Source organism: Nocardia sichangensis, assembly GCF_047200615.1.
Taxonomy (GTDB): domain Bacteria; phylum Actinomycetota; class Actinomycetes; order Mycobacteriales; family Mycobacteriaceae; genus Nocardia; species Nocardia sichangensis.
Map to the genome: position 1 here is coordinate 1 of NZ_JBJZOK010000029.1, position 56220 is coordinate 56220.

Here is a 56220-nt window from a genome sequence, read left to right on the forward strand (position 1 = left end):
GTTCTTGGCCGACAAGTTCGCCAAATGGCAGCTGCCCGAACGGTGGACGTTCATCGCCGAGGTCCCCAAGACCAGTGTGGGCAAGTTCGACAAGAAGCGGCTACGCGCCCAGTACGCCGACGGCGACCTGGAGGTCACCACCCTGTCCTGACCCCGCTGCCCCGCGTCACCACTTCAGCATCGGCAGTGGTGACGCGGGGTGACTACGCAACCGCCGCGCGGGCTGCCGGTGTCACGGGCGCGAGCCGGGTCTCGACCTCATCGCGAAGATCATTGGCTTCACGGCGGTTGCTCACCCGTCAGTCCGGAACGCCGACCATCTCCAGGGCCAATGGCACAGCGGTCGGCTGGTAGTCGGGCGAGGTGTCGCTCAATACTTTGAAAGCGGTGTGGGCCAAGTGACTCGCCATGCGGGCTTGGGCCGTGGCCTTGGCGCCCTCCACCAGCGCGGACAGAATCTGTGCGTGTTCATGATCGCCGGCCTTGTGCCAGCTGTTGGGCTCGCCACCCTGGTAGATCCGGATGTACCGGACACACCGGTCGGCCAGTTGACGCAACTGCTTCTGCATGGTGTCACCGGCGCCGCAGGTGATCGTGCGGTGGAACGCCGAGTGGATGACGAACCAGCGCTCGGTCTCACCTTCCTCCGCGGCCACCCGCATGGCCGCCAGTTGCTCGGTCGCGTGATCTCGGGCGGCGTCGTCGAAGCTGTCCACTGTCATGGCGACGGCCAGCGACTCGAGCACGACTCGGCTGGCATAGATCTCGTCGAGTTCACGCGGGTCGAGCATGGAGACGCGGGTGCGCTGGTTCGGTTCGATTTGGACCAGGCCCTCCTCCTGCAGCATCCGCAGCACCTCGCGCAACGGCGTGCGACTGACACCGAGCTGCTCGGCCAGCGACACCTGAGAGAGCTTCGTCCCAGGCCGCAGCGTGCCGTCGAGAATCCTTTCGCGCAGGTAGGCGTGTACATACGGGATAGCTTGGCGTGCCTCGGGTAGTTCCACCCTGGTGATGTGCGGGACGAGCACTTTGCGACTCATACCCCTAGCGTAAGCGATGTGTATACATATTCCTTCTCTTTCGGATGTCGGCCGCGTAAACTGCATACAGTATTTCGGAGTCGTGGCGTCGACGAAGGCGTCCCCTCCCCGCGCGAAAACCCGTGAGGACGTGACCAGTGTGAGAATTATCGGAGTCATCGGACTGGGCAAGATGGGCCTGCCGATCGCTGAGAACTTGCTGGCCCGGGGGTTCGACGTCGTGGGGTACCGGCGCAGCATCGAGTGTCCCGAGCTCGAGGCCGCGGGCGGCACCGTCGCGTCGTCGCCGGCGGAACTGGCCACCTCGTGCGAGGTCATCGTGTCGATCCTGCCGACCGCGGATGACGTCGAGCGCGTGGTCAGCGGACCCGAGGGCACGCTGTCGACGATGCGCCCCGGAGCGATCCACCTCGAGATGAGCACGATTCCGGTGACGCGCAAGCTCGCATTGATGCGTCAGCTCCAGCATGTCGGGGCCACCATGCTCGACTGTCCGATCAGCGGCAGCCCCGGAATGGTCGGCCCGCGGCTGGCCAGGATCTTCGCCTCCGGAGCGGCGGAGGCGATCGATCGAGTCGCCGACGTCTTGGACGCCATCTCGGGGCCCTGGGTCAGAACCGGTGACTTCGGGACCGGCACCCACCTGAAGTACATCTCCTCCATGCTGGTGGCGACCCATACGGTCGCGGCCGCGGAAGCGATCGCGCTGGCCCGCCGCGACAACTTGGACCTCGAGATGGTCCAGTGCGCCCTGGAGACGTCCATCGCGGGCTCGGCGCTGCTCGAGCAGCGAGGTCCCGTGATGGCGCAACGCTCATGGCTGCCCGCTCCCGGGCCCATCGCGACGCTGCACGAGATCCTCGACCAGATCGAGGCGCACCTGCACGAGGTCGGCGAGCATCGGCCGGTGTTCGAGGCGGCCAAAGCGGTCTTCGACCAGGCCTTGGCCGACGGTTGGGGAGAACTCGATATAGCCAGCGTGCACGACCAGATCTCCGCCCAGAACGCACTCGCACAGGACGTCACCAAATGATCTACGTCACTCACCGCCTCCCGGTCAACGAGACCGGCGAGCCGACGCTCGATCGGACCGCCGTGTGGCAGGGCCTGGTCATGAAGGCCGACAACGCGCTGCCCTTCGTGCCGGCCATGTCCCACTGCCTCGTCACCGCTCGCCTCGATGACGTGACGTTCGAGCGCGAGATCGAGCTGTTCGGCGACCGCTATTCCGAGCGAGTCAGCCTCCAGCCGCAGCAGCGGGTGATTTTCACGCGCATCTCGGGGCCGGTCCTCGGCACGATCGTCAACGACATCGAGGAAGACGAGGGGGAGCTGTTCCTCCGGTTCAGCTTCGCGCTGGTGCTCGAAGGCTTACCGAGTGGTTCTCCCGAGGAGGCGGCGTACGCCGAGGAAATGACGACGCAGTACATAGCGGCGGTCGGCGCAACGCTCGCGGCCATCCGTCGGGTCGCCGGTGGAGAAGCGTCCGTCACGCTGCCCATAAGCTGACGTCCGGACCGTGGGCGACGAGCCCCGCGTTCCGGCGCGGGGCCGTGCGCCTGGTCGGGGTACGCACACGCCCGAATTCGCTTCCACCGCAACCTGATCCAGTCCGGTCGGCATGGCGACGGAGTTCAGCGGCGTCGAGCCTTGGGTGGCATACGCGCGTGGGATCATCGGGCGGCGCGCGTCGTCGCCGCTTTGCGCAGCAGGTGTGCCCCCAGTCTGGGCAGTAGCTCGTGTTTGACGGCTTGCCATGAGCGAATCTCTTCCGCCGACATGGCGGCGACTGGTGCGTCCCTCGTCTCGAGCCAGACGGTGCACGCGGCGGCAAGCACCGACATGGTGGCGACTGCGGTGGCGGGGTCGGCTGCCATCGTGATCGCGCCGTTGCCGCGCAGAATGAGCGCGTCCGACGCGCCGATCGCCTCGGCGAGTCGCAGGCCGCGGTCGGCTTCGCGGACCAGTAGCGCGGAGGGGTACACCGGTACGGAATCGCCCAGCCAGCACGCCTGGCCGTGGGTCGGGGCGATGCGGTCGGCGAGCATGCCGACAGCCAGCGATGCCGCCGGCTGGGCCCGCGCGATCGCTCCGGTCGCCGGGAAACGGTTGTAGAGGGCCAAATGGGCCCACGCCTCTGCCGGGCATCCGGGTGGCAAAGACGTCGCGTTCAACAGGACACGGATGCAGTTCGACGCCTCGACGGTCTCGAGATCCGCGGCAGGTGTGATCACCATGTGGCCGAACTCCCTGGCGGATACATGCCCGAACGCGTCGACCAGCCCCATGGTGGCCATGGCGCGCGCCGCGTCGGAAACCTGGACTTCGATGGGTTGGGTGGTAGAAAAGCTCACCGGATAACTGTATGCACTTTTTAGCCTGAGCGCCAAGCGCGGGGCGAAAATCGACGCTTCGGGGAGTTCATTCCGCAAAGCGGAATTTGTGCTCAGGGAGATGGCCGGACGTGACTGGATCGGGTCAAGGTGTATGCAGTTCATCTCGAAAGGATCCAATTATGACCAGCGCTTTGACCGCCGCCGTGTTCCACGCGGTCGACACTCTCGACTCGAAGGCCTTTGCGGGACTTTTCGCCCATGATGGCAAGACCACCTTCGGCAACGGCCCCGTTCTCGAGGGCCGCGAGGCGGTCGAGGCGGGCACTGTCGGCTTCTTCGGCATGCTCAGTGGGATGCACCACGAGATCGTCCACGAGTGGGTCGTGGGCAACGACACCATCGTCGAGCTGGTTGTCACCTATACGCGTAAAGATGGCCGAGAGGTCTCCATCCCGGTGGTGTCGATCTGGACTGTCGGTGACAGCGGCCTGATCGATAGCTATCGTGTCTTCTTCGACGTGGCCCCGGTTTTCGCGTGACCAAGGCGACGTGACCAGGGCGTGTCGCGGTCGTCACCGGAGGCGCCGCCGACCGGTGCCGACCGCACCGCCGCGACCGACTATGGGCCGGTCCGGACCGCCGGGTTCATGGCGGGGCGCAAGGCCTGGCCGCGGTCGGTCAGCCGATAGGACTGCGGCCGGGGGAGTGCGTCAACGCTGGAGTGACCAGCGCGAGGCGAGCCCCGACTCTCAGGCGAAGTTCTCGGCGATCGCGGACGCGGTCGCCCGGACGTCGGGTACGAGGTCGACGAGGTGCCTGCGGCTGGAGCCCGCCGAAGGGCACGCCAACACGACCGCGGCGATGACCATGCCGGGCCGGGTGGTGACCGGGACGCCGACGGCGTTCACGCACTGCTCGTTCGTCTCCAGGCAGAGGGCATAACCCTGCCTGCGGACGACACCGAGTTCACGACGGAGCGCGACGAGCTCACGCGTCGAACCATCACGCATTCGGACGTGGCGGTCGGGGTAGAGCGCGACCAGTTCGCTGTCGGGAAGCTGGGCCAGGAGCACCTTGCCGCCCGATGTGGTGTGTGCGGGCAGCAAGTGCCCGACACGACTCCGGACGCGGTGGGCACGGCTGCTCTCGACGCCGTCGATGAACCGGCAGCCGTTGCCCTCCAGAGTCACCAGGAAAGTCGTACAGCCCGACCGCCGCGAAAGGTCGGCCAGATAGGGATGGCCGAGGACGCCGAGGTCGTGTGGTGGCTCGGCGCCCCACCGGAATTGCGTCAGCCGTGGTCCCGGCAGGTAGGCGCGTTTGCGGTCCTGTTCGGCGAACCGGTGCCGCTTGAGGATGGACAACAGCCGGTGTGCGGTGGGAGGCGTCACCGCGAGCAGTTCCGCGGCGTCGGCCACGCGCAACCTACCGTTCTCGCGCAGAGCGACGAGGAGCGTGAGCACGTTCTCGGCCGAAGAGATCGACTCGTGGGATGGCATGGTCCCTGCCCTCATCGACGATGGACGCTCCCGGTCATGCCGCGACCATTCTGTTCTCGAGTCGACCGAGGCCGTCGATCTCGCTGACGACCAGGTCGCCGGCGTTGAGGAAAGTCTTGCGCGGCAGGCCGACACCGGCCGGCGTACCGGTCAGGATGACGTCACCCGGCTCGAGGGTCAGCACGCGGCTCGCGGCGGCGATCAACCGCGGCACCGTGATCACCATGTCGGCGGTGGACGCTTCCTGCTTGATCTCCCCGTTGACCGTCAGCCGAAGCGTGAGGTCGTGCGGATCGCCGATTTGCCAGCTGGGCACGAGTCCGGGCCCCAATGGGCACGACCCGTCGAATGCCTTGTGCTGAAACCAGTCCCAGCCGAATGGTGCGAGGACCGCGTCTTTCCTCGGGAAAAGTCCCCGAGCGGACAGGTCGTTGGCGACCGTGTAGCCCGCCACGTGATCGAGGGCCGCGCGCTCATCGATATCGTGACCGCCCGCGCCGATGACGACGGCCAACTCGACCTCCCAGTCCACGTCGGCGCGTTCCGGCAGACGCACGTCGTCGTGCGCGCCCAGGACCGTCGTGGTGGGTGGCTTGAGGAAGAAGAAGGGCTCACCGTCCGGATCCGGACGGTGCGTGCCCATCTCCTCCGCGTGTCCGTAGTAGTTCGCCCCGGCACAGATGACCTTGCGGGGGTAGGTGAGAGGTGCGACGAGTTCGACATCCGGTATGACCTCGAGCGCCGAGGGCTGGAAGTTCCGGAGCAGGGGCGTGAACTCGGCCCACCGATCGAGAACTTCCAACAAAGTGAGACCCGATAGCGGCTCCGGCGCCCGGCCGACTTCGCCGTCGGCGAGCACGCCGACACTCGGCTGCGCTCGGTTGCTCCCGACGAACTGGACTAGACACCACTGGCGCGACGACATGAAAACCCCTTAGGAATCAAGAACTCGCTAAAGTGCACACACTTTTGCGGCGGATGTCAAGCCGGGCCGCTCGACAGGCTCGCTACTCCGGAGCCCGTGCGCAATGGCGGTGGAGTGCGGGCGCTGCGTCACGTCGAACGGCCGCGACGGTCCGCTCGTAGTCCAGCGTCGGGTACGCGCCTCACGAAACTGCCTGTTGCCCAACCAAAATCAGATACGCGACCGCGACGGCAGCGATCGCTATCGCTGGGATCAGCTGCGCGAACCGGTCGCGAACGCGGAGGTGGCCGATAGCGGCGCCGACCATCAGCGCCACGATGCCCACTGCGGCGAGGGCGCCGACGGCGGGGATCGTCAGCCCCAGAAGTACTCCGATCGCACCGAGCAACTCCAAGGCCCCGATACCGCGGAAGGCGTTGACGCTGAATCCGAGGTGCGCCGCGGTGTCGCGTTGGAAGCTGACGGCCAGGGTCATGGTTGTACCGGCCCCTAGCAGAACGATCGCGAGCAAAGCTGCGAGGATGGTTGTTGCGGTCATGGCGATCTCCTGTTGTCGATGTCGAGAATTGGTCCCTGGATGTCAGGGCGGTGGGCATAGCTGAGTGCTGTCTGCCTCATATGAGGCTCGAATGCAGCCCCGCGGTTCGGGGTGGGGCTGACGCCGACGATCTGGATCTCGCCGATGTCGACGGCTCCGTTCAGCGGTTCGGCGGGGGCCTGCCTTCAGGTCCGGGGCCGCCAGCCGCAGGCGATATGGGTGGCTCGAGATGCCACCCGGGACAGGTGTGCTCTTGCCGAGTCCGGTCGTAGACGAGGGGAGCGCGGGGCGAATTGTCGGGCGCCCTGTTCACTCTCCTTCCAGGATCGGCAGGAGCAGACGTGATCTGGAGTGCACCGTATTGATGCTCGGGCTGCCGACGGGGGCGTGACTGAACAGCAGCATGGGGCGGAAGTCCTCGCGGCTGTCGTCGCTTGTGAGGATGAGCCGGATGCGGTGCCCGCGGCGGAATCGGCGGGCGTTGGCCACCAGCGGGATGCGGTAGTCGACCGGCTCCCCCGCAGGGACGGGCTCCCACGTCCTCATCGGGAGGACGGGCCTGCCCGTCGCGCTCGCGTCCTCGTCGACATAGCGCATGCCGGCTCGCAGCCAGCCTTGGGTGACGTCGATGGCTTTGCCGTCCGGTCCGACGTCTTGCAGGAGCAGGATCCATCCCGTGTCGGCCGCACTGCTGGTGGCGGTGAGCCGTAGCTCGGGGTGACCGACCATGTCGAGGTCGCCGAGAAGGGGATCGCTGGTCCAACTCAGTTCTGCGGGCATGGCGTTCGCGCCGTCCGTGGCGTAGCTGCGCTCGCCCGGTTGCTCGTCGCCGGTGAGGGAGCCGTCGGAGTTGAGCGACAAGGCCATGTGCGTCGCAGGCGGGGGCCAGGAGTCGGCGGTGAGCCACCGTTCGGCCCCGGGCAGCCAGTAGCGGATGGCGGGGCCTTCGAGAATGCCGGTGTCCCGCCCCTTGAGCCAGTGGTCGAACCAGGCGAGGGCCTCGATGTGCATGCTCTCCCATGGCCAGGGCAAGCTGTGCTCCCCGAGCATGGTCATGCGCACGTGCGGGTTGTGGGCGAGGGCCTTCCAGGCTTGGAAGAGGCCGGGTAGATGCAGGGGGACGTTGGACCACTCGCCGCCGAGGTAGACGGGGATGTCGACGCGGGACAGCAGTTCGGTCAGGTCGCGGTCGTCCCACCACGCATCCCGGGTGGGATGTTCGGTGGCCACCGCGTTCAACAGGGCCTCCCATGGGTGGGCATCGTGGCGGAAGCGGCTCACCAACCGCAGGCCGAGAGTCGCCTGGACGCCGTCGGTGTGCCTGAACCGGCGGTGGACGGCGGGAATCGCGAGAATTCTGCGCAGGAGGCGGGACAGGCCCTTGCGGTAGAGAGAGTCGCCGTGGGCGGACAGGACCCCTAGCGCACGGAACCACGGGGTGATGAAAGCCTGGCTCAACAGGCCGTTGTGGTAAGAGGCTTCCCAGGCCTGAACCGTGACATTGAACGGGAACAGGGCCTCGAGATGAGGTGGGCGCTGGGTGGCCGCCGCCATCTGGGTCATGGCGTAGTAGCTGATGCCGATCATGCCCACGTTGCCGTCGCACCACGGCTGCCCGGCGACCCACTCGACCAGGTCGAACAGGTCCTGGCGCTCCTGCTCGTCGAAAAAGGTGTAGGTGCCGTCCGAGCCCACAGTGCCACGAAGGTTGGCGATGACATGGGCGTAGCCGCGTGGAACCCAGAAGTCGGTGGTGCCTGCCTCGATGACCGCCGCGGGGGCGCCGAGGTCCTGGAGTTGGCGGGGATAGGGCGCCGCCGCGATGAGCGCGGGAAATCTCCCGTCGGCGTCGGGGCGGTGAATGTCGGCCAGCAGCCTGGTGCCGTCACGGACCAGGACAGGCACATTGTTCTCGCGGGTCGTCCCGTGGAGAACGGGGGACAGGTCGCGATACTCGCGACCTGTGGTCTGCGGTCCGTTCAACTGACGCTGACCGGGCTCCGCACCGGCTGCTCTTACCCGAGCCACGGCATCCTCATTTCCACATATACAGAAATTAACGGGCTCACGGTACGCCCGGCGCCCCGCTACAGGCAAGAGCAATTTCCATACATGCTGAAATATCTGGCGTCGGCGGCCCGCGCGCCGCGCTCGGCGGGGCGAACGGTGATGAGCATGGTGCGGCCGCCGGCGTACTCGACCGCGGCGCCGACCGACTCATCCCTGCGGGGTCATCCGCCGCTCAGACGGTCTCCGAAACATCCACGCCCAGGGGACCGGTGAGGTAGTGCTGCACGGTCGGCCCGATCAGGCGGACGACCTGCTCCGTGTGCAGATCGGCGATGCTGTCGAGGGCCCAGACGTAACGCGTCATGGCCAGTCCCACGATCTGAGTGGCCACCAAGTCCGCCCGCAGGCCGGCCTCGTCGTCGGGAAGGCTCGCCGACACCACCTGCAAGACAAGATCGGAGAAGACGGCGCGGAGGCGCTCCATGGCGAAGGGCTCGTGACTCGCGGCGAGGATGATCGACCGCAGAATCTCCGAGGTGGCCGGATCGTCCCACATGCGCAGCGCCGCCTCGACAAAGGCTCGTCCGCGCTCCTCCAGTGGCACTCGAGCGGCCTCCCCGATTGCCGCACCAAAGGATTCCGGCGGCTCCAGCGCCGCCTTCAGCAGTCCCATCTTGTTGGAGAAGTAGTAGTTCACCAGGGTGGGGTCCACTTCGGCTGCCTTCGCCACGGCTCGCAACGAGGTTCCGCTGTAACCTCGCTCGGCGAAGGACTTACGCGCCGTTGCGAGGATGCGGTCCGCCTGCGCGCCACGTTCGCCCCGAGGCCCCCGCCCCGCTCGTGCCACCATGTTCCACCGTCTCCTCTGCCGGTTCCGCACTTCCCGACTGCGTGCGACCAAGTTTCCACACACACTGAAATCTGTTTCAGCCTACCGGGCAATTCAGCTCCCGGTCCCGAGGGAGGCTCCCCACAGCCGTCCGAGCACCGCGAGAGAAAGTGACCCGTATGGCCGCGACGGCCTTCGAAGGGTGTCCTACCGCTATCGCTGCTGTCCCGGCGTAGGGGGAATAAGGTTGAGGGCTTGGGCCTTTCGCAGCGCTGCGATGCGATCGTGCACACCGAGCTTGCGGTAGAGGTTCTCGGTATGTTTCGTCACCGTCGCCGCCTTGATCCCGAGTCGGGTGCCGATGGCATGCGCGGTAAGGCCGTCGCACAGGAGCGCGAGCACCGCCGACTCCCGGGGAGTGATCTTGTACTCCGCGGGATCCGCGCGCATCGTGTGGTGTGCGAAGGCTGCCGCCTCGTGCGCTTCGACCGTGTCGAGCAGCGACCTGGCGAGCACGGCGTATTCGAGATCCCGGTCGCTGAACCCGCCACCGCTGCGGCTCATGATGACGCCGCGGATCCGGCCGGGTTCGGAACTCAACGGCAACGCCAGCTGGCGGTCGATGCCGATGGCATCCTTTCCTGCCCGGTATGCCTCACCCTTCCACCAGCGATCGTCGGCTACCTCATCCATCGTCAGCGGGGTTTTGTCTCGCGTCAGCGCATAATGCCGAAGCAGGGGGTGAGACCGCATATGCGCGTGGATCAGTGCGTCGAGCGGTGCCTCGTGTAGCCAGTCCGGCGATCCGGTGAGCGCATGGCCGGTTCCTGCCCGCCAGTTCAGGTCGATGAGAACCGCCAAGTCGCACGGTAGATCGGCGGTCAAGCGTTCCATCAGCAGCGGCCAGACCCGCACCGGCTCCTTCTCGGTGATGATCTGCAATGCGAGATCGTGGATGCGTTTGGCGTCTCCCCCTGGCACAGCGTCCATTCCAGCATTGTGCAGCACCGGTTCCCGGAGATCGGCTCGAGCTGAGAACGATATACGAAGTTCTTCGTATATCCGCCTTGGAGCACCGAAATTATCGTTGGTCTCCGTAAGTATCCGGCGGACCGTCCCTTTGGATCGACACGGCGTCGGCCGCATCGAAGGATGGTTCGCCCGGGAAGCGGACCAGGAAGCACGCTGCACCGGAAGCGCGCGCAAGTTTGCCGGGGGAATGTATGCGAACATTTGTCGTCAATCTCGATCGTGACACCGAGCGACTGACCGTGATCTCCGAGAATCTGGCGCGCCACGGGATGCTCTTCGAGCGGTGGCCTGCCACCGACGGGCGGACGCTGGATTTCGATCATCCGGAGCAGGGCGAAGTTGTCCAGGACTTCGGCCGCTGGGCGTCGCTGGAGGCTGCCTGCGGGATCAGTCATATCAGGCTCTGGCGCCATATCGTCGACCACAGGATTCCGTGGGCGATCGTGCTCGAGGACGACGCCGAGCTGATCTCTCCGCTACCCCACGACGTCGACGAGTGGGGACTCCCTCCGGACTGTGATCTCGTCTTTCTGAGCAGCAGGGCCACACCGGGCCGGATTCGTTCGACCAGCGGCAGGTTCTCCTACGCTGACCTGATCGGCGGGGCCGGTACCGAGGGGTATCTCGTCGGACTCGCGGGTGCGGTCAAACTCCTGCAGATCATGACTCCACTCAAGGATCCGCTCGACTTCCAGATGTACGCCCATGCGGAGTCCGTACAGCGACACGATGCGTTCCCTTACTTCTGGAAACTGCCCATCAATCCGGCCGCGGCGCATGTGCGGCTCGACGCCTACCGCCTCGTTCCCGATGTCGTACGCCATACCGGAGCGGAATCCAGTATCGGGAACAGCCGCCATCCCAGAGCCAGATTCTACTGTCGGCTGCTTCTCGGGCTGGACTTCGCCGACGGAGGATACGGATCGGGCGGCTACACGAACATTCGAGCCGAGTCGGCCCGGCACACTGGCGATTTCGCCGCACGACGACCATCCCGGCACGTCACCGACTTCTTTCACGGAGTCGACTTGTCGCACTGCCCGGGTGGGCGCGCGTACGAGGTCGCGACGACACTCGCCGACCACGGAGTGAACAGCGTTCGCCTGAGCGTATGGGTCGACGACAACTCGCCGATGAACCTCGAGCACGCCATCGGCTTGGCTCAGGCCGCTCGATCCGCCGGACTCGCGATATGTCTCACTCTGCACTATTCCGACACCTGGGCGGATCCGGGTAAACAGTGCAAGCCACGGGCGTGGGCATCGCTGCCGATCCGGACGCTGATCGAGGAAGTTCGCCGCTACACCGCACACACCCTCACCGAGTTCCGCCGTCATGACATCCAGCCGGCCATGGTGCAAGTCGGCAACGAAATCACCAACGGGATGTTGTGGGCGGAGCCGGGCCAGGATCCACGCAGCGGCGCGCGGCTACACCCGGAAGACAGCGTCGAGAGCGACTGGAATTCAGCCGATCAATGGGTGATTCTGTCCGAACTCTTGCGCGCGGCGACGATGGGCGTGCGGGAAACCGCCGATTCCACCCTCATCTCTGTTCATCTCGACCGCGGCGCCGACGTCGAGGGCGCCGAGTGGTGGTTGCGGTACGCGGACCATTTCGACGTCGACTACGACGCCGTGTCGCTGTCGTTCTATCCACTGGCACATCACGACGCTACGATTTCGCGGCTGCGCCGAATCGAATCCCTCTGCGCATCGCGACCGCACAAGAGCGTGTTGATCGGCGAGACTGCGTATCCCTTCAGACCGATCGCGGGGAACGACCGTACCTACACCGACATCGAGCGGGAGTTCTCCTTCGACGCGCGCGGGCAGCACGAATACCTCAGATCCGCTCTGCGAACCATTGGAGACCTGTCGACAGGATGCGGACTGTTCTGGTGGGGAGCATGTTTCATCGACGACAGCGTCGAGCGGTCCGTCGACTACTTTCGCGCCCACGCCCTCTTCGACGCCGATTGGCGCCCTCTTCCTGCGCTCTCGGCCTTCAAGGAGAATCCGGGGTCGAGGGCCAACACACTCATAGCCGAAGCCGCCGGGCCACGTTAGTGCCGTACGCCACGCTCGACCGGACAGCCCCGGGCCCGAGCGCTGGATCTAGGCCTCTTCGAGGGCTTCGCCGATTTGGTGAGCGACGCGATTGTGCTGGTCCTGCGCCAGCCAGTGACCGGCCGCGAGGACCACCGCAACGGGCCATTCGATGATCTCCGCCGCAGCCAGCGCGCCGAGTGCACCGTAGTACGCCAACTGTTCGGGTCGAGGGATGCGGACCCGGCCCACTACCGGCAGTTCCACCGCGAAACCCTGCGCGGCCAGCACGCGATCTACGGCATTCCGGTGGCCGGTATGCGATTTTTCGGCCATTTTTTACCTTCCGGTAAGAGTGTGTTGGATAGGTCGATGCCTGGCATCCGCACGGTGTCCAGTGTGATGACAAATGGTGCAGGCGGCGGCTCGGATCAGCTGACGGGCGCGCTGACGCAGGTTCTGGCCGTGCCGTTGCGTGAGCTGTACGCAGTGCTGTGGCGCCTCGGGGTCGTCGAGATCGTCGACTGATCACTCCGTTGCCGACCGCCCGCGGCGAACAGCCACGGGGCATGTCGGCGACAGCGGTCGACAACGCCTGCCGCCGACCCACCGGGGCGTACCGCAGGTCCACGTGCGACGACTAATGCATGCTCGGCGAGCGCTGCGTCCGGCCCGCGCTCTCCGGCGCGGGAATCGCACGCTCGTCGTCTCGACGGGCGGACTGGCCGCTCTGCGCGTGCGGCTCGGGGCGCCCGGCGCGATCGCCGGCCTCGGGCGGCGGCAGCCTGCCCGATCGCTGCCCGAGCTTCTGAACCACCAAGGTAGCGCCGCCGACACCCAGCAGCACCGGCCAGTCCACCAGGCCCGTGGCACCGATCGCCACCAAAGTCAGTGCTGCCGCCGGTGTCGAGTGGCTGCCGCTGCCGAGCCCCTTCTTCACGCCGATCGCGGCCCCTTGGATGCCGCCGATCACACCGTTGACAGCGGCGCCGCCCACGGCGCCTGCCGCGGCCGTCGTCGCGCCGGCCGTCCGGGCGATCATGTCCACCACGCCTTCGGAAATCTTCATGGGTCACTCCGTTGCGTTCACCATTTGGACACCTACGAGCAAACCAAAGTTTACCTCTGGCGAGAAGTTGGAGCGGGTGTTGCGTCAGTCCGCGATCACTCGCTGTATATCGCGCTGACCTCTGCGGCGAAGTCGCGGAGTACGAGGTTGCGTTTGAGCTTCAACGATGGGGTGACATATCCGCTGTCCTCGGTCAGCTGGGTGTGCAGCAGGCGGAATTTGCGGACGGCCTCGGCGCGGGACACGGCTCGGTTGCCGTCGTCGACAGCGGCCTGGACAGCGGCCAGTAGATCGGGGTCCGCGGCGAGATCGTCGACACTGGCGTCCTGGGGTTTGTCATGCAGCTGTTTCCACAGGGGAAAGTGCTCATCGTCGATGGTCACCAGGCAACCGACGAACGGTTTGCCGTCGCCTACGACGATCACCTCACCGATGATGGCGTGGGCGCGGATGCGGTCTTCGATCACCGCGGGAGCCACGTTCTTACCGGCGGCGGTCACGATGATCTCCTTCTTGCGCCCGATGATGGTGAGGTACCCGTCGTCATCGAGAGTGCCGAGGTCGCCTGTGGCGAACCAACCGTCGCGGAACGACTCGGCGGTGGCACGCGGATTGTTCCAATACCCGGTGAACACGTTCGGTCCGCGCAGCAGGATCTCGCCGTCCTCATCGATCCGGATCGAGGAGCCCGGGAGCGGTTGGCCGACCGTGCCTATCTTCGGCCGGTCGTCCGGATTGAACGTGGCGGCCGCGCATGTCTCGGTCAGCCCGTAGCCCTCCAACACGGTGAATCCCACTCCACGGTAGAAATTGCCGAGGCGTTCGCCGAGCGGCGCTCCGCCGGATATGGCGTGCGTGGCGCGGCCGCCCAGCGCGGCGCGCAGCCGCCGGTAGACCAGCCGGTCGAACAGCGCATGCCGGATCCGCAGCGGGAGCGGTATGTGCCCGGCGCCCCGGGCCCGGCCGTGGTCGATGGCGGTCGTGGCTGCCAGATCGAAGACGCGCTCGCGGTGGGCGAGTTCCGCTCGAGCGCGTGCGGTGTTGTACACCTTCTCGAAGACTCGTGGCACGCCCAGGATCAACGTCGGCCGGAATGCGCCGAGTTCGGCGGTGACATCTTTGACATCGCTGACGTTCGCGATGTCGACCGGGACGTAGGCCGCCGCGACTTCGGCGATTCGGCCGAGCACATGTGCCAGCGGCAGGAACAACAGCACCGAGGACTCTCCGGTGCGGAACAGCGTCGGCATCCGGGCGGTGATGTTGCCGAGTTCGGCGAGGAAGTTGCCGTGGGTCAGCTGACACCCTTTCGGGCGGCCGGTGGTACCGGAGGTGTACACGATCGTCGCAGGCACGTCGGCCGCTACGGCGGCCCGGCGCTCCACGACGGTGGCGTCGCTGATCCGTGCGCCCTCCGCCGTCAGGTTCGCTGTGGCGTCGGCCTCGATCTGCCAGCTGTGCGTCAATTTCGGCAATTGGTCGCGTACTGCGGCGACCACGGCCGTGTGGTGATCGGTCTCTGTGACGATGGCGGACGCGCCGGAGTCGGACACGATCCACTGCACTTGTTCGGACGAAGAAGTTTCATAGACGGGGACCGAAATCGCGCCCGCGTACCAGATCGCGAAGTCCAGCAACGTCCACTCGTACCGCGTGCGGGACATGATGGCCACGCGATCGCCTGCCTGGATGCCGTTGGCGATCAGTCCTTTCGCCGTCGCCCACGCCGCGGCGCGGAACTGGGCGGCGGTCACATCCTGCCAGCGGCCGCCTACCTTGCGGGAGATGACGGTCAGATCGGGGTACCGCTCGGCGTTACGTTCGATCAAGTCGGTGAGGTTCGCCTCGGCGGGCACCTGGTACAGAGCCGGCAGTCCGAATTCCCGCATGATCGGTCCTCCTCGGCGCTGCCGGAGGGCGCACGATGCGCTCGACCTAGGTGAGCCGCGCACTACCGAGTATGGTCCGCGGCGCATCGATGCGGCGATGGACGTTGGCAGTCGCGCGTAAGGACATAGGTCCTCTTCAGTGCTGAGTGGTAGGCCCACGACGCCGCACGCCCAGGTTCTGGGTAGCCGGTGACGTGCCAGAGTGCCCGTTGTTCGGTGACCTTCGGCCGTCACCTGCGCCACTGGTTCGCGCGATGCTGAATCCAGGCGAAAGCGGGCCTACCGGTTCCTGGTCACCGAGGCCACTTGCCGGACCGGCTCAGAGTTCGTCCTGGACGGTGGCGAGGCCGCGGCTCCGGGTTTCGCGCCTGCCGGACGAATCTCGATGAGAGGCAAGCGATGCCGAGAACACACCCCGATTCCGAGACACTTCGATCCGCGTTGGCGTTGGCATCTCGTGCGCCATCGGTGCACAACACCCAGCCCTGGCGGTGGCGGCTGGGGCGCGAGACCGTCCACCTGTACGCCGACGAGAGCCGAAGACTCCCGCACACGGACCCTGACGGACGTGACCTGCTGCTGAGTTGTGGTGCGGCGTTGCATCATCTGCGCGTCGCCGCTCGTGCGGAGGGGTGGGAGTCGGTGATCCATCGGCTACCGAACCCTGCCGCGCCCGAGCATCTCGCCGTCGTGGAATTCCGTCCGACCACATGCACGCCCGAGCACGTCGAGTTGGCGCGCGCCATCGGCAAACGCAGCACGGATCGCCGCCGCTTCAGCTCGTGGGAGGTGCCGCCCGCGTATATCGAGGCCATTGTCGCCGCCGGGGTGGCGACCGGAGTGCTCGTGCGCGATGTCGAGGCCGAACCGGCGCGGACCCAGCTGCTGCGAGCGTTCGAACAGGCGGCCTGGCAGCACGCCCGTGACGTCTCGTACGGCGCCGAACTCGCCCAGTGGAGCGGCAGGCACGCGGCGCCGCAAGGGGTGCCGGCGCGCAACGCGGTGTCGACCGAGGCCGACCCCACGGTGCGTCCGTTCTCGAACCCGGGATTGCCGCAGGCGGTGGTGCGTGACATCGATGCCGCCGACCGGATGATCCTGCTGAGCACCAGCAGTGACGATCGGTTGTCCCAGCTGCGGGCCGGTGAGGCCACGAGCGCGGTGCTGTTGACCGCCACGTCGCTCGGGCTGGCCACTTGCCCATTGACGGAGCCGATGGAGTTGGCCGACACCAGGGAACGCATCCGTGCCCACGTTCTCGACGACAGCGCGCATCCGCAGATGATCGTGCGGATCGGTTGGGCGGTTCCGAGCGCGGATCCGGTCCCGCCCACGCCGCGCCGCCCGCTCGACGAGGTGGTGCATCCGCTGGATCGTTCGGGTTCATGACGAGGCGTGCCCCGGAGGGGTGATCCAAGGTGGCGCGGTATCCGTCGCGGACGGTTCGCCTGTGGCGATGCCGGCCGTGGAACGGCAATCCACTGATGCGCGCTTCGGACCGGTGGGAGGCACTGGTGCGGCTGTTCGCCGCGATGGCAGTGCTGATCGCCGTGCCGCTCGCCGTCGTCGCGGGCACGGCAGGCAGCACGAAGGCTGCGCAGCGGATCCGGGTGGAGAACTCCGCCAAGGTGGCCGTGACGGCGACTGTGGCAGGCGCACCGGAACCGGTGCTGACAGTCGCTGGACAGGACGACGCACGGGCACGGTTCCAAGCGCCGGTGCGGTGGAGCCGGGACGGCCGCGAAGGCAGCGCGACCGTCCCGGTCCCCGGCGCGGCGGAACCCGGCAGCCACGTCACGGTGTGGTTCGATTCGGCCGGGAAGACAACCACACCGCCGCGGCCGTACTCGGACGCGCTGTGGGCCGGAGTCGCGCTCGGCTCGGTCACCTTTGTCGGAATGTGTTTCGGTGCGATGGTTTCGGCTTCATCTACCGCACGGTTGCTCGACCGAATGCGTGGCGCTCGCTTGGCGGCCGAATGGCGGCGTCTGAGCGGACCGATCGGAACGGACATGGAATGACGGACCTGGGATCGAGGAGAGCGCCATGACGGAGAACTCGACCGCGCACGTGGAACCGCCGGATCGGCCGATCGTCGTCGCCGTCGATGGTTCGGCCAGCTCGTATCACGCTGCGGCGTGGGCCGCGGCCGACGCCGCCCTGCATCGTTCCCGACTGCACATCGTGACGTCCGTCGCTGTGCCGCCCGGGTTCGGCCTCGGCGCAACACTGACCGAATCCGATATCGAATGGCTGCGCAAGGACGGGGAACGGGTGCTCACCGAGGCTGCCCGCGTCGCCAGGACCACGGCAACGGGGGAGGCGCTGGCGATCAGTACCGAGTCGACGCTCGAGCCGATAATCCCGGACCTACTGGCCCGGTCCGAGCACGCGAGAATGCTTGTCGTCGGCAGCCGCGGGCTCGGTGCGTATCGGCGCGAGTTGCTCGGATCGGTGAGCACGGCGATGACGCGGCACGCACACTGCCCGGTCGCGGTCGTGCGCTCGACTTCGGCGACCGACGCCTTCTCCGCGGGAAAGCCCGTGCTGGTCGGGGTGGACGGAACCGACAACAGCGTGCCCGCTATCGAAGTCGCCTTCGAGGAGGCCGCGCGACGTAAGGTCGGGCTGATCGCGCTGCACGCGTGGAGCGATTCGAGCGGTATCGATCTCGTGCCCGGCTGGGATGCGGTGGGGGAACGGGAGGACGCGTTGCTCGCCGAGAATCTCGCCGGATTCGGCGAGCGCTACCCGGAGGTGCCGGTGCGGCGTGTGCTGGTGCGTGACCGGCCGGTTCGTTCTCTCGTCGATCAATCGGACGAGGCCCAATTGCTCGTGGTGGGTAGCCACGGCCGCGGCGGGTTCACCGGCATGCTGCTCGGTTCCACCAGCGCGGCGTTGCTGCATACGTCGGAGTGCCCCGTCATCGTGGTGCGTCAGAGCTGACGCGGGCGTCGTTTCGCACCGAGAGCGCCTGCTCGAGCAGCACGCGCCGTTCGGCGGCGGCGATCGCCCGACGGGCCGCGGGCACCGCGTCCGGCGTCACCGAGATCGAGGTGATGCCCATCCGTACCAGGTGTTCGGCGAATTCGGGGCGTGTCGAGGGGCCTGCTCACACAGCGAAGCGGTGATCTTCAGCCGTCGCGCCGTCTCGACGATCCTGCCGATCGCGTCGAGGCGGGATCGGATTCGTCGAACAGCTCGGCGCAGGTGGCGGAGTCGCGGTCCACGCCGTGCATCAGCTGGGTGAGGTCGTTGCCGCCGATCATGAGACGTTTCTTGTCCACGGCACGGCCAGACTCATCTGCCGCAAGGTCACCACATGCTCGTCGGCAGCGCTGTCGAGCAGCCACTGTGCGGCCACTCAGGCGAATGGGCATACAGGGTCCACATACAGGGCGATATCGGCCACGAGATCCTCCTATCGCTAGGCTCCAATACCCAAGGGGGTATATTACACATCAATCACTATACGCAAGGGGGTATGCATCACGACGATCCGATGGATACCCCTAGGGGTATTATGAACTGGCACTGAAAGAGAAAGGGCGCACCCATGGTCGGCGACGAAACCGCTATCACCGAAACACTCAACAGGCTGCGGCGCGCACACGGTCAATTCGCCGGCGTCATCGCCATGATCGAGCAGGGCCGGGACTGCAAAGACGTGGTCACCCAGCTCGCCGCAGTCTCTCGCGCGCTCGACCGCGCCGGATTCAAGATCGTCGCGACCGGATTACGCGAATGCCTGAGCGGGAGCTCCGGCGACGGTCAGCAGCCGATGACCGTCGAAGAGCTGGAGAAGCTGTTCCTCGCTCTGGCCTGACTACGATCGCTCCGCACGGAAGGACCGCATGATGAACCTGGGACTGTCCACCACTTTGCACACCGATTTCGGCGATGCCGTCGACCGGACCCGGGCCGCTCTGAGCGAGCAGGGATTCGGCGTTCTGACCGAGATCGACGTGCGAGCCACACTCGAAGCCAAACTCGACGCGCACATGGAGGATTACCTCATCCTCGGGGCCTGCAATCCGCCCCTGGCGCACGAAGCGGTCGGCATCGATCGGCAGATCGGGCTCCTGCTGCCCTGTAATGTCGTCGTGCGCCGCAACCCCGACTCCGACAGTGAGGTCATCGTGGAAGCGATGAATCCGCGACTGATGGTTCAGGTGTCGAACGAACCGGCGTTGCAACCCATCGCCACTCGGGCTGCCGCCAAACTGCAGGCGGCCATCGACTCCCTGAACTCCGCGAGCCGTGGTGTCTGACTGCGCGGTCGGTCCCGCGTCCCGCTAGAACCAGGTCACCTCTGTTCGGTTCGTCGCGCTTCCCGCACAACCGCCTCCGCCGCGCGTGGGACGGCTGCCGCGACGGGCTCGGACAGGGGTCCCGGTAGTAACCGTCGAAAAACCAACGGATATGGCGAAGCTGCTGCTCAGCGGCGGCGGTCGGCTCCCGGCCTCAGGATCGAGGTCAGCTCGCGCATGGCTTGGGGGACGGTTTGAAGTAGCGGCGCAGGTTCTCGGCCTTGCGGTGCCGGACTTCGCCATGAGTTCGAGCAGGCTCGCGCCGGACTCGCAGATACTACCCCTGGGACCAGGGGGGTGCTGGAGGTGAACACGGGCGCCGGCGGTGACGGTGTCGCCGCCGCGTACCGGCTCCTGGGCGCACGAGGCCTGCACCCGTACATGGATGTGTGCCTGTGGTTCGCACTCGATGGCACAACGAGAACCGGCCAGAGTATCTGGCCGGTTCTCACGTTCCAGGCTCGCACGCTGCGCAGCGGTCCGGTGCGGACCGCTGCGGGCCGAGGACTATTCCTGAGTCAGAGTCAGGGTCCGGTTCTCGGTGGTGTCCTTCTGGATCTCGACCTGGCTCATGTCCTCGGCGTCAGGCGGCAGGTAGGCGAACGCGGCGGTGATCTCGACCGCACGGTCATCGTAGTAATACGTCATGAGTTCAATGCCGTCGCCGTCGTGAGCATCTGCGCGATTCGGGCCCTCGCCGTAGTCGTAGCCCAATGGCACCCTGACCTTCGTCTGCCGAGATTCGCCGTCACAGGTCACCCGATCCAGGGCCTCGTCTTTCATACGGACGGGTCGGCCTTCCGGGCTTTTGAACCGTTCGGACTCGACCTTGACCCACAGGGCGTTGGCCTGGCCGGGTTCGCAGACGTAGGTGATCTCGGCGACGACCCACCAGCTGTAGTCGCCGTGTGCGTCTGGGAACGCTCTCCCGATCCATATGCTGGTCGTTGCGCTGGCCGGCCCGGCCACATTGACCAGTACAGCGGCGGTCAACGCGAGTATCGAAGCGAAAAGTCTTCCACGAACCACTATGTGCGCCTTTCGGTGTCGGTAGGTGGTGGAAAAGATCCGTCGAGCGGACAGCAGCCTAGACCACGCCACACAGCAGTTATGCACAAGTCCTATAAGTGACACCAGAGGGGTTTGCGCGAGTCCCGCGGTAAGCGCGAACCCCAGGTCGGCGACATGGTGGGGCTCGGACCGGGATCCGCGGCGCGGTGCCGCGGTTGGTTCTTCGCGGTCAGTTCCGGAAGGTACTTATAGAGCGTGGTCCGCGATATCCCCAGCAGCCGCGCGATCGAGGACACCGACTCATCCGGCCGGGTCTGCGCCCGCCGGCCGTAGGAACCGATATGGGTCGCATCCACCTTCAACTGCTCGGCCAGTCGTGCCACCGCCACCGGCGGCGCAGTCACCACCCGATCCGGCACGAAGCCCAGCCACGGCAACGTGCACAACGCAATCGCCAGACCCAACCGATCCGCCGGACCCCGGCCCCGGCCCGGGTCAACAAACGCCAGATCTGCCGGAGTCAACGTGAAATACCGGAACAACTCCTCGCGACTGATCTCCGGGAACCCCCGCAGACGCTCCAACTCCTCGTCCGCGAACACCCGCGTCGCCACGAACCCTCAACCTCCACCCGCGCCGACCAACATCATCGGCAGCCAAGCCGAGCGTCAACCACGCACACCCGCACCCAGAACGCGAAAACTCGCTCCCACCAGGGTGTTACGCCATATCCGTTGTTTACGCGCCGTTTCTACCGGAACCCCGGACAGACCGACGCCCGGCTCGAGGCGCACCACATCCACCGCGACTACGACGGCTCCCGTCGTCTCCGCGGTATTTTTTGCCCACGCCGACGGCCACGGCCCACGGCGCGGTCATCGGCGCACACCATGTCGCGGCCCAGGAAGTGGGCCGAGCAGGATATGCGCGGATCGTAGTTCCGGACCGCGCGTTCGCACATCGTGGCCAGCGCGGCGTCATCGAGGTCGAGGTGGTCGGAGACGACGCGCCGCGGATCGTCCAGTCTGGTCAACCGGGAGATGCGCCGCGAGGGACCAAGGTCCCGAATCGCGATTGCCGACGGCATCGGGCCCAGCGGCGACGGTCCAGAGGACCGGCCTGCCTCGCTCGAGTGGTCTTTGGTCACTTCTCCCGGGGACGATCAGCCGCATTCGAGCCTGTGCCGCGGCTCATACCGTTGAGGTCGGCGCCCGGCTGGGTGCTACGCGACCACAGGCTCGGGAGGTCCCCATGACAGAGCAGCGATTCGACGACCCGCATCACCTCGCCACGGCGAAAATCGTTGTCGGCGTGGATGGTTCGGACGGGTCGTGGACCGCCCTCCGGTGGGCGGCGCGGTTCGCGGCCGATCGCGGACGCGAACTCGAGATCCTTCACGGCATGGACGCGGTGGGCAACGACTGGGTACTCGGCGACTACGAGGTCGTGATTCCCTCGGTCCTCGACGTCATCCGGCAACAGGGACAGGATGTGGTCGCCCGGGCCGAACGCGTGGCCCGATCGGTCGCACCCGAGTTGCGTATCTCGTCTCGCGCGACCACCGATACCGGGAAGCAATTGCTGATCGAGCACAGCGCGGAGGCGTACGCGGTCGTGCTCGGTGCGACCGGAAACGCGGGGACGTTCACCCATCTGGGCTCCACGCTGCTGGCCGTGACCGCCCACGCGCGCGGCGCCGTGGTCGTCGTGCGCCCCGACCCTGATGCCGACGGCGCGGTCCACACATCCGGCCCGGTGGTGGTCGGCGTGGACGGTAGCCCCGTCGGCGACGCGGCTATCGAGGCAGCCTTCACGGAAGCGGCCGAACGCGATGTCGAACTCGTCGCTGTCCATGTGTGGAGCGACTGGGACTCCGGGCGCTTCGCCGGTCACGCCCACCGGGCCGAGGCCGAACTCGACAACATCGAGCGGGCGGTTCTCGCCGAGCGTGTCGCGGGGTGGCAGGAGAAGTTCCCCGAGGTTCGCGTCGCACGGAAAGTCGAGGTTTCCGCGCCGGCGTCGCACCTGCTGTCCTGGTCGAACGTGGCGCAGTTGCTGGTCGTTGGCAGTCGCGGACGGGGCGGTTTCGCGGGCATGTTGCTCGGTTCCACCGCGAACACTCTGGTACAGCATGCCTCGTGCCCGGTCATGGTCGTCCACCCGTGATGACCGAGATCGGGCACAGGGCGGTGTAACTTCGACGTACGCGGCGGTAGCCGCCACGGTGCTGCTCGTCGGCGGACCATGTGATATCGGGAGGCGAGTGCCGATGGCGGCGACGGATCGGTGGTCGTGGCCGCGCATCCTCGGCGCGGACGGCCCGGCGGCAGTGATCTGTATCCGGTTGGCGGTGGGGCTGGTGTTCCTCAGTGAGGGGATTCAGAAGTACCTGTATCCGGACAAACTGGGGCCGGGCCGGTTCGAGAAGATCGGCATCCCCGCACCGACGTTCTTCGCGAACTTCGACGGTGTCATCGAAATCGTCTGCGGCGTCTTGATCGTCATCGGACTGCTGACCCGCTTCGCCGCGCTGCCGTTGCTGGTGGATATCAGCTTGGCGATCGTCTTCACCAAGTTGCGTGAGCTGCGCCCGGGCGGGTTCCAGGGAGTGGAAGGCTTCTGGGGAATGGTCCACGACGCGCGCACCGATGTCGCGATGTTGCTCGGGTTGATCTTCCTGATCTGGGCAGGGCCCGGCCGCTGGTCATTGGATGCGTGGCTCACCCGCCGTGCTCAGCACGACGTCCTTGCGTAGTCCCGTCGTAGGAGTGCCCGCGATGGTCACTGTCATGCCCCCGAGATGGCGGGTCTGGCTGCGCCGTGTGGACCATTGCCATCTTGATTCGTGGTTTTTCGATTTTGCGTCCTGTTGGGCAAAAGTTGCCCGATGTAGCCTGCATCGTGCATGAATCACCTTCTGTCGGAACGATTTTCGAACCTCGCCGAAGCATGTATAGAATCCGATCCGGTACAGCGAGTCCCGGCTGAACTTCGGTGAGGAACCACCGAGCGCGAACCCTAGGGGTGAAAAGGAGACAGCATGTCCGGACTGGAGTTCGCGACTCTCCGTGATCAGGTGGCCGCGCTGCGGACGAAAACCATCTCGGCCACCGAACTGCTCGAGCTGACCATCGCGCGGATCGAAAAGTTCGACGACAAGATCAACGCCATCGTGGTGCGGGATTTCGACCGCGCCCGCGCCGCAGCGAAGCAGGCGGACGCGGCGCTGGCGCGCGGTGAGTACGCACCGTTACTGGGCGTGCCGGTGGCGGTGAAGGAATCGTTCAATGTCGCGGGTCTGCCCACGACGTGGGGATTTCCCGATGCGAAGGATTGGCAGCCTGCCGAGGACGCGGCGTTGGTGACGCGGGTGAAGGGTGTGGGCGGTGTTGTCATCGGCAAGACCAATGTGCCGCGCGCCCTGCACGACTGGCAGTCCTACAACGACATCTATGGCACCACCAACAACCCGTGGGACCTGACACGCTCGCCCGGCGGCTCCTCGGGCGGCTCGTCCGCCGCACTCGCGGCAGGGTATGTCTCGCTGGCACTCGGCTCCGACATCGGCGGCTCGCTGCGGGTACCAGCGCATTTCTGCGGCATATACGCCCACAAGCCGTCACGGACGCTGCTGCCGGGTCGGGGGAATACGCCGCCTCGGACGCCTGCGCTGCCGGCCCCGCAAGACCTCGCCGTGGTCGGGCCCATGACGCGCAGTGCCGCCGACCTGACGTTGGCGACCCTGTTGCTCGCCGGTCCCGACGAGGTGGAGGCGGTCGCATACAAGCTCGCGCTGCCACCGCCGCGCAGCGCCGAGTTCGACGACTTCCGGGTGCTGGTCATCGACACTCATCCGTTGTTGCCGACGTCGACCGTCATCCGCGACGGGTTCGACCGGATCGCTCGAGGGCTCGAAAAGGCTGGTGCCGCGGTCGCCCGGCACAGCGCGCTGCTGCCCGACCTCACATTGACGGCGAACACCTATCTGACACTGCTGATGTCGCAGTTCGGCGCGGATGCGCCGGTCGATACCTACCGAGCGCTCCAAGCCGCCGTTGCCGACATTCCGCCGAACTCCGACCGTCCGGAGGATGTCATCCGCCGCGCGTTCGTGGCCGGCCACGGCGACTGGATCAGGGCGGACCGTGTCCGTATGGTCCTGGCCGACCAGTGGCGACGCCTGTTCGACGAATTCGACGTGGTGCTGTGCCCGATCACGCCGACGCCTGCCTTCCCGCATGACCATTCGGACATGGACACTCGCACTATCGATATCGACGGCACCACGCACCCCTATAACTACCACCTGGTGTGGGCGAGTATCGCGACACTGCTCGGGCTACCGTCTACCGCAACGCCGATCGGGCGCTCGCCCGAGGGGCTGCCCTACGGCATGCAGATCATCGGCCCCTATCTCGAAGACCACACCACGTTGCGGTTCGCGGAGTTGATCGAGCAGGAGTTCGGCGGATTCAGCCCGCCGCCCGGTTTCGTCTGAGGGAGGTCGACTCGCTTCGCTCTTGTCGCGGGCCCGAAGGGTGCGCTGATCGGATCCGGTGACGAACCGGTAAAACCGCTGTGCGGCTCGGCTGGACCGGTAGCGTTGTTCCAGCACTCGGCTTTGTGTCTGCGTCCGGCTTTCGCCGGGACGACGGTATGGCGATCGCTGGAGGAGTGGTGGCCCGGGTATTCATCAGCCACGCCGGCACAGACCGGGCGTGGGCCGACGAGATCCACGGTTGGCTGGTCGCGGAGCGGCACGAGGTGTTCCTGGACCAGCATCCGGTCGACGGCCTTGCCGCAGGGGAGGAATGGGAGCAGCGGCTCTACGAGCGTTTGCGATGGGCCGACGCGGTGGTCTGCGTCATCACCCCGACCTACCTTCGATCTACCTGGTGCGCAATCGAAATCGGCATCGCGAAAACCCTCGGCAGCAGATTGCTTCCAGTGCGTGCGGCGGCGGGCGCGACACATCCGCTGCTGAAATCGATCCAGCAGCCCGACGCCGTGGCCGATGCCGACGCGGCGCGGGCTGGACTGGCGCGATCGTTGCGCGCGCTGGACGCGGGCGGAGGATCGGGCTGGCCGGACGACCAGTCGCCGTACCCCGGCTTGGCGTCGTTCGAGACCGCCCAGCACCGGGTCTTCTTCGGGCGCGCACGGGAGGCGAGCGCGATCGCTGAGCGATTGCGCGCCCCCGCCTTCCGATCCACCCCCTCGGTCTTGCTGGTCATCGGACCATCAGGATGCGGCAAATCCTCCCTGGTGCGCGCCGGTGTCATCCCGTTGATCGCGGAGGAAAATTACTGGCTGCCAATGGAACCGATGACGCCCGGCGTGGACCCTGTGGGTGCGCTTGCCCGGACGCTGGCGATCGCCAGACGACGGACCGGACTCGACTGGCAACTGTCATCGGTGCGCGACCGCCTGGCGAAAGACGGCTTGCGAGAAGTCTCGGATGAGATATTGATCGCGGACGAGTCGAGCCGCCGGCGCAAACTGCTGTTGGTGGTCGACCAATTCGAGGAATTGTTCCGACGCGCCGAGCCCGCGCAGCGCGCGGAGTTCACCGAACTGCTCGCCCCGGCGATCGGCGGGCCCGTGCAAGTGCTGGCCACCTTGCGGACGGAATTCCTCGACCAAATGATCGTCGATCCTGCGATGAGCTCATTGTCGACCGAAACGTATCCTTTGCGCCCACTGCGGAAAGGCGGACTTCGCGAGGCCATCGAACGACCTGCGCGGGTGGCCGGTTTCCGCATCGACGACGGCCTCGTCACCGAGCTGCTCGCCGACACCGACAGCGGTGAGGCGCTGCCCTTGCTGGCATTCGCACTGGAGCGACTGGCCGACGGTGTGCACCGCGGTGGGACGCTCTCATTACAACGCTACGACGAAACCGGCGGTGTACGAGGCGCGCTGGTACGTCAGGCCGAAGTGGCGCTGGCGGAAGCCCGCGCGGCCACCACCCTCACCGACAACCAGATCATCGACGTGATGCTGCGCCTGGTGACCGTCGACGAACGGGGCGTGCCCACCCGCGCCCGGATACCGCGCGACGAGCTGACCGAAACCGACGCCACGGTCGTCGACGCGTTCGTCACGCAACGACTGCTCACCATCGATGAAGAAGACAGACGAATCGTCGTCTCGGCGGCACACGAAGCGTTTCTGCAACACTGGCCGCTACTGCGAGACGCGATCGAGAAGGAGGGCAAGGCGCTGCGCGCCCGCCGCGCGATCGAGGAAGCCGCCGCTGACTGGAAGCAGGACCGCGCGGCGACCAGGCTCTGGGAGCGTGGACGACTGGAGTCGGCGATGGACGACACCGGCGCACGCATGCGCGTCCAACGGAGGCCGAATCTGCGCACGTGGCCACCGCGCCTACGTCGACTGGCGACCAACCGTGTCGACCTCAGCTCCAGCGCGAAGGAATTTCTCGAGCGTAGCTATCGCAGAGATCGCTTCCGGCGTGGGCGCGCGACGGCCGTGCTGTCCACTCTGCTCGTCGCGGCGCTGGTCGCCGCGACAATCGCGGTGATCCAGCAGCGCAAGGCTGTCGACCAGCAACGCACAACTGTCGCACGCGCGCTGCTCACGGATGCGCAAGGCCTGTTTCAAGCCGAACCGCGCACCTCGATCCGTCTCGCGCTGGCGGCCGACACTATTCACCCAAGTGTCGAAACCCGCAACTGGCTTGTGGACTGGCTCGCCACCACCTACTACGGCGGAACGCTCGACGGCAACGGACGAGAGGTGAGCCATACCGTGTTCTCCCCGGACGGTCACATGCTCGCGGTACAGACCTATGACGGCGTCATCGCGCTGTGGGATCTCACAGATCCGCGCGGACCGCGCCGGTACGGCGATCCGTTGACCGGCCCGAGTACCCTCGCGGAGCCTGTGTTTTCACCGGACGGACGCCGACTACTGACCGGTGCGGGGATCGATATCGATGCCAGGAACGCCAGACTCGGTATGGTCTCGCACGATCACACCTTCGACGGAAACGGCCTGGAAGGCGTGCTGGAGTGGGATGCCAGCGATCCGAGCCATCGGCTGGTCGGCAAACGCCTGCTGCCGGACATCGATGAGAAGACACAAATGGTGCTGGACTCCGGTGGGGCCTTCGGGGTCACTTTCGGCTGGACCCAGCCGACGCGGCTGTGGGACTTCACTGGTCCGCCGCGAGCGGTAACGCTGGCGCCGCAGGAACAACACGCCGATGCGGTCGCGATTTCGCCCGATCGGCGGACACTCGCCACCGGTGTTCCCGGAGGTGTATTCCTATGGGACGTTTCGGACCTCGGCACACCACACCAGATCGGGAGAATCGAAGCCCAACTGCCCGGACGATCGCCACTCGGCCCCGACGCACTTGCCTTCTCACCAGGCGGGGGAATCTTGGCGGTTTATCTGGACCTCGCCGGGCTCACCCGCTGGGACGTGGGCGATCCCACCCGCCCGCAACAGCTGGGTGCGGCTATGCGAGCGACCCGCCATTTCGCATTCGCACCGGCGACGGGTCGACTCGCCGTAGCGTATGGCAACGCGGCATACCTTTACGATCTCGACGATCCAGCAAACCCGCGACAGTGGCGCGGGGCGTGGGTCGGCCAGCCGAGCGATGTCAGCGCCGTAGGGGTCGCCAGCACCGGCCGAGTTGCCACCGGTGCTCGGGATGGTCGCGTCACGCTGTGGGACAGCGAATTTCGCGTTCAGCCCAAGCCTGCCGGTCCGTCGTTGTACGGAAGTTTCGATAGGAAGAGGCCACCCTGCTGTGTCACCACAGTCGGTGACTTGATGGCGATCGGCGGCGCCAACGGCAACGTCGACCTCTGGGATATCTCGAACTCGCGAGTCCCGCTCCGACTCGCCACCTGGAATGCCGAGCACGTCGATTTCTCGAGGAACGATCACCGACTGTCGGCGGTCGCCTTGTCCGCTGACGGCAAGACGGTGGCCACAGGCGGGCCGGACCGGACGGTATCGCTGTGGGACATCAGCGATCGCGCCCATCCTCGTCGTCTCGGACCACCTCTGACCGGGCTCGGCGGAATCGTGCGGGCGATCGTGTTCACACCTGACGGCAATCGCCTCGCCGCGGGCTCCGACAAGAACTCACTGGTGTGGGACATCAGCAAGCGGGAAACGCCGCGCCGGATCGGACGCGGCTTGCGCGACCGTCAGATAACAGGACTGACATTTACCGATGGCCGCCTACTCGCCCTCGGCTGGAACGGCGGGAATGCCGCGTTATGGGACCTCACGAATCCCGATGAACCGTCGTTGGCCGGCATGGCACCCACCAGAGTGATGGTCGGTAGGCTCGCATACTCGCCCGCCGCACGAGTCCTGGTCACGAGCAGCACGGACAAGACCATACAGCTCTGGGACATGAAGGATCTCGCACATCCGCGTCGGCTCGGCGACCCGCTGCGGGACACCATGGGCGGCGATGTCGACGTGATCTTCGATCAGACCGGCCGCCTGCTCACGGAACTGGGGTTGGATGGAAGGATCCTTCTGTGGGATATCACTGATCCAGCACGTCCGGTACAAGTCGGCGACCCGATCGACGCCAGGGCCGATGCGGTGGCCGGTGCTCAATTGAGTACGGACGGTGACACACTGGTCGCGGTGTACAGCGATGGCCCAGCGGTCATCTGGGACTTGAGCGCGCTGAACGAATTGCGTCGGCGAACGGTCGAAATCGCCTGCGCGACTGTGGGCACGGGGCTTGATCCCGCTGGCTGGCAGCAATATGTCCCGACGATCGAATACCGCCGGACTTGCCCGTAACGTTTACGGCTTGCGCATCAGCCGCACCGCTCGGCCACCATTTCTGTCAGTGATGAGGATCTCGCCGTGCGGTTCGACGGCGATTCCGCTGATCGCGCCGAGTTCGGCGTACGGCAACCTAATCGGCGTCGTCGATCCGGCCGGAATCCGCCACAATCTCCCGTCCTGTGTGGACGCGCCGACCATACTGGCCGTGTCCGGAATCCAGGCGTTGTCGGCCAGCAGCAGCGCTCCGTCGTGATCGAAGGCGAGCGCGGCGACCGCTTCGCCGGCAGGCAGCGGAGTTTCGGTGGGCGTCACCGAACCCGGCGGGATACGCAGCAGTCGATTGACCGGGGCGGTGCTCGTCACCACCAACTCGCCGGCGTCGGAAACCGTGATCGGCGCACCGAGGTGATCGACCGTCAACAGCACAACCTGCGTACTGGAGCCTGCCGGGAACTTCAGGATTCGGGCGTTGTCCGGGTCGGTGATGTACACATTCCCCGTACGGTCGACCGCGACGCCGGCTCCGTTCGCACGTTCGGAACTATTCAGGTCGGCCGCGCCGAACCCCACTAGCGGCAACAGCGCGATATTTTTCGTGTCGGCCGCCACCTTAAGCACCTGACCGTGCTGATAGTCGCAGACATAGAGCTGAGCGTCCTGTCCGATGGCGAAACCCGAGGGCCAGTGCAGATCCGGCAGACCGATGCGCTCCGGAGTGTATCGCCCGGAGGGCAGCCGCTGGATGCCCTCGTTCTCGGACACGTAGACGTCTCCGCTCGCGGAGACCGCGATGCCACTCGGCCCCGAAACCGGCATCGGCAGCTCGGTTTGCGCCGCCCAGCCCCACATGTCCCGGTTCGAACGTTGAGCCGGCCACCACACCCAAACCGCCACGCCCACCGCCACCACCACGACAACCCCCGCCGCGATCCACCCTCCCCTCGACCGCAGCCTCATATTCAGCATTTGGCCGGTACCGTGTCGCCCGCCAGGCGGAACTCGAACCGGATCGCGCCCGGGCTCTGCGCGGGCAGGACGATGGCCGCGCCGTGCCCGGGCCTCCAGGTCCGGGGGACCAGGACGTAGTGGTCACCGATGCGGCTCAGTGGCGCCAGCCCGTCGTAGCGGAACCGGTAGGCGGATCCGGTGTCGGGGTCGGGGTCGCAGGGCGTCGTTCGGACATCCGGCCCGGAAAGGTGCAATTCCTTTTCGCTGTAGATGATGACTTGGGAACTGGTGGGCAGTTGCGCGGCCCATTCCCGAGCTCGGGTCTGACCGACCGCGACCGAGTAATCGGTGGCGATCCAGAACAAATTGATGCCGACCATGAGAAACAGGATCACCCACTCCGCGACCGCTGCCGCCTGCGACGGTGGCGGCGCTGTCGCAGGCAGGCTTTCACGCAGACGCTTACGACGCAGCACGACCAGCAGCCAGAACACCAGCACCCCAGCGATGATCGACACCGGTGCCACGCACAAACCCTTGTTGATCGGGGTCACTACGTATATCCGGGACAGCCCGTTGACGAGGACCGCCCCGGCGATCAGCACGATCGCGGCGGTGGCCCACCGCCCCGGTCGACGGGTGCGGATCGAATCCGGAAGCGCGACGTATCCCCACAGCACCGCCATACCGATGAGACCGACGAGTGTCAGCGGCACGAACAGTGCGTCGACGGTGCGCATCAGGTACTCACGGATGCTCGGATTCAGCGTCGTCGAGTCGACACCGAAGTAGTTGAAGTACCAGTAGACATGCGCCCATCCGAAGTAGAACAGGACGGCGGTGAGCAACGTAGTCGGCGCGACCAGTTGCCCGATGGATCGTGCGACGTGACCAAACCCGTCGAACGCCGAACCCGTTGCGGGTGTCGACGCCTGCTCATCTGGTGGTGGTGACACGTGGCTTGCTCGTCGCCGTCTCGGTGGGCGTTTGGGTTCGGGTGGTCGAGTCGGTTCCGGTAGGGGAGACGGTTCTCGTGGGGGAGGTGGTGTCGGATGTCTTCGGTTCGAAGCCTTCTGTGCCGCAGGGAACTTTCTGCGGGGACAGTGTTCCCGTGAGCAGCGTCAGTGTCGAGCCGGACATCAGAATCAACGACCCGTTCACCGACTCTCCGGTCGGGGTCGAATCCTGCTTCGCGCCGGAGAATCCGGAGTACTGGCAAATGCTGCGGTAGGTGTCGGCCTTGTCTTGTGCAACGGCAACGCTCGCGCAGCCGCCGCACGCCGCGGCTATGCGCTGCACTGCCAACTCTTTGACCGCGACGATTGGTGCGCCCTGGAGTTCGGTGAACGCCGGAATCCGGAAGGGCGCCCCGGCCGCCATACCGGCATCGGTTTTGCCTGGTCGCCCCGGCGCTTCATCACCCGGCGGGGCATCGGTTCCGGACAACAGTTGGGTCGTCGTCGCAGTGCCCGCTTGCGGGTCGGGTATCGACGTGGCGCATGCCGATAACGCGAGCGCCGCCCCACCCACGACCATCATTCGCCGAGCGAACATTCTTTCCCTCCCCCCATTCCGGAACACGATTACGTCGGTGCTCAGTCAACGCGCACGTGACCGACCGTGTCGCACCACTGATCATCTCACTGCCCAGGTGATGAAGCACCATTTCTGTCACTCATGACGCTGTGTGCGGCATGCGAATGCGCCGAATCTCGGCGGCTGGGCATTTCCGCGACGAGGTGCAGCGACTTCGATTGTCGTTTCGCGGTCACCACTCCGGATCGGCGTGGTAGATCTCGCGGTATTCCTTGGCGAAGACGCGGCGGCCGAGCAGACGCCACGCGAGCCGGGCGGGAAGTGGCATCTCGGCGAGAATTTTCCGGCGGTCGTCGTCGGAGACGCCCTGCAGAATGAAGCCGAGGAAGACCAGCTGGCGGTCCTTCGGCATGTGCTCGCGTCCGCGTTCGCCGAGAGCCTGCCATTCGAGCGCGGTCATGACGTTCTCGACCACGGGCAGGATGTGCCGCTCCTCCTCGGCCATGTGCTCGTCGAGGGTATCGGACAGCGCCCGCAGCGTGGCCGCGAGCCGGTCCCGAACCGACGGGTCGGCGGCGGTGGCGAACTCGGTCCCGTCGCGGTGGGCGCGCTCGGTGAGTTCGGCGATCCGCTCGTGCTGTTCCTCCATGCGCAGCACCAGAGCGGCGTCCGCGGAGGCGCGCTCGAGCAGGATCGGCCACATGAGCTCGTCCTCGCCGGTGTGATGGAGGTGCAGGCCGTCGCCGAGTTCGCCGAGGAAGGTGATCAGGCGCCGGGCGCGCTCGACGTCTCCGGGCGCCACCGCAGCGACGAGGCCGGGCAGAGCGCTGAAGTGTCTGCGGAAGGCGTTGTGCAGGATGACCATGTCGTAGGTGTCGGGGCGGCCGGGCGCGGTGCGGGTGGTGTTCATGCGGTGCTCCTGTCGCAGTGGTGAACTGTAGCGACTGTGCGGCCCGCCGCTTGCAGCCCACTTGTAAGGCACTGCATGGGGGTCGGTCTTAGACTTGGCGCGTCATGGTTCGGATCCGGGTGCTCGGCGCGCTGACCGCGGCGGACGAGCAGGGCGAACTCGATCTCGGCGGTCCGCGGCAACGTGGCGTGCTGGCGCGGCTGCTGGTCGCACGGGGCGAGGTCGTGCCGGTCGATCGGCTCATCGATGACCTGTGGCGGGGTGAACCGCCGCCGCGGGCACTCGGCGCACTGCAGGCCTACGTCTCCAACCTGCGGCGGTTGCTGGAGCCGCAGCGGGCGCCGCGCACACCCGCCACCGTTCTGATCAGCCGGACCCCCGGCTACGCGGTCCGATTCGCCACTGAGGACGTGGACGCGTGGCGCTTCGGCGCGGAACTCGACGCCGCTGGGCAGCAGGTCGATCCGCGCGAGCGACGGCGCACGCTGGACCGCGCGCTCGCCCGCTGGCAGGGCCCCGCCTACGCCGCCTACGCGGCGGAGCCGTGGGCGACCGCGGAAGCGGCGCGGCTGGAGGAATTACGGCTGGGCGCACGCGAGCAACTCGCGGCAGCCCTGCTCGAGCTCGACGAGCCGGCGCTCGCCGCTGCCGAGGCCGAGGTCTTGAGCAGGGAGCACCCGCTGCGGGAAGAGGCGTGGCGGCTGACAGCGCTGGCTCGATATCGGGCGGGCCGCCAAGCCGACGCGCTGAGCGCCCTGCGCCAGGCCCGCAACGTTCTCGCGGACGAACTCGGAATAGATCCGGGTCCGGCTTTGACCCGGCTGGAGGCGGACATCCTCGCGCAACGAATCCCGCTGCGCGAGCGGGCGATTCCACTCCCGCAGACACCGTCCACGTCCGCAGCGGCCGCGAGCGCACCGCAGGCCGAGCCGAATCCGGGATTGTTCGGCCGAACCGGAGAACTCGCCGCGCTGCGCGACGCGGCCGCCGGTGCCGGCCCTCGATCGGCGACTGTGGCGGGTGAAGCCGGCAGTGGGAAATCGACTCTGCTGCAGCACTTCGGCGCCGCTTTGCGCGCGAACGGGCACCGGGTGGTGATCGGACGCTGCCCGGAGGACGACGCCGCTCCGTCGGCTTGGCCATGGGTCGAGATCCTGCGCGCCCTGGCCCGCGAGCACGATCCCGGCGGCTTCGCGCCCGCCCTGGCGCCGCTGCTCACCGACGGCGCCGGTGCACAGGACGCCGACCGCGACCATGGCCGTTTCCTGCTACATCGGGCGGTGTGCGGCTACCTGAGCGCCGTCGCCGCCGTCGCCCCGTTGGCGATCCTGCTCGATGACGTACATCGGGGCGACACCGAGACAGCGGCGCTGCTCACCGCGGTGGCGACGCAGGTACCCGGGCTCGTCGTGATCGGCTACCGCCCCGACGAGGTGCCGCCTGCGTTGGCAGACGCGCTCGCGGCCCTTGCCACCACCGTGCGCGCCCGGGTTCGCCTGCGCGGCCTCGGCGTCGAGGACAGCGGTCGCCTGATCACCGCCCTGACCGGCAGCACACCGGCGGCCGCTGTGGTCCGGACGTTGCACGAGCGCACCGGTGGGAATCCGTTCTATCTCATCGAGGTCGCACGTCTGCTGCAGAGCGAGGGCGAACTGGTCGCCGCGTCGGACGTTCCGGAGGGTGTGCGGGACGTACTGCGCCGCAGGCTTTCCCGGCTTCCCGAGACCGGGGTGGCGCTGCTGCGTCTGGCCGCGGTGATCGGCCGGGAGTTCGATGTCGCGGTGCTGGTGCGCGCGGCCGAGGTGCCCGAGGACGACGTGCTCGACGCGGTGGAAGCGGGGGTGCTCTCCGGGCTCCTGGACGAACCGGCCAGCGGCCGAGCGCGTTTCACGCACGTTTTGGTGCGGGACACGCTGCTCGGCGACCTCTCCCGGATCCGCCGTGACCGATGGCATCGGCGGGTCGCCGCCGCGATCGAGGAGATCGATCCGGGAGATCTCGCGGCTTTGGCCCACCACTACGGCGAGTCGGTGAACCCGGAGACGGCACGACGGGCCGCCGACTACGCCGTGGCGGCAGCCGAACGGGCCGAGCGGCGCTACGCCCACGACGTCGCCGCGGCCGGGTATGAACGCGCGGCCGCCGCGCTCGAGCGTCACACCGGCGCAGACACCGTCGAGGAACGGGTCGCGATGCTGTGCCGGGCGGGTCGCAGTCATCTCGCCGGTGGCGCCGGGCTCGCCGCTCGAACCGCTCGGCACCGGGCCGCGGCGCTGGCGGAGGAGGCCGGCCGAGTCGATCTGCTGGTACGGGCGTTCACCGCGTGGGACACACCCACCCCGTGGATGAATCGACAGTACGGCGTGGTCGAGCACCGGGTCGTCGGTTGGATAGAGGACGCACTGCGTTCCCCCGGCCTCGCTCCCGCCGACCGGTGCCGACTGCTGGTGACGCTTGTCGACGAGATCGGCGGCGAGGCCGGCGAACGCGCGGCGGTGGCCGCCGCCGAGGCCGAAACTCTGGCCCGCGAGCTCGGCGACGACGCCCTGCTGGCTCCCGCGCTGCAAGCGCAGGCCTCGCTGTACGACTCGCCGGAGCGCGGCCCGCTCGGAGCCGAGTTGATCGAGGTCGGGCGACGCACCGACCGGAGCGATTACCTGCTCCTCGGCCACACGGTCGCGGTTCAGGCCGCCGCGTCCGCGGCTGACATCGCCGCCGTCCGCGAGCATCTCCAGGCGGCCACCGCGCTGGCAGACCGCTATCAGTGGCGGCAGGCGCAGGTGGCGAACGCGATGGCGTGCGGGCTGGTGGCGCTCATGACCGGTGATCCCGACACGGCCGAGCAGCACTATCTGCGAGCCAACGAACTGCTGACCCGCGCGGGCATTTTCAATGCGGGCGGAATCCTGGCCATGGCGCTGTTCGTAGTGCGGCTGCACCAGGGCCGCGCCGGTGAACTGGCCGAGATGGCCGGCGCATTCGCCGAGAGCGCCGTCCCCGCGACCGTCGACGCCATGGTGGATTTCCTGGTGCTGGCCCTGCTCTCGGCCGGCGATCGGGCGGAAGCGGCGCGGATCCGGCGCCGGGCCCGGCCGATCCGCGACGACGTGTTCCGATCGCTGTTCCTCACACTGCGCGGCATGGCGGTCGCGACACTGGGCACGCCCACCGAGGCCGCCGCGCTCTACCGCGATCTGCTTCCCTACCGTGACCGGCTCGGTGGCGCCGACACCGGTTCCTACGCGGTCGGTCCGGTCGACACCGTTCTCGGTGACCTGGCGGCCCGGCGCGGCGATGCCGAACTCGCCGCCGCGCACTACCGGGCCGCGCTCCACGTCGCCCAACGCTGCGGCAACCCCACTTGGATCGCGGCCGCGGCCGAACGCCTCGAGCGCTGACGCTTCACTGGTCGCTCACAAGTCGGACCCGGACCATCGTTCCCGACGATCCGGACCGACCGAGGAGTACCCCGATGCCGAATACCCGCCGCTTTCGCGCGGCCACCGATCTGTACCTCAAGACCGTGACCACCGCGCACCGCAAGCTGCTCGACATCAGCGGCGGCCGTGCCGGCACTCGATTCAAGAAGATGCCCACCCTGGCTCTCACCACGACCGGACGGCGAACAGGGATGCCGCGCATCGTGATCCTCACCGTTCCCGTCGTGGAGGGCTACGACAGTTATCTGATCGTCGCTTCGCGGGGCGGAGACGACATCTCCCCGGATTGGTTCCACAACCTGTGTGCCGATCCCGCGGTCGAGGTGTCGTTCCAGCACGGCGCGAAGCAACCGATGACTGCCCGCGTGCTCCCCCCGCAGGAACGCGACCGGCGGTGGCCAGAGGTCGTCGCAGCGTACCCGGGGTACCAGACCTACCAGAAGCGGACCACCCGCCAGATACCCTTGGTCCTTCTCAGCCCACGCCGGTGAGTGGCGTCGCCGCGGGGAGACCGGCCTCGCGGTACTGGAAATGGGTTGGCCGACATGACTCTCGAGCTGATAGCGTCCGGGAGCCCGTGACATCGCATGAGGAGGTGAGACCCATCAACGCTGTATCCAGTGGGTGCTCCACATCTTCTTCACGGTTGGGCGATTTGACGTAGGTGTCGCCGGGAGCGCCGCGAACATGGCAATCCCGAAAGGCAATAACCTATGCGTTCTGTGAATTTCACTGCGGAGACATCGTTGAACGGTGTCATCGAACGCGACTTCACTGTGGGTGAGGTACCCGGCGTGCTCTTCTCGCCCCGATCCGGCTCCGGCCCCGCATCCTTGGTGCTCATGGCGCACAGCGGCGGCCAGCATAAGAGGGCGCCGGGCATCGTGGGCCGGGCGCACCACTTCGTGACCGGCTACGGTTTCCACGCCGCCGCCATCGACGCACCCGGACACGGCGACCGGCCGCGAACGACGGAGGACGAGCAGCGGATCGCAGTCCTCCGGCGTGCTCAGGCTGCGGGCGAGCCGATCGGCCCTATCATCGTCGAATTGCACACCTACCTGGCCGAGCGCGCCGTGCCGGAATGGCAGGTGACGCTGGACGCCCTGCAGGAACTGCCGCAGATCGGCGCGGACGGGCGGGTCGGGTTCTGGGGCATCATGCAGGGTACCGGGATCGGGGTGCCGTTGACGGCCGTCGAACCCAGGATCATCGCGGCGGTCTTCGGCTGCCTGGGGCATGAATCCCTGGTCGAGGCGGCGGCACAGATCACCGTCCCGATCGAGTTCCTGCTCCAGTGGGACGATGAGCTGCTCGACCGTCGATCCGGTCTCGCGTTGTTCGACGCCTTCGCCTCGAAGGAAAAGACGTTGCACGCCAACGCGGGCGGTCATTTCGAGGTACCGAGGTTCGAGGTCGACAGCGCGGCACGGTTCTTCGCGCGGCATCTCGGCCAGGTCGACACGTCACCGGCCTGACGGGACAGGTATCGGCGGCCGGGCGCGAGCCGGCTGCCGATACCTCAGCCGTAGACCGCTCGCCTGCCGGCTGCGGACCTCGCTCGGGGCGTCACGGTGGATGCGCGAGATCGCCAGCGGCGGAGTGACAAGATCGCGCGGTCTGGTCGCCTGAACCGAGCCGGGTGATCATGACATGATCTCGATCATGCCGATCTCCACCAGTTCGTTCGACCATGTCCGCTTGACAGTGACCGACATCGACAGATCCCGGGCCTTCTATGACGCTGTCTTCGGATGGCCGATCGCTTGGGAGTGTCCCGCGGACGCGGACGAGGCCACCCGTGCACGATATGGGTTCCTCTTCGGCGGTGTGATCTACCAGATGGGTGATGCACTGCTCGGACTTCGCCCGGTCGCCAGTGACGAGTTCGACGAAGATCGAGTAGGACTCGACCACCTCGCCTTCGCCCTCGCCACTCGGTCGGATCTCGATTCGGCGGCTGCCTTGCTCGACGAACTCGGTATCGCGCACGCGGGAGTGAAAGACCTGGGCCCCATGTACATTCTGGAATTCCGCGATCCGGACAACATCGCGCTGGAATTGGTTGTGCGCAAACAGTGATCGCTTGCCCGCCGACATGCCGGTCGGCGGCAATGGGATTCCCGCCAAGATCACGATCGGTGACCTGTGGGACCTGGTCATCGGCGCCTGCTGACCGTCCTGTGCTTCCGAGGCGAGGAACGGCGGCGCGCGTGTTGAGCGACTCGGCAGCTACCGCGAGGCTGGGGGCAGGAGCCGGCCGCTGAGAACGGGACGTTCGTTGAGGTCATCCAGAGGCACCCCGACGCCGAGGTTCTCTGCAAGCCTGTAGAACATTCCGCGGGACCCCAAGGGACCGTATTCGTGTTCTTCGGGTCGGGCGCCGAGGGCCTGCATCTCGGTGTCGAAGCGGTGCATGTCGCTGCCTGTCCGGTCGGCTGGGACGAGGCTGGTCGTGGTGTCGAGTCCGGTGATGAGGCGGCCGTTCTCGGCGTACCGGAACACCACTCCCGGTTTCTCGCTGGCGTTCAGCACCAATGCCGCGGTTCCGACTGAGGCGCGCAGCACCAGTCCTCGGTCTTCGATGCATTTCCAACTACCGTGCTCCCACACCCAGGCCCAGCTTCCGTAATGCCCTGCGCTGACCACATATCCGTCGGATACGTAGAGATGGCCGCCCAGCTCGTAGTGGAAGTCATCCTGCTCGCGCACTGCCACGGTGTTCTGGTCGACGCCCATCCGCTCCAATAGCTCCCGGGCGTTGATCTGACGCGCGAAGGTGATGCTGAGCAGCGGCAGATCCCGGCCGTACATCCACCCAAGGCCACCGGTCATGGCGTTCACGACGCCCCCGGTTCGTTGATCCCGATCGAGGTCGGGAAACGCAGTCCATGATCATCAACCCAGGCGTCGTCATCAGCTGAAGCAGTCATAGCGGCTGACGCTGCCATGAGCCACCGACATCCATGGCCGGGTCCGGATTCTGGGCCTATCTCGCACGTGGATCCGCAGTCCCTCCAGGGGCGGCGGGAGCGGATGTTCAGGTGGTGTGGGTCTGCTCGATGAGGGTCGCGGTGGCGCGGTCGAGGAATTCGCAGAACTGTTTGTGCTCGTCGGGGGTGAATCGATCGGTGAGGGCGCGTTCGAGCACGATGACTTCCTGATAGGCGCGGTCGAGCAGGTCGCGGCCGGTCGGGGTGAGGGTGGCGATCATGACTTTGGCGTGGACGGGCGACGGTTGCCGGTCGATGAGCTCTTTGTTCTGCATGCCGGTCAAGACAGTCGCCATGCTCTGCTGCGTGACCCCGCACGCGCGGGCCAGTTGGGCACCGGACATGGCGTCGTCGCGGGACAAGATCAGCAGCACCGTGTATTGGGTCATGGTCAGTCCGTAACCGCGTAGCACCGCCTCATGGTGGGCCATGAGCGCCTGCTCGGCTCGGCGAATGCGCGTGCACACGTATTCCTCGACGGGCACGTCGACCATGTCACAACTCCCTAAGTTGACTCAGCATCCTGATACTGCTTAAGTGCTCAGTATCAGGATACTGAGTCAACACAGAAAGTTGTATGTGATGAAGGCTGTTGTGCTGGACACCGATGACACCTTCCGGATCTCGGAGATCGACGAGCCCGTGGCCGGTCCGGGCGAGGTCGCGATCCGCGTCGCCTATGCGGGGGTGCAGTACGGTGACGTGCTGGTGCGTGGCGGGCACTTTCCGGTGCCGCGCCCGTTCGTGCCGGGCTTCGAAGCCGCAGGCCAGATCATCGCGGTGGGCGAGGGCGTGGACGAAGGCCGGATCGGTGAGCAGGTCGTCGCGCTGGTCGGCGGGGGCGGTTACGCCGAGGTCGCGACCGCGCCTTCGGTGCTGGCGATCAATGCCTCGCGCGTCGACGCACGCACCGCGGCAGGGTTCGGATGGGTGACTCCGACCGCCTACGACCTGATCGATTCCGTCGGCGGGGTCCGGGCCGGGGACCGTGTGCTGATCCACGCCGCAGCCGGTGGTGTCGGATCACTGGCCGGGCAGTTCGCCGCTGCCGCCGGCGCGGAACGGATAGTCGGCGTGGTCGGCAACTCCGGTCAGCTCGATTACGCGCGTCAGTTCGGTTACCACGAGGTGCTGACGCGAGAACAGTTCCCCGATGGCATCGGTGCGGAAACCTTCGACGTGATCCTCGACCCGATCGGAGGACCGACGCGGGTCGCGAGCCTGGCCCGGCTGGCTGCCCATGGCCGGATCGTGGTCTACGGCAACATCGCCACCTTCGAACCGGTCACCGTCTCGGCCAACGACCTGCTGATGCACGGCCAGTCGCTGATGACCTACAACAGCAATCTGGGCAGCCAGACCCACCCGCAGCGACTCGCCGACAGCGCCACTCGCGCGATGGCGCTGGTCGCCGACGGGTCGGTGCGCATCGATATCACCGCCGAATACGCCCTCGCCGACGTCGAGACCGCGATCGCGAACCTGGCCGGCGGAGTGACCCGCGGCAAGAGTGTCGTCTGCATCGGATGAATCACCGTCGCCGATCCGGCCGGGACACCTGCTCGAGTGTCGTGCGCTGGATCAGCCGCCTTTTCTCGTTCGGGTCACGTGTGGCCGCCACCGCGGAGCCAGTCGGTCCACGGGATGCTCCAATCGCCGTTGTGCCAGATATCGAGGGGTTCGCCGCCGGTGTTGCGGACCTCGACCACGTCGCCGGGGATGACGAAGTCGTAGAACCATGTGGCGTCGGCGGGGGAGAGGTTCAGGCAGCCATGTGAGACGTTGGTGTTTCCTTGCGCCCACATGCTCGCGGCCAATTCGTGCACGAAGATTCCGTCGTGGCTGATGCGGACCGCGTGGTTGATGCTCGTGCGGTAGCCGAGCGCGGAGTTGGTGGGCAGGCCGTAGGTGGCGGAGTCCATGATCACCGGGTCGTTTCGGTCCAGCACGGTGTAGATGCCGGGGCGAGTCCAGAACGACATGACTCTGCCGCCGACGACCGCGGTGCCGCCCATGCCCATCGATGTGGGCATGGTGCGCACGAGGTTTCCGTTGTCGAAGACCTCGATCTGTTTGGTGTCGTCGTCGGCGACCGCGACGTGCGCAGGTCCGATGGTCACTGAAACTTGTTGGTCACGCGAGCCGTAACGGCCGTCGCCGAGCGCGCGGCCGAAGAACTCGGCCGCGATCGTGATCCTGGTTCCCGGTGCGTGATAGTGCTCCGGCCGCCAGTGTGCGTTCTGATCGTCGAGCCAGTACCAGGCGCCGGCGACGGCAGGCTGGGTGGTGACCTTCAGGTAGCGTTCCGCGGCGGTCCGGTCCACGGGTTCGTCGAAATGGGCGACGAGCACGAAACCTACTCCGTAGGTGTCGTTTTCGGCCAGCTCGACGAGATTGGACGAGCGTAGTGAGACGTCGATGATCTGTTGCGGTCGCACCGTGGCGCAGGTTGTCGTCGCGGCGACGTCGCCGGTTTCGCCCTGAGCGACGGCTTTCGCGGTGTAGGTGTGTCCGTAGCCGAGTGGTTCGGCACTGGTCCAGGTTCGATGATCGGGTGCCGATACGCCCGGCAGCGATCTGCCCGTTTCATCGATCCATTCGACCGATCGCAGCGTCCCGTCGGTGACGGTGACCGTGCCGAGACTGCGCGGTTCGACATCCTGGGTGCCGGGGGTGGGGTCGAATCGGATTGTGGCAGGTGTGGGTGGCGGCGCGAGTTCTCGCGCCCACCCCCATCCGGCCAAGGCGAGACCACCCGCACCGGCGAAGCCGATCAACAGCCGACGACGTCCCAATGCCACCGTCTATCTCCCTTCTCCGGGGTGCTGGGGCCGACCTCTGTCCGCCAGCATGCGACAGCTACGCGCCGCCCGTGAGACCGACGACCAGCATCTCCACCGATCCGCCGCACAACCGATACCGTTCCTCGATTGATCGGGGTTCTCCCGAGTGTGGATCGGCAGCGATTGCCGGCAGCTCTGGTCGGCTGTGGGGCGCTGGCAGGATAGGTCGCATGCTCATCGTCATCGGCGGACTTCCGGGGGCAGGTAAGACCACGTTGGCGCGCCTATTGGCGGCGCGGATCGGTGGCGTGCATCTGCGGGTCGACACCATCGAGCAGGCGATCGTTCGATCAGGTCTGGCCGAGCATCCCGTGGGGCCTGCCGGTTATGTAGTGGGGTACGCGCTGGCCGGGGAGCATCTTCGGCAGGGGTTGACCGTGATCGCCGAATCCGTGAACCCACTGCCGATCACTCGCGACAGCTGGCTGGGCGCTGCCCGAGATGCCGGTGTCGCCGCGGTGGAAATCGAGGTGATCTGCTCGGATCCGGCCGAGCATCGGCACCGTGTCGTTTCGCGATCGGTCGACATCCCTGACCTGCCGCTGCCGGAATGGCAGCAGGTGCTCGACCGCGAATATCAGCCGTGGGATCGGGACCACATCATCCTCGACACGGCTGGCGAGAGACCCGATCAGTCGTTGCGCCGCCTGCTCGGGCGCCTCCGTCACCTCGGGACGTCCAGCGTCCTGACCAGCGGCAGCAACGATCACGAAGTTTAGAATGACGATGTGCAGCGCGCTGCAGTGACCGATCCGTCGCGTGTCGTGGTCCTCGGGTCCGGGTTCGCGGGTCTGTGGGCGGCGCTCGCGGCGGCCCGGCGGCTCGACGAGCTCGGTGTGGCGGGCGGGACCGTCGATATCACGATGATCAGTTCCACGCCGTACCACGACATCCGCGTGCGTGACTATGAGACCGATCTGAGCACATCCCGCATCCCGCTCGGCGTTCTTCTCGATCCGGTCGGAATCGAGCACATCACCGGCGAAGTGACGGCGATCGACGCTGCGGCGCGAATCGTGGAATCTACCGCGGGCGCTCACGGCTACGACCGGCTGGTGCTCGCGTTGGGCAGCCAGGTGGTCAAGCCCGATATCCCTGGCCTGCGGGAGTTCGGGTTCGACATCGATACCCACGACGCAGCGACGAGACTGCAGGCTCACTTGCGCCGGCTCGCCGAGGGTCCCGCTGACCCGGCGGCCGCCACCGTAGTCGTCGTCGGGGCGGGTTTGACGGGGATCGAAGAGGCGACCGGGCTGCCCGCGATGCTCGCCGACGTCTTTGCCCCGCGTGCCGTCGCACCGCGGGTCATCCTGGTCGACCGCAACCCGTTCGTCGGCTCGGACATGGGTGTATCAGCCCGACCGGTCATCGAGGCGGCGTTGGCCTCCAGCGGGATCGAGACCAAGTTGGGCGTCGGGGTGATGTCCATCGATGAACGCGGCGTGACGCTTTCCTCGGGTGAAATGGTGCCCGCCGCCACTGTCGTCTGGTGTGCGGGCATGCGGGCCAGCCTGCTGACCGCGGACTTCGGCGTCGACCGTGACCGGCTGGGGCGACTGCCCGTCGACGATTATCTGCGTGTCTGCGGTGTGCCAGGGGTATTCGCCGCAGGTGACGTCGCTGCCGCGAAAATGGACGACGAGCATATGTCGGTGATGTCCTGCCAGCACAGCCGCCCGATGGGCCGATGGGCGGGATACAACGTCATCGGCGATCTTCTGGGCGAGCCCATGAAGCCGTTGCGGATCCCTTGGTATGTAACGGTTCTCGATCTGGGACCGGCAGGAGCGGTGTATACCGAGGGCTGGGACCGCCATGTGGTCGCATGCGGCGAGGCAGCCAAAGACACCAAGCGCGCCATCAACACTCGCCGTATCTACCCTCCGCTGAACCGCGACCGCGACGCGTTGCTGGCCGCCGCCGCACCCGACCTGCAGGCCGCACCCGAGTACGGACACTAAGGTTCGGTATCCCGATCGAGAGAAAGGCCAAGCCGCGATATTGGGGTCCAGCGAATAGAGCCGACCCGCAGCAGTTCGGGGACAACGGCAACAATCCCAATTCGTGGGAGTCCGCACATGCTGCATGAGTGCACCGATATTCGCTGCTGAGCCGGTCATCGGTGATTGCAGATGGACGTGTATCCGGCCGGGGTCTGGTAGCCCACGGCGGAATATCTGCGGTGGTGGTCTGACGCGACGCCGGGGGCGCTTGTTACCGTGGCTTATGACGAGCGAAGCCGTGCCACGACGCCGCGAGTTGCTACGTGACTTTTTGCGTGCCAGGCGGGCGCGGGTGCGGCCCGAGGATGTCGGGATTCCGGCGACGGGCCGGCGGCGCACGCCTGGATTGCGGCGAGAGGAGCTCGCCGTGCTGGCCGGAGTCGGGGTGTCCTGGTACACCTGGTTGGAGCAGGGGCGCGACATCACCGTCTCCGACGAGGTGCTCGATGCGATCGCCCGAGTCCTGATGCTGAGCGAACCGGAACGAATCCATCTGTACCTGCTGGCAGGACTCAATCCGCCCACCCCGGAGTGCGCGCCCGTAACAGCCGTCACGCCGGAAGTGCAGCAGTTGATCGATGCTTGGGACGGGCGGCCCGCGGTACTGCGCGATCGGTACTGGAATGTGCTGAGGTTCAACGACACCGCCCGGATGGTGTTCGGCTACGGCGACGGCGAACACAATTGCCTCCTCACGTATTTCACCAATCCTCGCTATCGCGCCATGGAGGAGCTGTGGGCGGCGAACGCACCCGCCATCGTTGCCGCGTATCGCGCAAGCGCGGGCATTTGCCCCGGCGACACCGATTTCCGCAGGGTGGTCGACAATCTCCGGTTGATGAGCCCGGAATTCACCGAACTGTGGGAGCGGCAGGAAGTCGGAGTTCCGGAGCAGGCGGTGAACGCGCTGCGTCATCCCGACGTCGGTGAATTGTTCTTCGACGCGACGACGTTGACGGTCGCGGACCATCCCGAATGGCAACTCGTGCTGTACAACCCGAGGCCGGGCACCGCGACCGGCGAGCGCCTGGAACGGCTACACCGCGGGCGCGTCGCCTCGCCCGCCTGACGGCCGCAAGGTGGTGGTGCCACACCCACCATAAATGCGCACTGTTTGCTTCGGGGCTGGGTCGGCACGCTGGAGCCATGACGCACGACAGCTCCCGATACAACGGCAAGATCGCACTCGTCACCGGCGGCACCAGCGGCATGGGGGCGGCCACCGCGCGGCGGCTCATCGCCGAAGGAGCGAAGGTGATCGTCACCGGGCGCGACAAGGCCCGGCTCGACGCGGCGGTCGACGAACTCGGGCATCGGGCGATCGGGATTGCCGGTGACGCAGCCGACCTCAGCGATCTGGACACCTTGGTGACGACTATCCGCGACCGGTTCGGCCGGTTGGACGTGGTGTTCGCGAACGCGGGCATCGGCGCGTTCCAGACCATCGAGGAGGTCACCGAAGACGAGTTCTACCGTGTCCTCGACACCAATCTCAAGGCCGCGTTCTTCACCATCCAGAAGACGCTGCCCCTCCTGCCGGACGGTGCGGCGATCGTTATCAACGCGTCCTTCGCCGCGTATCGCGGCGCGCCCGCCGCCGCCCTCTACACCGCGAGCAAAGCCGCGGTGCAGAGTCTGGCCCGGACCCTCGCCGCCGATCTGACAACCCGGCGCATCCGCGTCAACTCCGTGAGCCCTGGGTACATCGACACCCCAGCCTTCCAGGCCGAAGCATCCGCCGAGATCAAGTCCACGATCGCCACCACGGTTGCCGCCGGCCGGGTCGGCACCCCGGAGGATGTCGCGGCGGCGGTCGCTTTCCTCGCGTCGGACGAAGCGTCCTACATCAACGGACAGGACATCCTCGTCGACGGCGGACTGATCTCGGTCATCCCGGCAGCGGTGCTGTAGCCGAGCTTCGGCAGGAAAAGCTTGTCCGAAGACGGCCGTGCTGACCGCGGGCGCGTTCGAGGGCGGCGTATCACGTATGCCCTCGAAGATCGCCGCGCTGAGTCGACGACCTCAGCCGACACTAGTTCTCATCGGGCGTGTGCTCGGAACCGGCGTCGAGGGGGTTCGCGGCCATTCTGACCGCGAGGCCCGACTGTATTGCGCGTGCGGCGGAGCTGCCGGGCTTACGGTCGGCCTGAGCCTGGAAGCAGGCAAGGAACTCGTCGGCGAGCCCGAGCCGGGGGTACCGCTGGAGTACCTCGGCACGGAAGGCGGGGCTGAAATCGTCGATGTTCTTTCCCACGATGTCCAGCGCCGCGGCCCGCGACAGCAAGTGCCCTTCGGGATCATCGGCCACGTCCACGTCAGGCCCCATATGCCCGGCGATGACTTCGCCGAGGCGTTCGCGGCGCTCGCTCGGCCAACCGGCGCCGGCGGCGAACACCCGGGCGACATGGGCGCCGGCCTCCTCGAAGGAGACGGTGTGACTGTCGAACTCCGGCACGAGGCTGATGTCGTGGAACATGGCAGCCGTGAACAGCAGTTCGGTGTCGTAGCGGATGCCCTGTTGACTGCCGTATGCGGCCGCCCAGATGTAGACGCGGTGCGAGTGGTTCAGCAGGGCGGCGGAGTGGTAGGCGGCGGCTACCTCCAGGGCGGCCGATGAGGCGGCCGTGTCGGGGATCACGAGGTGGTCCACAACGCTCATGCTTCGACAGTACGGCGTGGCGGCCCGTGCTCCTGATCCATTCCGACGGCCCGATCGTCGGCCATCACTACTGAAGGCGGGCCATCGGCTGCACCTTCAACTGGCCCGCCGATTGTGGACCTGAAGTGCGTAACGTCGAAGCCGACCAGTACTCCGACGACCGGAAGGACCTTCATGCGAGCCATCACAGTCCGGGATCGCGAGGCTGGCATCGGCGGATTGACCCTGACCGATCTGCCCCACCCGCACGCCGCTGAGAACGATGTCATCGTGCAAGTCCACGCCGCCGGCTTCACCCGCGGCGAGCTCGATTGGCCAGGGACGTGGACCGATCGCGCCGGTCGCGACCGCACCCCGAGCGTCCCCGGCCACGAACTGTCAGGTGTAGTCGTCGCGCTCGGCTACGGCACCACTGGACTCACGGTGGGCCAGCACGTCTTCGGGCCGACCGACTGGGCCCGCAACGGTTCGCTCGCGGAGTACACCGCCGTGGAAGCCCGCAACCTGGCCCCGCTCCCCGCTGACGTCGACCACATCGCCGCGGCCGCGCTACCGATCTCCGGTCTGACGGCCTGGCAAGCCCTGTTCGACCACGCTCACCTCGAAACCGGCCAAACCGTCCTCATCCACGGAGTCGGTGGCGCCGTCGGCTCTGTCGCCGCGCAACTCGCCCAGGAGGCGGGAGCCCACATCATCGGCACCGGCCGAGCCTCCGACCGGGACGCGGCCCGAGATTTCGGCGTCCACGAGTTCGTCGACTTGGACGGAGAGCTCCTGGAGGACGTCGGCGAGGTCGACGTGGTACTCGACGTGATCGGCGGCGACATCCGCGACCGCTCTACCGCGCTACTACGCCCCGGCGGCACCCTCGTCACCATCGCCGGTCCACCCACCATCCAGCCTCACGACGGCCGAGCCATCTTCTTCGTCGTCGAGCCCAACCGCGAGCAACTGGCCCAACTGGCCACCCGCCTCCGTCATGGCCGACTCATCCCGCTCGTCAGCAGCGTCTGCTCCCTGGCCGACGCCCCCGCGGCCTTCAGCCCCGACGGGCGCACCCGCGGCAGAACGATCGTCAAGGTGACCACGGACTGACGAGACCAGCTGTTTCGGCCGTCGACCGAAGCGTCCAGCTCGGAGGCGCCTGGATTAGCTCATTAGATGCTGTCGCCGAAGTCACGCGGCAACTCGACCGATGAAATGCCGTTAATCAGGGAAATGACACGGCAGAATGTGGCGATGCGGATATTTGCTCGATTGTTGCACGCTGTCGTCGCCGGGGCGCTGGTTGTGGTGGCCGGTCAGGGTGTCGCGGCCGCCCCCGCCGCGAGCGACGCCCATATTCAGTTGCCCTGGCTGACGTCTGGGCCGGATGCGGTGCAGGCGGCGGGTGCGGCGCTGGCAGACGGAATCACCGGCACGGTGCTGTGGTCGCGACAGCCGAACACCCCGGTCCCGATAGCCAGCATCACGAAGGTGATGACGGCACTGGTCGTGATCAATGCCGGCGACCTCGACCGGGCCATCACCGTGCCGCAGGAAATCATCGCCTACGACACCGAGTACGACGGAAGCACCGCAGGCCTGGTCCCCGGCGAGGTGCTCACCGCGCGACAGCTCCTGTACGCGATGATGCTGCCGTCCGGCTGCGACGCCGCCTATACCCTTGCCGAAGCCTACGGGCCCGGACAAGACGGTTTCATCGCCAAAATGAACGACACCGCGCGTCAGATGGGCCTGGCGGGAACACATTTCGCCGACCCCAGCGGGCTGCCTGCCCCCACCGACCACTCCACCTACTCCACACCGGCGGACCTGGTCGCCCTCGGCCTGCGCGCGATGAGCCTGCCGGTGTTCCGGGAGATCGTCAGTTCGCAGAGCTATCACGTGCCCGCCGGCCCGGACAACCGCGCTCACCTCTGGCAGACCACGAACAGGATGCTGCACGACTATCCCGGCACTATCGGCATCAAAACCGGATACACCGACGCTGCGGGAACCTGCCTGCTGTTCGAGACGGTCAGGGCAGGAATACCGCTGATCGGTGTGGTCCTGCACAGCTCACCCGACAGCGGCGCTGCCGCGAAGGATGACGCCGAGCGCATGGTGAACTGGGCCTACAACCCGATCTTCAGCGCGCTGCCGATCGGTTAGCGCCGAATGCGGTGAGCCCTCTGCTGATCCGGTTCCGATGTCGGCCTCCAGCTGTGGTCATGCCGCTTCGAGGACCGGATCCGTTCGGCGACGAAGTGCCCTCCGGTGGTGGCGGTGCGCGCCGCCTCGACCACCTGTTCGCGCTGTTCGCGGTGATACCGTGAACGCGACAAACGTCCCGTCGACCGACAGTGAGTGGCCAGCGTTGGTGTCCGAGTCCGTTGTGAGTGAGGCCGAGTCTCGTAAAGGACTTCCGCGCACCAAGCGCGGGGAACGCACACGCGCCGCGCTGATCGCCGCGGCGCGCGAGGTATTCGAGCGCGACGGATACCTCGATGCCAAGATCTCCGATATCTCCAAGGCCGCCGGGACGGCGTCGGGGTCGTTCTACACCTATTTCGACGGCAAGGAAGAGATCTTCGCGGCGGTGGCGGAGCAGGTGCAGGAAGAGATGCTGCACCCTCACGTTCGCGGGCGCACGGGCGTCACCGACCCGCGCGACCTCATCGAGGCGGCCAATCGGGACTACCTTCGCTCCTACAAGCGCAACGCGCGCCTGATGGCCGTGCTCGAGGAGGTCGCCCTGATCAACGAGGATTTCCGCGAGCTGCGGATGGAACGAGGCAAGGCTTTCGCGGAGCGCAACGCGAAGATGATCAGCGCGCTGCAGGAATCCGGCCGGGCCAGCGCGGACCTCGATCCCATGATCACCGCGCACGCCTTGTCGGTGATGGTGAGCCGGATGGCCTACCTGGTCTTCGTCCAGAATCAGCGCATCCCGTTCGAGAAGCTCGTCACCACCCTGACGCAGCTGTGGGTCAACGCGCTGCAGCTCGAATCGGACTGATATATCGCGCAGGGTGGGCAGCGTTGATAAGCGATCGTTCGAAGGAAAGACCGCCATCGGTGTCGTTCCTGGTGAGCGGGGGAGCGGGATTCGTGTCCGGCCAGGTCGTCTATGTGGCCGGCGGACCTCGGGACAAGGACGGAAGGACAGCGACCGATGAAGGTATTCCAGGGCTTGGCCGAGATGGAGAAGGCCATCGGAACTCACCTCGGATACAGCGACTGGTACACCGTGACCCAGGAACAGATCGACCGTTTTGCCGACGCGACGGGCGATCACCAGTGGATTCACGTGGATCCGGTGAAAGCGGCGACGGGACCGTTCGGCACGACCGTCGCCCACGGATTTCTTACGCTGTCTCTCATTCCGATGCTGACCCGGCAGATCTATCGCGTCGAAGGGTTGTCGATGGGCGTCAACTACGGCGCCAACAAGGTGCGGTTCCCCGCGCCCGTTCCCGTGGGGTCCCGGCTGCGCGCGGGAGTCGAGTTGCTCTCGCTCGCGCCTGCGAACCTGGGATTCCAGGCGGTCAGCCGCGTCACCGTCGACATCGACGGCGCCGCCAAGCCCGCGTGTGTCGCCGAGACAGTCGCGGTGCTGGTGCCTTGATGAGCGACCGTAACCGCGAGGATCTGCCCGGCTTGGACCTGGATCGCCTGGCGGCATGGCTGGCCGATGTCGAGCCGGATCTGCTCGCCGGGCCGCTCACCGGCCGCCTGATCGCAGGCGGGAAATCCAACCTGACCTACGAGATCAGCGACGGCAGGTCGGCGTGGATCGTGCGGCGGCCCCCGCTCGGTCACGTGCTGGCAACCGCACACGACATGTCCAGGGAATACCGGGTGATGACCGCGCTGGCCGGCACCGGCGTACCCGTTCCCGCCACCTACACGCTCTGCGAGGATCCCGATATCCTCGGCGCGCCCTTCTATCTGATGGAGCGGGTGATCGGGACGCCCTACCGCACGGCGGCCGAACTCGCAGCGATCGGCGCCGACCGGACGCGAACCATCTCGACCGGAATGGTCGACGCTCTGGCCGCTCTGCACGCCGTCGATCCCGCGGCAGCCGGACTCGCGGATTTCGGACGTCCGAGCGGATTCCTGGTGCGGCAGGTGCACCGCTGGAAGAAGCAGTTGGACGCCTCCTACTCCCGGGAACTGCCGGGTGCGGACGCGCTGTACGGGAGGCTCGCGGCCCACCAGCCTCCGCAGTCTCCGGATGGAATCGTCCACGGCGACTACCGGCTCGACAACATCCTGATGGACTCCGAAGACCGCGTGGTCGCCGTAATCGATTGGGAAATGGCCACTTTAGGTGATCCGCTCACCGATGTGGCGCTCCTGCTGCTGTATCGCCGCCTCGGCGAGATCGGCGTCACCGGTGTCAGCGACGTGGCGCTCGCGCCCGGGTTCCTCACCGAGGCCGAACTGCTCGACCGCTATGCCGAACACAGCGGCCGCGACCTCGCGCACTTCGGTTTCTATCTGGGGCTCGCCGCCTTCAAGCTCGCGGCGATCCTCGAAGGCATCCACTACCGCCATCTCCACGGGCAAACCGTGGGATCCGGCTTCGAGACCGTGGGATCCGGGGTCGAACCGCTGTTGCGCATCGGGATCGAAGCACTCGAGTAGAACAACCGATGACCGGCACACTCTCGACGCCCCCGGTGAGACCGTCGTGGCGGGCGCCGGTCGGCTCGGCAGCCGGGCAGATCGCGCGCGTCGTCGGCATTGCGGGGCGGACCCGGCAATGGGCGAAGTTGAATCTGAAGTCGAATTCAAATACGGTGCGTAGGCAGCCGTCAGTCAGTACGAGGAGTCGCCATGTTCGAGCTCTCGGAGCGATCTCGCCGATACCGCGAGGATCTGCTCGCCTTCATGGACGAGCACGTCTACCCCGCGGAGGCGGTCTACCACGCACAGATGACGGAGTCGGGTGATCCGCATTTCCACCCGCCGATTCTCGAAGAACTCAAGACCGAAGCGCGCAAGCGTGGTCTGTGGAATCTGTTCCACCCGCACCCGGAGTGGGGTCCGGGCCTGACGAATCTGGAGTACGCGCCGCTCGCCGAGATCATGGGACGAAGCGCGCATCTGGCGCCGGAGGCGACCAACTGCAACGCTCCCGACACCGGGAACATGGAAGTGCTGACGCTGTTCGGCACGCCCGAGCACAAACAGACGTGGCTGCGTCCGCTGCTGGACGGCGAGATCGCCTCGGCGTTCGCGATGACCGAGCCGGCGGTCGCCAGCTCCGATGCCACCAACATCGAGCTGCGCATGCGGCCCGACGGAGACGAGTACGTGCTGAACGGCCGAAAGTGGTGGACCTCCAACGCCTTGCACAAGAATTGCAAGGTCCTCATCGTGATGGGCAAGACGGATCCGGATGCGCCCGTGCACCGTCAGCAGAGCATGATGGTCGTCCCGATCGACACCCCTGGCGTGACGGTCCTGCGCAACCTGCCCGTCTTCGGGTATCAGGACCGGGAAGGGCACGCCGAGGTGGTGTTCGAGAACGTCCGAGTGCCGCGCACCGCGCTGCTGGCCGGTGAGGGCGACGGGTTCATGATCAGCCAGGCCCGGCTCGGGCCGGGACGGATCCACCACTGCATGCGAGCGATCGGCATGGCCGAACGGGCGCTGGACCTGATGATCGACCGAGCGCAAGCGCGGACGACGTTCGGCGCGCCGCTGGCCGACCGCGCCAACATTCAGGATTGGATTGCCGAGTCCCGCATCGAAATCGAGATGGCGCGGTTGCTGACACTCCAGGCCGCCTATCTGATGGATACCGTCGGAAATCGCAACGCGCGCGTCCAAATCGCCGCGATCAAGGTGGCCGCGCCCCAGGTCGCGCTGAAGGTGATCGACCGGGCCATCCAAGTCCACGGCGGTGGTGGCGTCTCCGACGACTTCCCTTTGGCGAACATGTACGCGCATCTGCGCACTTTGCGTCTGGCGGACGGGCCGGACGAGGTGCACAAGCGCACGATCGCCCAGATGGAGTTGCGCCGCCGCGACCCTTCATGGGGCAAGCGACCGTAGCCGGACAGGACGAAGCGGCACAACCCACTTCAAAAGGAGAAACGTATGGCCGAGCCCTGTGTGGTGGTGGCGACCATGATCGCGAAGCCGGGCCAGGAAGAGCTGGTGGAGCGGACGTTGCGGACGGCCGCGCCCGCGGTGCACTCCGAGCCGGGCTGTCTGCTCTACGCACTGCATCGACGGATCGGCGAACCCGGTCGATTCGTGATGATCGAGAAATGGGCGTCGAAAGAAGCGCTGCGCGCCCACGGCCAGAGCGCGGTGTTACGTGAGGTCAACGAGGCCTTGGGCGACGCGCTCAGTCATCCGGCCGAGGTGCTGGTCTTCGACGCGCTGCCCGCGGGCGATTCCGAACTGGGAGCGCTCTGACGGACGAACGACTGCCCGGCACGATGTTCACCGGAGCGAATATCGGAAAGTTCGTGCTAATGCTCTGAATGGGATGCGTCCGGGCTCGCGTTCTCGGCCAGCACGATGTCGGTGGATTCCTTGGTGCTCGGGCTCATTCGGGGTGCCCTTCGTTGTTCTCGCTGAACAGGTGCTTGCCAGCGTAGATCGGCGGAACGCCGAACTCACGACGGGCCGAGAGCGGCCCACAGCCGCTCGATGGTGTCCGCCGCGTCGCGGTGCAGGACGCCGGTGAGCCCCGCGTGTTCGGCCGCGACGATGTTCTGTGGCAGGTCGTCCACCATTACCGTGGCTCCCGGCTCCACATTCAAACGGGCGCAGGCGATGTCGTACGCGCGCCGCGATGGCTTGCGTACACCGATCTCGCCGGAGATGGTGACGGCGTCGAACATCGAAGCGAGGTCGAATCCCGCGTAGCAGTCGTCGCCGAGTGAGTTCGACAGCAGCCCCACACGGAATCCCGCATTCCTGACTTCGGTCACCAGCTCGATCATGGCGCTGTCGGCTCGCAGGCCGGACTGGATGCGGTGAACGAGCCCGGCTCCGTCCACCTCGACCCCGTGCGCACGCAGCCGCGCCGCGAAGCCCTGTTCGAACTCTCGCTCGCCCATGCGTCCCTCCTCGTGGGCGACCAGCAGTGCCCGGGCCTCCACGTCATCGCTGAACAGGCGCAGCGGTAGGCGGGGATCGCAGCCGATCGACTCGCCGAACTCTCGGAACGCCTCGAAGACGCTGGACGTCAGCACACCCCCGAAGTCGAACAGCACGGCGGTCGCCCGGTGCTCGGCGGGTACGGAGGTGGGACCGGTCATGAGAGTTCCTTTCCACTCCGTGCCGCCGGACGCGGCGTCACGTTGTCGAGTGCGTGCAGTTGTCGGCGGCGCGGCCGAGCACTGGGCGATGTCCGGCAGTCCGAGCATGCTTTCGCAACCCGAGGATAGTTGAATATGAGTTCATGTTCAATATCAAACGCTGGGCTAACCGTATGAGGCGCCGATGAAGAGCGGCCCCTACGCCTAGCCGTATCTTGAACGTGACATCGGATTCGGGTAACTATCGAAGTCGACTTTTCAGCACCACGAGATATCGGAGCAGTCTCTTGACCACGGTCTCCCCGCGGAGTGCTCGTCTGACCTTCCGCGCCCTCGAGCCGATCCACGGCATGATCTACTTCACCCCGCACGGCCCCGAGATGTATCGCGACCTCGGTCTGACGGATCCGCGGATGATGTACTTCGCCTCCAGGTCCGCTGCCTTCGGTCCGGTGGCGGCCGATGTCACCGTCGCCGCGTTCTTCAACTTCAATCCGGCCGCGGTGCGTGTCGCCCTGCCTGCCGCGTGGGAAATCGCATCTCCCGCAGCGATCTTGCGCGCTAGGTTGCTCGCCGTGGACCGTTCGCTGCGGCAGGCGTGGGGCGATGACATCGCCGGCGCCGACGTCCGCGAGGCCGCTGATTTGGCACGGCGTGCCGCCGAACGTGCCCGCGAGCGGCCCCAAGGGCGCGCGCTGTTCGCGGCCCATGCGGCGCTGCCCTGGCCCGACGAACCGCATCTGGTGCTCTGGCACGCACAGACACTGTTGCGGGAGTATCGAGGTGACGGCCATGTGGCGCTACTGACGACGGAGGGACTGGACGGTATCGAAGCACTGATCACGCACAGCGCGACCGGCGAGGTCGCCGCCGAGGTACTGCGCCTCAGCCGATCCTGGAGTGAGCAGGACTGGGCATCCGGCGTCGACCGGCTTCGTGCCCGCGGGTGGTTGGCGAACGGCGCTCTCGCTCTGAGCGAGCACGGCGCCGCCCGGCGCAGGGCGATCGAGGACAGGACCGACGAGCTGGCGGTCTATCCGTACGAGGCGATCGGCGAAGACGGGTGCGCACGTCTGCGCGCTCTGGCCTCGTCGTTGGCGGTTCGGGTCATCGAAGGCGATCTGGGATTTCCGTCCGTGCTGTCGGAGCGCTACCGGCAGGCGATCCAGGCCGAATCTCGATGAGCCGGGCGAAGGTGGCCGCGGTGCGGCCGGAGATCACCCGGGTACTCGCGGTCCCCGCCGCGTTCATCAGGGAGATTCCGCCGGAGTTCGAGGACGGCAACCGGCACATGAACGTGATGCACTACTTTCGTCTGCACGGCGAGGCGATGTGGCAGCAACACCGTGCGCTCGGCTACACCGAGTCCGGGGAGTTCGGTCTGTTCGCGATGGAGCAGCACGTCGCCTACTACCGGGAAGTGCTGGTGGGACATGAGGTCTCGGTGCACGTCTGCGATCTCGGGCGCACCGACAAGGTCGCGCGCGGTATCTCGTATCTGGTCAATCGCACCGTCGGCGAGGTCGCGAGCTCGTTCGAGTTCCTGAGCATGAACGTCGATCGGGTGTCTCGCCGCCCGGCGGAATTCGCCGACACGGTCGCCGCCGCCCTGGACGAATCAATCGCGCGCGCTCGATCGCTTGGTTTCGGACCCGACGACGGGGTGCTCGAATTGCGTCCCTCGCTGGTTCGCGAGCGGGACTGAACAGCTCCGGCCGAGCTCATCGGCTCGACTGGAGCAATACCTCGAAATTCCTCTCGGAGAGTGGCATTCGTGCCGCGAAAGTCATCGGTGGACGAGTGGGTGGAGGACCTCCCTACCCGAATTGATGCCAGGGTATCCGGGCGCGGGCGAGTTCGGACTGTTCGTCGGCGGTGAGTGGTGCACGCCCGCTTGCTTTGGCCAATGTGGTGGTGCGGTCCCAGCCAAGGCGCGTGGCGGCCGTGCCGGCACCGAGAAAGTCGGTGACGGCGGCTGCGGCCGCGGGTGTGGTCCAAGCGGGGGCGCTGAGGGCGTTGGCCAGGTCGAGGCCGTGCAGGGCCAGTTCCACGACGCGGGTGAGCAGGAATTCTCGCAGAGTCATGCCGTCGCCCCATCGAGTGACGAGGAGCCGCTCGGGGGGTTGTCCGGCGATGGCGCGCAGAGCGCGGCGGCGTTGATGGTCGAAGGCGGCGACGAGCGCCGCTGTATTCGGATGTGCGGCTGCGGCGTCCTGGGCCGCCGACACGCGTGCGGCGTTGGCGGTCGCGTCGAAGATGCGCGGGTGGTAGTAGCCGGCGGCATCGAG

General features: G+C 66.6%; 55 protein-coding genes and 1 pseudogene (1 of these 56 only partly in view). 32 read left to right on the forward strand and 24 right to left on the reverse strand.

Translation table 11 applies throughout. The annotated features are described in order from the left end of the window. Positions 1-299: 299 nt before the first annotated feature. On the reverse strand, positions 300-1043 hold the full coding sequence (locus ACL03I_RS30775) for a GntR family transcriptional regulator (protein ID WP_355078195.1): 744 nt from the start codon (positions 1041-1043) through the stop codon (positions 300-302). 139 nt (positions 1044-1182) lie between these two features. Here ACL03I_RS30775 and ACL03I_RS30780 point away from each other — a divergent pair, with 139 nt between their 5' ends. Both ACL03I_RS30780 and ACL03I_RS30785 read left to right on the forward strand, forming a co-directional pair. After that, positions 1183-2076 carry an NAD(P)-dependent oxidoreductase gene (locus tag ACL03I_RS30780; protein WP_355078194.1) on the forward strand — a complete coding sequence of 298 codons (894 nt, stop codon included), beginning with the start codon at positions 1183-1185 and terminating at the stop codon, positions 2074-2076. Further along, complete coding sequence (locus tag ACL03I_RS30785; RefSeq protein WP_412807587.1) at positions 2073-2552, forward strand: SRPBCC family protein; 480 nt, start codon at positions 2073-2075, stop codon at positions 2550-2552. Before ACL03I_RS30780 ends, ACL03I_RS30785 begins: the two co-directional genes overlap by 4 nt. Positions 2553-2716: 164 nt before the next feature. Here the strand turns inward: ACL03I_RS30785 and ACL03I_RS30790 are convergent, their stop codons facing one another. Continuing rightward, on the reverse strand, positions 2717-3397 hold the full coding sequence (locus ACL03I_RS30790) for a class II aldolase/adducin family protein (RefSeq protein WP_412807588.1): 681 nt from the start codon (positions 3395-3397) through the stop codon (positions 2717-2719). A 161-nt stretch (positions 3398-3558) separates the two neighbouring features. Here ACL03I_RS30790 and ACL03I_RS30795 point away from each other — a divergent pair, with 161 nt between their 5' ends. Further along, entirely contained in the window at positions 3559-3918 is a 360-nt protein-coding gene (locus ACL03I_RS30795) for a nuclear transport factor 2 family protein (protein ID WP_412807589.1), read from the forward strand. 210 nt (positions 3919-4128) lie between these two features. Here ACL03I_RS30795 and ACL03I_RS30800 read toward each other — a convergent pair whose 3' ends face one another. From ACL03I_RS30800 to ACL03I_RS30825, 6 genes are all read right to left on the reverse strand, one after another. After that, positions 4129-4878 carry an IclR family transcriptional regulator gene (locus ACL03I_RS30800; protein ID WP_412807590.1) on the reverse strand — a complete coding sequence of 250 codons (750 nt, stop codon included), beginning with the start codon at positions 4876-4878 and terminating at the stop codon, positions 4129-4131. Between the two features lie 34 nt (positions 4879-4912). Further along, a complete protein-coding gene (locus tag ACL03I_RS30805; RefSeq protein WP_412807591.1) occupies positions 4913-5803 on the reverse strand; it encodes a fumarylacetoacetate hydrolase family protein in 891 nt (296 codons plus the stop codon). Between the two features lie 181 nt (positions 5804-5984). Beyond that, positions 5985-6341 carry a DoxX family protein gene (locus ACL03I_RS30810; protein WP_355078188.1) on the reverse strand — a complete coding sequence of 119 codons (357 nt, stop codon included), beginning with the start codon at positions 6339-6341 and terminating at the stop codon, positions 5985-5987. Between the two features lie 309 nt (positions 6342-6650). Next, positions 6651-8369: a CocE/NonD family hydrolase gene (locus ACL03I_RS30815; protein ID WP_412807592.1), complete on the reverse strand. Its 1719-nt coding sequence runs from the start codon at positions 8367-8369 to the stop codon at positions 6651-6653. Between the two features lie 214 nt (positions 8370-8583). Next, positions 8584-9201 (reverse strand): TetR/AcrR family transcriptional regulator, encoded by a 618-nt coding sequence (locus ACL03I_RS30820; protein ID WP_355078186.1) that lies wholly within the window; start codon positions 9199-9201, stop codon positions 8584-8586. 192 nt (positions 9202-9393) lie between these two features. Further along, positions 9394-10326, reverse strand: a complete 933-nt coding sequence (locus tag ACL03I_RS30825; RefSeq protein ID WP_412807593.1) for a helix-turn-helix transcriptional regulator — start codon at positions 10324-10326, stop codon at positions 9394-9396. Between the two features lie 77 nt (positions 10327-10403). Here ACL03I_RS30825 and ACL03I_RS30830 point away from each other — a divergent pair, with 77 nt between their 5' ends. After that, complete coding sequence (locus ACL03I_RS30830) at positions 10404-12281, forward strand: glycosyl hydrolase 53 family protein (RefSeq protein ID WP_412807594.1); 1878 nt, start codon at positions 10404-10406, stop codon at positions 12279-12281. Positions 12282-12329: 48 nt separating this feature from the next. Here the strand turns inward: ACL03I_RS30830 and ACL03I_RS30835 are convergent, their stop codons facing one another. After that, positions 12330-12596 carry a hypothetical protein gene (locus ACL03I_RS30835; protein ID WP_355078183.1) on the reverse strand — a complete coding sequence of 89 codons (267 nt, stop codon included), beginning with the start codon at positions 12594-12596 and terminating at the stop codon, positions 12330-12332. 66 nt (positions 12597-12662) lie between these two features. Between ACL03I_RS30835 and ACL03I_RS30840 the strand changes: the two genes are divergently transcribed. Continuing rightward, entirely contained in the window at positions 12663-12788 is a 126-nt protein-coding gene (locus ACL03I_RS30840) for an Rv1535 domain-containing protein (protein WP_364425270.1), read from the forward strand. A 112-nt stretch (positions 12789-12900) separates the two neighbouring features. On the opposite strand, the gene ACL03I_RS30845 is transcribed toward ACL03I_RS30840, so the two are convergent. After that, complete coding sequence (locus ACL03I_RS30845) at positions 12901-13329, reverse strand: hypothetical protein (RefSeq protein WP_355078181.1); 429 nt, start codon at positions 13327-13329, stop codon at positions 12901-12903. Positions 13330-13424: 95 nt separating this feature from the next. After that, on the reverse strand, positions 13425-15218 hold the full coding sequence (locus ACL03I_RS30850) for an AMP-dependent synthetase/ligase (protein ID WP_412807595.1): 1794 nt from the start codon (positions 15216-15218) through the stop codon (positions 13425-13427). 399 nt (positions 15219-15617) lie between these two features. Here ACL03I_RS30850 and ACL03I_RS30855 point away from each other — a divergent pair, with 399 nt between their 5' ends. Genes ACL03I_RS30855 through ACL03I_RS30865 form a run of 3 tightly spaced genes read left to right on the forward strand, consistent with a single transcriptional unit; the run spans position 15618 to position 18164 of the window. Then, a complete protein-coding gene (locus tag ACL03I_RS30855; RefSeq protein ID WP_412807596.1) occupies positions 15618-16607 on the forward strand; it encodes an Acg family FMN-binding oxidoreductase in 990 nt (329 codons plus the stop codon). A gap of 29 nt (positions 16608-16636) precedes the next feature. Beyond that, positions 16637-17239 (forward strand): Rv1733c family protein, encoded by a 603-nt coding sequence (locus ACL03I_RS30860; protein WP_452492558.1) that lies wholly within the window; start codon positions 16637-16639, stop codon positions 17237-17239. Positions 17240-17264: 25 nt separating this feature from the next. Then, positions 17265-18164 carry a universal stress protein gene (locus ACL03I_RS30865; protein ID WP_412807598.1) on the forward strand — a complete coding sequence of 300 codons (900 nt, stop codon included), beginning with the start codon at positions 17265-17267 and terminating at the stop codon, positions 18162-18164. Here ACL03I_RS30865 and ACL03I_RS30870 read toward each other — a convergent pair. Continuing rightward, positions 18142-18484, reverse strand: a pseudogene (locus ACL03I_RS30870) (putative PEP-binding protein); the annotation flags it as partial. The gene ACL03I_RS30865 and the pseudogene ACL03I_RS30870 sit on opposite strands and share 23 nt — an antisense overlap. Positions 18485-18774: 290 nt before the next feature. Here ACL03I_RS30870 and ACL03I_RS30875 point away from each other — a divergent pair. Both ACL03I_RS30875 and ACL03I_RS30880 read left to right on the forward strand, forming a co-directional pair. After that, a complete protein-coding gene (locus tag ACL03I_RS30875; RefSeq protein ID WP_412807599.1) occupies positions 18775-19044 on the forward strand; it encodes a metal-sensitive transcriptional regulator in 270 nt (89 codons plus the stop codon). 31 nt (positions 19045-19075) lie between these two features. Continuing rightward, positions 19076-19489, forward strand: coding sequence for a DUF302 domain-containing protein (locus ACL03I_RS30880; RefSeq protein WP_355078202.1), 414 nt, complete (start codon positions 19076-19078; stop codon positions 19487-19489). A 546-nt stretch (positions 19490-20035) separates the two neighbouring features. Here ACL03I_RS30880 and ACL03I_RS30885 read toward each other — a convergent pair. Next, complete coding sequence (locus ACL03I_RS30885) at positions 20036-20521, reverse strand: hypothetical protein (RefSeq protein WP_397278127.1); 486 nt, start codon at positions 20519-20521, stop codon at positions 20036-20038. 128 nt (positions 20522-20649) lie between these two features. After that, positions 20650-21153, reverse strand: a complete 504-nt coding sequence (locus ACL03I_RS30890; RefSeq protein ID WP_412807600.1) for a DUF4158 domain-containing protein — start codon at positions 21151-21153, stop codon at positions 20650-20652. 637 nt (positions 21154-21790) lie between these two features. On the opposite strand from ACL03I_RS30890, the gene ACL03I_RS30895 reads away from it, so the two are divergent. The 4 genes from ACL03I_RS30895 to ACL03I_RS30910 all read left to right on the forward strand — a co-directional run bounded on the left by ACL03I_RS30895 (position 21791) and on the right by ACL03I_RS30910 (position 29341). Further along, positions 21791-22705 (forward strand): universal stress protein, encoded by a 915-nt coding sequence (locus ACL03I_RS30895; RefSeq protein WP_397278371.1) that lies wholly within the window; start codon positions 21791-21793, stop codon positions 22703-22705. Between the two features lie 103 nt (positions 22706-22808). Further along, a complete protein-coding gene (locus tag ACL03I_RS30900) occupies positions 22809-23294 on the forward strand; it encodes a DoxX family protein (protein ID WP_355078170.1) in 486 nt (161 codons plus the stop codon). A 285-nt stretch (positions 23295-23579) separates the two neighbouring features. After that, the gene (locus tag ACL03I_RS30905; protein WP_364425319.1) at positions 23580-25037 is read left to right on the forward strand and encodes an amidase; all 1458 of its coding nucleotides are present in this window, start codon (positions 23580-23582) and stop codon (positions 25035-25037) included. Positions 25038-25195: 158 nt separating this feature from the next. Then, positions 25196-29341 (forward strand): nSTAND1 domain-containing NTPase, encoded by a 4146-nt coding sequence (locus ACL03I_RS30910; RefSeq protein ID WP_412807601.1) that lies wholly within the window; start codon positions 25196-25198, stop codon positions 29339-29341. A gap of 3 nt (positions 29342-29344) precedes the next feature. Here the strand turns inward: ACL03I_RS30910 and ACL03I_RS30915 are convergent, their stop codons facing one another. The 4 genes from ACL03I_RS30915 to ACL03I_RS30930 form a co-directional block, all read right to left on the reverse strand. Continuing rightward, on the reverse strand, positions 29345-30145 hold the full coding sequence (locus ACL03I_RS30915; RefSeq protein ID WP_412807602.1) for an NHL repeat-containing protein: 801 nt from the start codon (positions 30143-30145) through the stop codon (positions 29345-29347). 143 nt (positions 30146-30288) lie between these two features. Next, positions 30289-31233, reverse strand: a complete 945-nt coding sequence (locus ACL03I_RS30920) for a hypothetical protein (RefSeq protein WP_397278364.1) — start codon at positions 31231-31233, stop codon at positions 30289-30291. Further along, entirely contained in the window at positions 31214-31807 is a 594-nt protein-coding gene (locus ACL03I_RS30925; RefSeq protein WP_412807603.1) for a hypothetical protein, read from the reverse strand. Before ACL03I_RS30925 ends, ACL03I_RS30920 begins: the two co-directional genes overlap by 20 nt. Before the next feature lie 238 nt (positions 31808-32045). Beyond that, complete coding sequence (locus ACL03I_RS30930) at positions 32046-32723, reverse strand: hemerythrin domain-containing protein (RefSeq protein WP_412807604.1); 678 nt, start codon at positions 32721-32723, stop codon at positions 32046-32048. Positions 32724-32827: 104 nt separating this feature from the next. Here ACL03I_RS30930 and ACL03I_RS30935 point away from each other — a divergent pair, with 104 nt between their 5' ends. The 4 genes from ACL03I_RS30935 (at position 32828) to ACL03I_RS30950 (ending at position 38245) form a co-directional block, all read left to right on the forward strand. Continuing rightward, positions 32828-36121: a BTAD domain-containing putative transcriptional regulator gene (locus tag ACL03I_RS30935; RefSeq protein ID WP_412807605.1), complete on the forward strand. Its 3294-nt coding sequence runs from the start codon at positions 32828-32830 to the stop codon at positions 36119-36121. Between the two features lie 74 nt (positions 36122-36195). Beyond that, entirely contained in the window at positions 36196-36654 is a 459-nt protein-coding gene (locus tag ACL03I_RS30940; RefSeq protein WP_412807606.1) for a nitroreductase/quinone reductase family protein, read from the forward strand. Positions 36655-36885: 231 nt separating this feature from the next. Beyond that, positions 36886-37641: an alpha/beta hydrolase family protein gene (locus tag ACL03I_RS30945; protein WP_412807634.1), complete on the forward strand. Its 756-nt coding sequence runs from the start codon at positions 36886-36888 to the stop codon at positions 37639-37641. Positions 37642-37828: 187 nt separating this feature from the next. Next, the gene (locus ACL03I_RS30950; RefSeq protein WP_355078161.1) at positions 37829-38245 is read left to right on the forward strand and encodes a VOC family protein; all 417 of its coding nucleotides are present in this window, start codon (positions 37829-37831) and stop codon (positions 38243-38245) included. Positions 38246-38395: 150 nt separating this feature from the next. Here ACL03I_RS30950 and ACL03I_RS30955 read toward each other — a convergent pair whose 3' ends face one another. Beyond that, complete coding sequence (locus tag ACL03I_RS30955; protein WP_412807635.1) at positions 38396-38998, reverse strand: DUF6461 domain-containing protein; 603 nt, start codon at positions 38996-38998, stop codon at positions 38396-38398. 205 nt (positions 38999-39203) lie between these two features. Further along, positions 39204-39650: a MarR family winged helix-turn-helix transcriptional regulator gene (locus ACL03I_RS30960; RefSeq protein ID WP_355078160.1), complete on the reverse strand. Its 447-nt coding sequence runs from the start codon at positions 39648-39650 to the stop codon at positions 39204-39206. An 88-nt stretch (positions 39651-39738) separates the two neighbouring features. Between ACL03I_RS30960 and ACL03I_RS30965 the strand changes: the two genes are divergently transcribed. Then, entirely contained in the window at positions 39739-40686 is a 948-nt protein-coding gene (locus tag ACL03I_RS30965; protein ID WP_412807607.1) for a quinone oxidoreductase family protein, read from the forward strand. Positions 40687-40760: 74 nt separating this feature from the next. Here the strand turns inward: ACL03I_RS30965 and ACL03I_RS30970 are convergent, their stop codons facing one another. Next, positions 40761-41957, reverse strand: a complete 1197-nt coding sequence (locus ACL03I_RS30970; protein ID WP_355078158.1) for a L,D-transpeptidase — start codon at positions 41955-41957, stop codon at positions 40761-40763. A 212-nt stretch (positions 41958-42169) separates the two neighbouring features. On the opposite strand from ACL03I_RS30970, the gene ACL03I_RS30975 reads away from it, so the two are divergent. The 4 genes from ACL03I_RS30975 to ACL03I_RS30990 all read left to right on the forward strand — a co-directional run bounded on the left by ACL03I_RS30975 (position 42170) and on the right by ACL03I_RS30990 (position 45913). Continuing rightward, positions 42170-42718: a P-loop nucleotide/nucleoside kinase family protein gene (locus ACL03I_RS30975; RefSeq protein WP_412807608.1), complete on the forward strand. Its 549-nt coding sequence runs from the start codon at positions 42170-42172 to the stop codon at positions 42716-42718. 24 nt (positions 42719-42742) lie between these two features. Then, a complete protein-coding gene (locus tag ACL03I_RS30980; RefSeq protein WP_412807636.1) occupies positions 42743-43960 on the forward strand; it encodes an NAD(P)/FAD-dependent oxidoreductase in 1218 nt (405 codons plus the stop codon). Between the two features lie 265 nt (positions 43961-44225). Beyond that, the gene (locus ACL03I_RS30985) at positions 44226-45071 is read left to right on the forward strand and encodes a helix-turn-helix transcriptional regulator (RefSeq protein WP_412807609.1); all 846 of its coding nucleotides are present in this window, start codon (positions 44226-44228) and stop codon (positions 45069-45071) included. Between the two features lie 77 nt (positions 45072-45148). After that, on the forward strand, positions 45149-45913 hold the full coding sequence (locus tag ACL03I_RS30990; protein WP_355078155.1) for a glucose 1-dehydrogenase: 765 nt from the start codon (positions 45149-45151) through the stop codon (positions 45911-45913). Positions 45914-46034: 121 nt separating this feature from the next. On the opposite strand, the gene ACL03I_RS30995 is transcribed toward ACL03I_RS30990, so the two are convergent. Beyond that, positions 46035-46661 carry an HD domain-containing protein gene (locus ACL03I_RS30995; RefSeq protein WP_412807610.1) on the reverse strand — a complete coding sequence of 209 codons (627 nt, stop codon included), beginning with the start codon at positions 46659-46661 and terminating at the stop codon, positions 46035-46037. Between the two features lie 174 nt (positions 46662-46835). Here ACL03I_RS30995 and ACL03I_RS31000 point away from each other — a divergent pair, with 174 nt between their 5' ends. From ACL03I_RS31000 to ACL03I_RS31030, 7 genes are all read left to right on the forward strand, one after another. Next, positions 46836-47756: an NADP-dependent oxidoreductase gene (locus ACL03I_RS31000; RefSeq protein ID WP_412807611.1), complete on the forward strand. Its 921-nt coding sequence runs from the start codon at positions 46836-46838 to the stop codon at positions 47754-47756. Positions 47757-47900: 144 nt separating this feature from the next. Continuing rightward, on the forward strand, positions 47901-48815 hold the full coding sequence (locus tag ACL03I_RS31005; protein ID WP_412807612.1) for a D-alanyl-D-alanine carboxypeptidase family protein: 915 nt from the start codon (positions 47901-47903) through the stop codon (positions 48813-48815). Positions 48816-49038: 223 nt separating this feature from the next. Further along, positions 49039-49662, forward strand: coding sequence for a TetR/AcrR family transcriptional regulator (locus ACL03I_RS31010; RefSeq protein WP_356964162.1), 624 nt, complete (start codon positions 49039-49041; stop codon positions 49660-49662). A 156-nt stretch (positions 49663-49818) separates the two neighbouring features. After that, positions 49819-50271, forward strand: a complete 453-nt coding sequence (locus ACL03I_RS31015) for a MaoC family dehydratase (protein WP_355078150.1) — start codon at positions 49819-49821, stop codon at positions 50269-50271. Then, positions 50271-51296: a phosphotransferase family protein gene (locus ACL03I_RS31020; RefSeq protein ID WP_397278335.1), complete on the forward strand. Its 1026-nt coding sequence runs from the start codon at positions 50271-50273 to the stop codon at positions 51294-51296. The genes ACL03I_RS31015 and ACL03I_RS31020 overlap by 1 nt, the downstream gene beginning before the upstream one ends. 192 nt (positions 51297-51488) lie before the next feature. After that, positions 51489-52712 carry an acyl-CoA dehydrogenase family protein gene (locus tag ACL03I_RS31025; RefSeq protein ID WP_355078148.1) on the forward strand — a complete coding sequence of 408 codons (1224 nt, stop codon included), beginning with the start codon at positions 51489-51491 and terminating at the stop codon, positions 52710-52712. 45 nt (positions 52713-52757) lie between these two features. Continuing rightward, positions 52758-53081: a putative quinol monooxygenase gene (locus ACL03I_RS31030; RefSeq protein ID WP_364425370.1), complete on the forward strand. Its 324-nt coding sequence runs from the start codon at positions 52758-52760 to the stop codon at positions 53079-53081. Positions 53082-53284: 203 nt separating this feature from the next. Here the strand turns inward: ACL03I_RS31030 and ACL03I_RS31035 are convergent, their stop codons facing one another. After that, positions 53285-53932: an HAD family hydrolase gene (locus ACL03I_RS31035; protein ID WP_355078146.1), complete on the reverse strand. Its 648-nt coding sequence runs from the start codon at positions 53930-53932 to the stop codon at positions 53285-53287. A 287-nt stretch (positions 53933-54219) separates the two neighbouring features. On the opposite strand from ACL03I_RS31035, the gene ACL03I_RS31040 reads away from it, so the two are divergent. Continuing rightward, positions 54220-55116 (forward strand): SCO6745 family protein, encoded by an 897-nt coding sequence (locus ACL03I_RS31040; RefSeq protein WP_355078145.1) that lies wholly within the window; start codon positions 54220-54222, stop codon positions 55114-55116. Continuing rightward, complete coding sequence (locus tag ACL03I_RS31045; protein WP_355078144.1) at positions 55113-55637, forward strand: thioesterase family protein; 525 nt, start codon at positions 55113-55115, stop codon at positions 55635-55637. Before ACL03I_RS31040 ends, ACL03I_RS31045 begins: the two co-directional genes overlap by 4 nt. A 112-nt stretch (positions 55638-55749) precedes the next feature. Here the strand turns inward: ACL03I_RS31045 and ACL03I_RS31050 are convergent, their stop codons facing one another. Beyond that, positions 55750-56220, reverse strand: partial view of a maleylpyruvate isomerase N-terminal domain-containing protein gene (locus tag ACL03I_RS31050; RefSeq protein WP_412807613.1) — the 3' portion only. Its footprint extends 186 nt past the window's final position; the window shows 471 of its 657 coding nt (coding positions 187-657); the start codon falls outside the window, past its right edge — the gene reads right to left on this strand; its stop codon occupies positions 55750-55752.

Coding starts and splice junctions, on each gene's coding strand:
- ACL03I_RS30775 (WP_355078195.1), bottom strand. CDS start 1,043: ATGAGTCGCAAAGTGCTCGTCCCGCACATCACCAGGGTGGAACTACCC.
- ACL03I_RS30785 (WP_412807587.1), top strand. CDS start 2,073: ATGATCTACGTCACTCACCGCCTCCCGGTCAACGAGACCGGCGAGCCG.
- ACL03I_RS30795 (WP_412807589.1), top strand. CDS start 3,559: ATGACCAGCGCTTTGACCGCCGCCGTGTTCCACGCGGTCGACACTCTC.
- ACL03I_RS30800 (WP_412807590.1), bottom strand. CDS start 4,878: ATGCCATCCCACGAGTCGATCTCTTCGGCCGAGAACGTGCTCACGCTC.
- ACL03I_RS30805 (WP_412807591.1), bottom strand. CDS start 5,803: ATGTCGTCGCGCCAGTGGTGTCTAGTCCAGTTCGTCGGGAGCAACCGA.
- ACL03I_RS30810 (WP_355078188.1), bottom strand. CDS start 6,341: ATGACCGCAACAACCATCCTCGCAGCTTTGCTCGCGATCGTTCTGCTA.
- ACL03I_RS30820 (WP_355078186.1), bottom strand. CDS start 9,201: ATGGTGGCACGAGCGGGGCGGGGGCCTCGGGGCGAACGTGGCGCGCAG.
- ACL03I_RS30825 (WP_412807593.1), bottom strand. CDS start 10,326: ATGCGGCCGACGCCGTGTCGATCCAAAGGGACGGTCCGCCGGATACTT.
- ACL03I_RS30830 (WP_412807594.1), top strand. CDS start 10,404: ATGCGAACATTTGTCGTCAATCTCGATCGTGACACCGAGCGACTGACC.
- ACL03I_RS30835 (WP_355078183.1), bottom strand. CDS start 12,596: ATGGCCGAAAAATCGCATACCGGCCACCGGAATGCCGTAGATCGCGTG.
- ACL03I_RS30840 (WP_364425270.1), top strand. CDS start 12,663: ATGACAAATGGTGCAGGCGGCGGCTCGGATCAGCTGACGGGCGCGCTG.
- ACL03I_RS30845 (WP_355078181.1), bottom strand. CDS start 13,329: ATGAAGATTTCCGAAGGCGTGGTGGACATGATCGCCCGGACGGCCGGC.
- ACL03I_RS30850 (WP_412807595.1), bottom strand. CDS start 15,218: ATGCGGGAATTCGGACTGCCGGCTCTGTACCAGGTGCCCGCCGAGGCG.
- ACL03I_RS30855 (WP_412807596.1), top strand. CDS start 15,618: ATGCCGAGAACACACCCCGATTCCGAGACACTTCGATCCGCGTTGGCG.
- ACL03I_RS30865 (WP_412807598.1), top strand. CDS start 17,265: ATGACGGAGAACTCGACCGCGCACGTGGAACCGCCGGATCGGCCGATC.
- ACL03I_RS30875 (WP_412807599.1), top strand. CDS start 18,775: ATGGTCGGCGACGAAACCGCTATCACCGAAACACTCAACAGGCTGCGG.
- ACL03I_RS30880 (WP_355078202.1), top strand. CDS start 19,076: ATGAACCTGGGACTGTCCACCACTTTGCACACCGATTTCGGCGATGCC.
- ACL03I_RS30895 (WP_397278371.1), top strand. CDS start 21,791: ATGACAGAGCAGCGATTCGACGACCCGCATCACCTCGCCACGGCGAAA.
- ACL03I_RS30900 (WP_355078170.1), top strand. CDS start 22,809: ATGGCGGCGACGGATCGGTGGTCGTGGCCGCGCATCCTCGGCGCGGAC.
- ACL03I_RS30905 (WP_364425319.1), top strand. CDS start 23,580: ATGTCCGGACTGGAGTTCGCGACTCTCCGTGATCAGGTGGCCGCGCTG.
- ACL03I_RS30910 (WP_412807601.1), top strand. CDS start 25,196: ATGGCGATCGCTGGAGGAGTGGTGGCCCGGGTATTCATCAGCCACGCC.
- ACL03I_RS30915 (WP_412807602.1), bottom strand. CDS start 30,145: ATGCCGGTTTCGGGGCCGAGTGGCATCGCGGTCTCCGCGAGCGGAGAC.
- ACL03I_RS30930 (WP_412807604.1), bottom strand. CDS start 32,723: ATGAACACCACCCGCACCGCGCCCGGCCGCCCCGACACCTACGACATG.
- ACL03I_RS30935 (WP_412807605.1), top strand. CDS start 32,828: ATGGTTCGGATCCGGGTGCTCGGCGCGCTGACCGCGGCGGACGAGCAG.
- ACL03I_RS30940 (WP_412807606.1), top strand. CDS start 36,196: ATGCCGAATACCCGCCGCTTTCGCGCGGCCACCGATCTGTACCTCAAG.
- ACL03I_RS30950 (WP_355078161.1), top strand. CDS start 37,829: ATGCCGATCTCCACCAGTTCGTTCGACCATGTCCGCTTGACAGTGACC.
- ACL03I_RS30955 (WP_412807635.1), bottom strand. CDS start 38,998: ATGACCGGTGGCCTTGGGTGGATGTACGGCCGGGATCTGCCGCTGCTC.
- ACL03I_RS30960 (WP_355078160.1), bottom strand. CDS start 39,650: ATGGTCGACGTGCCCGTCGAGGAATACGTGTGCACGCGCATTCGCCGA.
- ACL03I_RS30965 (WP_412807607.1), top strand. CDS start 39,739: ATGAAGGCTGTTGTGCTGGACACCGATGACACCTTCCGGATCTCGGAG.
- ACL03I_RS30975 (WP_412807608.1), top strand. CDS start 42,170: ATGCTCATCGTCATCGGCGGACTTCCGGGGGCAGGTAAGACCACGTTG.
- ACL03I_RS30985 (WP_412807609.1), top strand. CDS start 44,226: ATGACGAGCGAAGCCGTGCCACGACGCCGCGAGTTGCTACGTGACTTT.
- ACL03I_RS30990 (WP_355078155.1), top strand. CDS start 45,149: ATGACGCACGACAGCTCCCGATACAACGGCAAGATCGCACTCGTCACC.
- ACL03I_RS30995 (WP_412807610.1), bottom strand. CDS start 46,661: ATGAGCGTTGTGGACCACCTCGTGATCCCCGACACGGCCGCCTCATCG.
- ACL03I_RS31000 (WP_412807611.1), top strand. CDS start 46,836: ATGCGAGCCATCACAGTCCGGGATCGCGAGGCTGGCATCGGCGGATTG.
- ACL03I_RS31005 (WP_412807612.1), top strand. CDS start 47,901: ATGCGGATATTTGCTCGATTGTTGCACGCTGTCGTCGCCGGGGCGCTG.
- ACL03I_RS31015 (WP_355078150.1), top strand. CDS start 49,819: ATGAAGGTATTCCAGGGCTTGGCCGAGATGGAGAAGGCCATCGGAACT.
- ACL03I_RS31020 (WP_397278335.1), top strand. CDS start 50,271: ATGAGCGACCGTAACCGCGAGGATCTGCCCGGCTTGGACCTGGATCGC.
- ACL03I_RS31025 (WP_355078148.1), top strand. CDS start 51,489: ATGTTCGAGCTCTCGGAGCGATCTCGCCGATACCGCGAGGATCTGCTC.
- ACL03I_RS31030 (WP_364425370.1), top strand. CDS start 52,758: ATGGCCGAGCCCTGTGTGGTGGTGGCGACCATGATCGCGAAGCCGGGC.
- ACL03I_RS31035 (WP_355078146.1), bottom strand. CDS start 53,932: ATGACCGGTCCCACCTCCGTACCCGCCGAGCACCGGGCGACCGCCGTG.
- ACL03I_RS31045 (WP_355078144.1), top strand. CDS start 55,113: ATGAGCCGGGCGAAGGTGGCCGCGGTGCGGCCGGAGATCACCCGGGTA.